Consider the following 56,972-nt stretch of genomic DNA (forward strand, 5'->3'; position numbering starts at 1 on the left):
GAACCAGCCCATCCGGCGGAACAGGGTCCGGATGCGCTCCTCCATCGCGTCGTCGAGCCAGTCGTACGGCTGTGCGCCGTCGACCAGCACCGCGCCGATGGTCCTGGTGGGATTGCGGTTGGCCCAGTGCGCTGCGACGTACGCGCCGTACGACCAGCCCACCAGGATCGCGCGGTCGACGCCGCGTGCCGCGAGCACGGCGTCGACGTCGCGCACGGCCGCCTCGAACGAGTAGTCCGACGACGTGCCGGACTTCCTGCCGCGGGCGCGCTCGTCGTAGGTGATGTGCCGCCACGACGGGCCGAGGTCGGCGATCACGCGCCGCCAGTATCCCTGCGTGGCGAACTGGCCGTTGAGGTACACGATCGGCGTTCCCTGGCCACCGGTGTCGGTGACCGCGAGAGCCGTGTCGTCGACCGGCACCATGCCGGTCCATGCGGTGCTGTTCGTCATGGTCGTCTCCTCGTGTTTCGTGCCTCGTCCGGATGCGTGTCAGACGCTGTGCGCGTCGATGTCTCCGGATGCGGTGGTCGCGGTGATCAGCACCACCGGCTCGCCCGCGGCGTTCGTGAGCGTGTTGGTGATGCGGCCGGACGACGTGCCGGCGTCGAGCCCGGCCGCGATGCCCGCCGGCACTCCGACCGACAGGTCGCCGAACCGCGTGCTGACGACCACGGCGCCCTGCAGCGCTTCGCCGATCCGCACGGTGCCGCGGGCGGTCGCGACCTCGCCGGGGCCGGTGAGGCGGCCGATGGCGACGTCGCCGTCCAAGGCCGAGACGCGCACGGTGGCCGCTTCGTCGACCTTGACAGGGCCGGTGGACCTGTCGACGACGACCTCGCCGAAGCTGCCGGCTCCGCGCAACTCGGCGCTGCCGGTCGCCCGGATGCTCGATCCTGCCGGAAGCTGCACCGTCACCTCGACGGCACCGCTCGGGCCGAACAGTGCGTTGTCCTGCGGGGTGGCCACCCGCAGGACGCCGTTCTCGAACGCGACGGTCGTGCGCTCCGCGGCTTTCACGTCGCGGGACTTCGCCGCATCCACAGGGCGGACCTCGACGCGGGTGTCTGCGCGCTCCGCCGCGACGAAGCGAAGGTGCGCGGCGGGCACGTCGACGAGGGTGTCGATGGGAGAGGGGGTGGTGAAGGTCTGCATGGTGCTCAACTCCTGATGGCTAGATGGTGCTGGTGGATGTTTCCGATGCGCGAAACGCTACGTTGCGTTCATTAATCATGCAACAGTGATGTTGCAATAGATAAGAAAAAACCCTGGTTAAAGGGGCTATATCGTTGCACTCGATCAGAAAGTAACGCAAAACCACGTTGCACTGAAACCTCGGTGAACGCTACGCTGACCCCGACGATGAGAGGGAGGTCCGGATGGCGGCAGGCAGGCTCACGAGACAGGAGCGGCAGCAGATCGCCCTCGGGCTGGCCGACGATCTGCCGTACGCCGAGATCGCGCGCCGCATCGACCGGCCGACCTCCACCGTCACCCGCGAGGTGATGCGCAACGGCGGCCCCACCGCCTACCGGGCAGACCTCGCCCAGCGTGCGACGGAGCAACGCGCGCACAAACGCCGCGGCGCCGGCACCGACGCCGGCCAGACCGCGCAGCGCTCACCGCGCTCCGACGGACGGGACTCCCCGGCCATCCGGGAGTACGAGGACGCCTTCACGACGCTGTTCATGCAGTCCGGACTTCCGCGCGTGGCCGCCGGCGTCCTCACCAGCCTCTACACGACGGACGCGGGAAGCCTCACCGCGGCCGAGCTGGTCAGGCGTCTCGAGGTGAGCCCGGCATCCATCTCCAAAGCCATCGCGTTGCTGGAGGGTCAGGGCCTCGTCATCCGGGAACGGGGAGACGGCCGCAGGGAGCGCTACATCGCCGATGGCGACGTCTGGTACCAGTCGATGATCGCCGCCGCTCGCTCCAACGCGCAGATCGCCGAGACCGCGAGGGAGGGCGTCCGCCTTCTCGGCGCAGCCACGCCCGCCGGAACACGGCTCGAGAACATGGCGCGCTTCATGGACTTCGTCGGCGACAGCATCGCCCGCGCCGCCGAGCAGGCCCGCGGTCTCCTCGGTGCCAGCGGGGACGGGGATGCGCAGGGTCGCTCGGACGCGTAGCTCCGAAGAGGAACCTGGCCGCCACCGCCGATGACTTCGGTGGCGGCCAGGAGCTAGGCGCCCGCGAGGGGGATGAACACCCGCATGGTGCTCGGGCCGCGGTTGGCCCACTGGAAATAGGGGCGCAGTTCGACCACGGCTGCCGTGCGCGGGTCCGCGTGCGGCGCGGTCCCGTACGGCCAGCCGCCGGAGGCGGACGAGACGAGGTCGACGGGAGCCGCCGCCCCGGCGGGCGTCGCGGTGGGCGCGGTGTCGGAGCGGAGGCGCACCGCATCCACGTGGTCGCCGTCCGGGAGGTCGGTCGACTCGACGCAGAGCACGAGCGGGCCGCGCTCGACGGCCGCCGTGCCGCGCAGCGCGTCGATCCGCGGGTCAGGGTAGGTGAGGCGCGGCGTCATGGGGAAGTCGAGGAGCAGCGGCACTGCCGGATCGAAGACCCGGCGCACCCGCACGTAGCCGTCCTTCGGCAGCACCGGCTCGCCTCCCAGCGAGACGTCGGCGCCGGACGCCCACGACGGGATCCGCACGCTCAGCTCGATCCCCTCGGCAGCGTCCACGGTCACGGAGACCCGGCCGTCGAACGGGTAGCCGGGTGCGCGCACCTGGATGCGCACGGGCGACCCGGCGACGGACGTCTCGATGTCGATGTCGCCGAACTGGTGGAGCTGCACGCCGTCCGCCGACGCCGTTGCCACGTACGACGCGACGCTCGCCAGCGTGCGCGCAACGTTCGTCGGGCAGCACGAGACCTCGAACCACGGCGCGCGCAGGCTCGCCTCCGCGCGCTCGCTGAGCTGGTCCTCCGCAGGGACGGACCCGAGCTCGCGCTGATGCAGCGTGTTCGCGTAGTAGAACGCCCTGCCGTCCTCCCGTGGCGAGACGAGCACCGCGTTGAGCAGGGTACGCTCGATGACGTCCGCGTACGCAGCATCCCCGCTCTGCAGGAGCAGCCGCCAGCTGAGCATGACCGACCCGATCGCGGCGCAGGTCTCCGCGTACGCCCGATCCGGCGGCAGCTCGAAGTCGCTGCCGAACTCCTCGTTCTGGTGGTGCGAGCCGACGCCGCCGGTGAGGTAGGTCCTGCTCGCCACCGTGTGCGCCCACTGCCGCTTCACGGCGGCGAGCAGCGCGTCGTCGCCGAACTCGACCGCCACATCCACCGCCCCGGCCGCGAGGTACTCCGCGCGCACAGCGTGACCGCGCAGGGTGTCGGCGTCCCGCACCGGAACGTCGTCGAGGAAGTACTCGCTCGACTGGAAGAGCGTGGTCTTCAGGCGCTTGCGGCCCCTGCGCTCGATGAAGATGCGGGCGAGGTCGAGATAGCGCGGCTCGGAGAGCGCCCTGCCGAGTTCGGCGAGGGCGGGCTCGATCTCCGGATGCCCGCAGATCGCATCCCGGCCGTCCGGCCCGAACTCGCGGTAGACGTGGTCGGCGAGGCGGCGGGCGACGTCCACGATCAGGTCGTCGTGCCCGGTGCGCACGCGGGCGACCGCCGCCTGGAACAGGTGGCCGAAGCAGTACAGCTCGTGCCCCCATTCCAGGTCGGAGAACCGCGGGCGCTGCCCCTCCCTGCCGAACGAGGTGTGGAGGTAGCCGTCCGGCTCCTGCGCCGCCGCGACGCGTTCCACCAGCGAGCGGTACGTCTCCGCCAGTGCGGGATCCTGGGTGCGGCCGAGCTCCCACGCCATCGCCTCGAGCAGTTTGTAGACCTCGGAGTCCACGAACTCGATGCCGTCGTGGTGCTCGGCGACGGAGCCGTCCGCCGCCCTGTCGAAGTTCCCGATCCAGCCGATGCGCTCCATCCAGGTGAGGCAGTGGTCGATGACGGCCGAGGCGTTCAGCTCCTGCTTCTCCGCCCAGAATCCGCCGACGAAGCGCACCTCGTCCTGGCCGAGCGGCCGCAGAGCCGACCGGGACGGGCTGACCGGACCGCCGGTCCTGGTCGCGTCGAGAGTGTCGGTCATCGTTCTCCTAGAGAGTGGACGCGGCGGGCCGCGTCGAGCGTGAGGGTGAGGAAGCAGCTGGCCGTCCAGGTGTATGCGCGGTCGCGCAGACCGGCGCCGGTCACGGCGTCGAAGTTCTCGGCGAAGCCCGACCGTTCGCAGGCCGCGCGGAACCGGAGGCTCACCTGGTCGGCGAGGTCGGTGTGGCCCGCGCGCCGCAGACCGTCCTCGATGAGGAAGGTGGACGGCGCCCAGATCGGACCTCGCCAGTATCCGTCGCTCTCGTAGAGCGGCGACGTGACGGGCTCGGTGGCCGGGCCCCACTCGGTGAGGTGCGCCGCGATCGTCCCGGCCAGGGTGGAGGCGACCTCCGCGGGAAGGCGTTCGCCGAGCACGATGGGGAGCGCGTTGAGCAGGCTGGTCGCCGGTGCCGGTTCGCCGCTCAGCGCATCCAGGGCGAGGAAGCCGTCTCCGGTCCAGAGCCGGTCGAACAGGGCGGCCTCGATCGTCGCCGCCTCCGCCTCCCACTCGGGTTCGCTCAGCCCCAGCATCGCCGCAAGCTCCTGGAGTTCGTGCAGCTGCAGGAGCAGGAAGGCGGAGAGGTCGGGCGAGACGATCACCCGCGACCGGTCGAACGTCGTGGAGTTGTCCCAGCCGCTGTCGTTCCCGTGCTGGTAGTAGGGCAGTGGATGCGCGGGGGCGCGGCGGAAGTCCAGCCAGAAGCGCGTCCAGGCGGCCAGCCGCCGGTACACCTCGTGCAGTTCCGCGGCGGTGAACGGCCGGGACGACCGCGCGCGCAGCTGGGCGAACGCCCAGCCGTGGATCGGCGGCTTGACGAAGTTGTAGAGCACCTCGGAGTGCGTCAGCGAGTCCGGCAGGGCGCCGGACGCGTCCTGGTGGTCGAAGGGGAGGAGGAACTGGGCGAGCGCAGCATCCGGGTCGGCCTCCGCGAGCGCGATGGCGTTGAAGCAGTGGTCCCAGCTCCAGACCTTGTCCATCCAGTGCTTGGACATCAGGACGGCTTCCCGCCCGACGAACCCGGATGGCGCGACGGTGGCGGACCACATCACGTACGCGGCCTTGCGGACGGCGGCGTCGAGTTCGCCGTCGGCGCTCCCGGTGCCCCCGGCCAGGCGGCTCGCGTAGTCCTCGAACGCACGGGCCTGACTGGCGACGATGTCGTCGAAGTCGGCTGCGCCGTCGTAGGCGGCAGCCGCCGTGTCCAGCTCCTCGACCGCCAGCTCCCACGCCACGCCGGAATCGAGCGTGACCGACCGCTCTGCTCCTCCCACCGTTCCGGCGCCGACCACCGTCGCCTCGCCGGAGAGCACCGTGAACCGGTACCGCCGTCCGGACTCGTAGCTGGTGAGCACCACGGCGCCGTCCAGCGGATCGCGGAAGAGGTAGGCGCCGGTGAACGGGGTCAGCTCGCCGGACGCGACGAACCGCATCCCGAGACCGGTGCCCCGGAAGCGGATGGTGCTGCGCCCGTCGAAGACGGCATCGACGCGCCCGCCCTCCGCGACCCAGGAGAGGACCTCCGGCGCCATGACCAGACGCGGAGACAGGAGGGCGCCGCCCGCCTCGGGCATCAGGCGCAGGATGGGGTGCATCCCGGTCTGGTGCGTCACCAGGTGCACGTCCTCGGCGCGCTCGTGCAGGCCGACGATGCGGGAGAGGTCGATCCACGCGCCGCGCGTCGAGAAGGGGACCTCGTCGATGTCGAGGGGCGTCATCGCCTCAGTCCTTCACCGCGCCGGCGGTCACACCGGCGGCGACGTACTTCTGGGCGATCACGAGCAGCACGGCGGCCGGGATGGATGCGACGACCGCGGTCGCCATGATCGCGTTCCACTCCTGGTTGTTGTTGCCGATGTACTTGTAGATGCCGAGCGTGATCGTCTGCATCGTGCCGCCGCTGTTGAGCGTCGACGAGAAGATGAAGTCCGACCACGCCCACAGGAACGCGAACAGCGACACCGTGACCACGGAGTTGCGGCTCACCGGCAGCACGATGGAGCGGAAGGTCCGCCAGCTCCCTGCGCCGTCGATCTTGGCGGCGCTCATCAGCTCGTCGGGGATGCCGGACATGAACGCGGTGAAGATCAGCACGCCGAACGGCACGGCGAGGGTGGAGTCGGCGATGATCAGCCCCCAGAGCGTGTTGAGGATCCCGAGGTTGAGGTAGATGGCGTAGAAGCCCATCGCCATGATGATGCCGGGGATCATCTGCGCGATCAGCAGCACGAAGTTGAGCACTCCGCGGCCTCGCGGACGCAGCTTCGCGAGCGAGTACGCCGCGGGCGCCGAGATGGCGACGGTCAGGATCACCGTGCCGAGGCCGACGAGCAGGCTCGTGCCGAGGTAGGGGAGCTGCTGACTGATCACCGCCTGGTAGCCCTCGAACGTCGCGTGGATCGGGAACAGGTTCGGCGGGCTCTTCCGCATCTCGGTGGTGGGCGTGAGCGAGACGTTGATCATCCAGTAGACGGGGAAGAGCATGATCAGGGTCAGCACGACCCCGACGATCGTCTTCCACCATGGTCGCTTCCCGTTCATGCTGCGTCCTGCTTTCGCTGCGTGCGGATGTAGATGAGCCCGAAGATCAGTGCGATGACGATCAGGACGTTGCCGACGGCCGCCGCCGGGCTGAAGTCGGGCAGCGTGGATGCGAAGCCCAGCTGGTACGACCAGGTCGCGAACGTCGTCGACGACGTGCCCGGACCGCCGCGGGTCATGATCCAGATGATGTCGAACACCTTGAGGGTGTAGATCAGGCCGAGCAGGATCGTGATGGCCGACACCGGCTTCAGCAGCGGGAAGGTGACCCGCCAGAACTTCTGCCACCCGTTCGCGCCGTCGAGGGATGCGGCCTCGTAGAGGTCGGTCGGGATGTTCTGCAGGCCCGAGTAGATGATCACCAGGTTGAACGGGATGCCGATCCAGATGTTCGCGATGATCACGCTGGTGAGGGCCCAGTCCGGCGACGTCAGCCAGTTGACTCCGGAGAGCCCGAAGGCGTTGAGGGTGGCGTTCACCACGCCGGAGTCGCTGTTGAGCATCCAGGACCAGGTGGAGGCCGAGACGATCAGCGGGAGCAGCCACGGCACCAGGAACAGGGCGCGCAGCGTGGCCGACAGACGGAAGTTCTGGTAGAAGAACACCGCCAGCGCCATCCCGATCGTGAACTGGAAGACGATCGAGACGATGGTGAAGAGGGCGGTGTGCAGGAACGCCGGCCCGAAGGTCGGATCCTGGAACACCTTGACGTAGTTGTCGAACCCGACGAACGGAGCGCCGCCCTGGACGAAGGACCGGACGGTGTAGTCGCGGACGCTGAGCTCGATGTTGCGGTAGAGGGGGTAGGCGTAGAACACCGCCAGGTAGATCACTACCGGGGCGAGGAACGCCCAGGCGGCCCACTGCGTGGAGCGCCGGGAGCGCCGTCGAGACCGGGGTGGGGTGGCGACGGGCGCCACCCCACCGTGGTCTCCGACAGAACCGGGCGGCACTGTCTGGGTGGTTGTCATCGGTTGTACCTCAGGTGCGTTTCGGTTCGGATTACTTGGTGGCTGCCGCTGCGGCGGACTGGGCTGCCTTGAGTGCGGCCTCCGGAGTCTGGGCGCCGCTCAGCGCGTTCTGCACCGCACCCCAGAGCTGCTGGGAGATCTTCGGGTACTTGGTGCCGAGGTTGTCGCTGGTGCGACCCTTGGCGGCCGCGACCGCGTCGACCCACGGCTGCAGTTCCGGGTTGGCCGCGACCTGCTCCTTCTGCGCTGCCGAGGTCGGAGCGATGTAGGAGAGGGTCGTGTCCGTCTTGACGAAGTTCTTCGTGCTCGTCAGGCAGTCCGCGATCTTCTTGGAGGTGGCGTACCGGGCGGTGTCCTTCTGGACGGGGAGCGTCATGAACTCACCGCCGGTCGGTGCGGCCGCCGCGCCTCCGTCGATGCCGGGGACCGTGAGGATGCCGTAGTCGATACCGGCCTTCTTCACGTTGCCCAGCTGCCAGGTGCCGTTCTCGCCGAACGCGAAGTCACCGGTGGCGAACTCCTGCCAGCTGGTGGTCTGCGTGTTGTTGATGACCGAGTTGGGCGCGTAGCCCTTCTTGACCCAGTCCGTCCAGAGCGTGAGGGCCTGGACAGCCTTGTCGGAGTCGAGCTTCTTCAGGTCGGCGCCGGAACCCCAGAACCACGGCAGGAACTGGAAGCTGCCCTCCTCCGTGCCGATGGCCGAGAAGGTGATGCCCTTCTTGCCGGCGGCCGTGACCTTCGCGAGAGCGTCGGTGAGGCTGTTCCAGTCCTTGACGGTGCTGATGTCGACCCCCGCGGTCTTCAGCACCGCCTTGTTGTAGTAGAGGGCGAGGGTGTTCGCGCCGATCGGCACGCCGTACGTCTTCCCGTCCACGACGCCTGCGGCCAGGATGTTCTTCTGGATGTCGGACGTGTCCAGCTTGTTCTCGCCGGTGTCGGTCAGGATGCCGGCGTCGGCCAGGGTCGAGACGACGGGGTTGTCGACGAGCAGGAGGTCGGGGGAGTTGCCCTGCTGCCCGGCGAGCAGCGCCTTGTTGGTGAGGTCGCTGGTGTCGTATCCGGTGCGCTTGATCGTCACTCCGGCGTCGGTGCCGCACTGCTCGACGAGCTTGGTCCAGTCGGCCGAAGCGTCGAACTGCGGGTACGGGTCCCAGAACGTGTATGTCCCTCCGGCGCTGCTGCTCGAGCCGGAGCCCGAGCCGGAGCAGGCGGCCACGCCCGCGACGATCGCGGCGGCGACGACCGCAGCGCCGACGAGCCGGCTGGTCTTCTTGGTGATCACAGTATTCCTCCTTGAATCATGCATTTGCGGGTGGCCGACCGGGCTGCGCGAGACCGTCATCGGGTGCTCCCACGGTCGGTGATCTCCGGCGCGACGAATCTCGTCACCGCCGGTCCGGCGAGATCGGGGGAGGTGATCCGCCGGACGAGCTGCCGGACCGCTGAACGGCCCAGCTGATCGGGGGAGCTCTCGACCGCCGTGTACGGCAGCGAGAACGCCCTTCCGAAGTCTTGTGCGTACAGGCTGACGACCGAGAGGTCGTCCGGGACGCTGACGCCGCGCGCGGTGAGCACGGACGGGAGTGCGGCGATCGTGGCGTCGTTGTGGACGATCATCGCGGTGGCTGAGGGGCGCGCATCCAGGATCGCGTTGATGCTCCGGCCGATCTCCGGCTGCCTGGCCTCTCCGTAGTACGAGTGCATCTGCAGCCCGTATCGGGCGGCGCGCTCCTGGGCGGCGTCCCGGAATCGCCAGCCGTATGCGCCGCCGCGCTCGAAGACGTGGGTGGGAGGGGAGACGACGATGATCTCGCGGTGGCCGCGCGCGTGCAGGTGGTCGACCAGCATCCTGGCCGACTCGCCGAAGTCCAGGTCGAAGACGTCGAGCCCTTCCGTGCGCTTCGGGAGGCCGACCAGCGCGCCGGGCTGGCTCGCCTCGCGGAGCGTCTGGAGCCGCGGGTCGTCGTGGACGACGTCGAGGAGCACGACGCCGTCGACCATCCCGGAGCTGGTGACCCGGCGCAGGGCGGCGACGCTGTCCAGCTCGGTGACCAGCAGGATGTCGTAGCCCAACTCTCTGGCGGTGTCGGAGACGGGGAGGATGTACTCCAGCATCGCCGGGGCGAACTCGTCGGCGTGGAACTGGGTGAGCAGGCCGATGACCATCGTCTGAGAGGTGGCGAGGGCGCGTGCCCCGGCGTTGACGATGAAACCGAGGGCGTTGATGGCGTCGTCGATGCGCTGCCTGGTCTTCGGCGAGATCGAGCGCTTGCCGGACAGTGCGTAGGAGACGGTGCTCGTGGAGACCCCGGCGGCCCTGGCCACGTCGGTGATCGTGACAGCCATCGTTCGCCTCCTTCGCTTCATCGAGAAGTGGGTTCGTTCCGGGATGTGTCGAACCGCTTCGACGAAGATAACTCACAACGACGAGACGCACAAGTCGAACCGCTTCGATTCTGCGAAAAAGAGGTGCCCCGCGCCCCTCGGAGGCCTGGATCGAGGGGAGAGCGGCCCGATTCCGGGCTGATCACCGCGCTTTGTGAACCGGTTCGACTCGCAACGGCCGAGGCCACGGGATGCGCGTCAGGACAGCGCGCGTGTGCTCCCACGGTCGACGAATCCCGGCTCGATCAGCCGCACCTGCGGCTTCTCGGCCCGCTCAGGGTCGGCGATGCGCTCGATCAGCCGGGACACGGCCCACTCGCCCAGCGCTTCCGGCCGGGTGTCCACGGCGGTATACGGCAGCGAGAAGGCCGTGCCGAACTCCGCGGAGAACATCCCGACCACCGAGAGGTCGTCCGGCACCGTGAGGCCGCGGGCGTGCAGCAGCGACGGGAGCGCCGCGATCGTGGCGTCGTTGTGGACGATGAGGGCCGTCGCGTCGGTGTACGTGTCCAGCGCCGCGTGCATCGCCTCGCTGAGGGCGGGCTGCCTGGACTCGCCCTCGAGGATGTGCAGCTGGATGCCGTGGCGGGCTGCCCGTTCGGCCGCCGCATCCCGGAACCGCCAGGCGTACGACCCTCCGCGCTCGAACACGTGCCTGGGCGGCGTGACGAGCAGGATCGCGCGGTGCCCGAGGGCGGCGAGATGGTCGACGGCGCTGCGCGCAGCCTCCCCGAAGTCGAGGTCGACCGCGTCGAACCCGTCCGCGTTCTTCGCGTAGCCGATCAGGGCGGCCGGCTGCCTGGTCTGCCGGAGCGGGTCCAGCCGGGGGTCGTCGTACGTGACGTCGAGCAGCACGACGCCGTCGACCATCGCCGACGACGTGGTGCGCCTGATCGCCGCATCCACGTCGGGGTCGGTGACCATCAGCAGGTCGAAGCCGTGCGTCCGCGCCGTGGTCGAGACCGGGAGCACGTACTGCAGCATCGCCGGGGCGAACTCGTCCTCCTGGAACTGCAGGAACATCCCGAGCACGTTCGTCTGCGAGAGGGCGAGCGCCCGGGCCCCGGCGTTCGGGGTGAAGTCGAGCTCGACGATCGCCCGCTGGATGCGCTTCCGCGTCTCCTCGGAGATGGCGCGCTTGCCGGACAGCGCGTAGGAGACGGTGCTCGGCGTGACGCCTGCCACGCGCGCCACATCCCGGATCGTCGCCGCCATGCGCCCTCCCACTGTGTGACCTCAATCTTCACACAGCGGCCGCCTCAGTCGACAGCGGGCCCGGCGGAGACCGTGATCGCTTCGCGCAGGGCGGCGACCGCTGCCCCGCGCGCCCAGTCGGTGAAGGTGTGGCGCTGCACGACCAGGCGGCAGTTGGCCGCGGCGCCGAATGCGTGCGCGAGGAACTCTTCGCGGAAGCGACGCTCGTAGAGGTCGTAGTCCATGACCCCTTCTCCGGCGATCACGACGACCTCCGGCCCGAAGAGGTTCACGGTGGCCGCGAGGGCGGCGCCGATCGCCGTCCCTGCCCGCTCGAAGGCGTCGACCGCGCTGGGGTCGCCCTCGTGGGCGAGGCGGATCGCGTCGTCCAGGGTCAGCTCCGGCTCGTTGCGCGCGCTGCGCACGGCGTCCCGGATGGCGTTGGAGGACGCGACCGCTTCGACGCACCCTCGCCGGCCGCACACGCAGAGGGCATCCGACGACGCGAGGGGAAGGTGCCCGATCTCGCCCGCGACGCCGTGCGAGCCGACCACGACGTCGCCGTTCACGTAGATCCCGCATCCGATGCCGGCGCCGATCGTGACGATCGCGAACGAGTTCGCATCCCTGCCGACGCCGAACCAGTGCTCCGCCTTCGCGAGGGCACGCACGTCGTTCTCCACGGTGACGGGGAGCCCGAGCCTGGACGCGAGCTCGGTGCCGAGAGGGACGTGATTCCAGTTCAGCAGGGGTGAGTGCCTGACCGTCCCCGTCTCGGTGTCGATGTCGCCGGAGACCGAGACGCCGACCCCGCTGAGATGCTCGGCGTCGCTGCCGAGCTGCTCGATGAGGGACGACACCGAGCTCACGATCGCCGCGATGGCCGTCTCCGGGTCGTGGCTCTTCAGCCGTCGGCGCGTCGAGCCGACGACGTCGTTGCCGAGGTTGACGGTCACCGCGAAGATCTCCCCGGCGTTGACCTTGACGCCGATGGCGATCATCGAGCGCGGGACCACGCTCAGCGGGCGCACCGGCCGGCCGGGGAACGAGTGCTCGGCGTGTTCGCCGACGGTCACATAGCCGCTCTCGATGAGCGGGCTGACCGTCTTGGTCACCTTGGCTTGCGAGAGCCCGGTGAGCCGGCCGATGTCGAGCCGGCTGACCGGCCCGTGCGTGATGATCCTGGTGAAGATCTCGGCGGACTTCGCCGTGCCGAGAGACGGCCGGCGGCCGACGCTGGAGGGCATGACGATGTTGTCTGGCACACACCGAGGCTAACGCACCTGAACGATTTTGTTGCCGCCGTGTGTTAATCGATGAACATCCATGCCGCCCAGGATGCGCCGAACCGGCCAGTGCCCGGCCCGTGCGGCGAGCATCCGGAATAGATTATTGACAACGGCAAAAAAATAGGTTTTGCTGTACACGGATCCGAGCCGGCCGACCCGTCGGCAGGCACAACAGACCTATTGGAGTCTTCGATGACGAAGGTGAGAAACACCCGGGCGTGCGCCGCCGAACATCGCCGGCATCGCGAGCAGGAGAGGCGCCTCTCGTGACGGCCGCCCCGCCCGCGACGAGTGTGCGGCCCGCCTCGACGGCTCAGAAGCCGCCGTCGCCGGCGACGCCGCCCCGGAAAGTCGCATCCCGACGCAGAACCCTCGGGCAGCGCTGGCGGATCTCCCTGAGGAGGCACTGGCAGCTCTACCTTCTGACGGTGCTTCCCCTCGCGTACTTCATCATCTTCAAGTACGTGCCGATCTCCAACGCGATCATCGCCTTCAAGAACTACAGCCCCGTGCTCGGGGTCTGGGGAAGCCCGTGGGTCGGCTGGACGAACTTCCAGCTCATGCTGCAGAACCCGCAGTTCCCCACGCTGCTCACGAACACCCTCGCCCTCTCCGGCTACGCGGTGCTGGCCAGCTTCCCCATCCCGATCATCCTGGCGCTCGCGCTCAACGAGGTGCGGCACCGCTGGTTCCAGAAGACCGTGCAGCTGGTCACATACGCCCCGTACTTCATCTCGACGGTCGTCGTGGTCTCGATGATGATCCTGATCATGGCCCCGAGGCTCGGGATCCTGAGCGAGGTGTTCGGATTCTTCGGCATTCCGTCGCCCGACTTCCTCGGCGACCCCGACTACTTCCGGCACGTGTACGTGTGGTCGGACGTCTGGCAGACGGCCGGCTACTCCGCGGTCATCTACATGGCGGCGCTGTCGGGGATCGACCCGTCGCTCTACGAGGCGGCCAAGGTGGATGGCGCATCCAGGCTCCGGAAGATCTGGCACGTGGACATCCCCGGCATCATGCCGACCGCGATGATCGTGCTGATCCTGAGCGTCGGCAACATCATGTCGATCGGGTTCGAGAAGGCCTTCCTCCTGCAGAACCCGCTGAACCTCGGCCAGTCCGAGATCATCGCGACCTACGTGTACAAGCTGGGCATCCTCAACGCCGACTTCGGTACGGCGACCGCCGTCGGCCTCTTCAACTCGGTCGTCAACCTCGTGCTGCTCCTTGTCGTCAACTGGGTGGCACGTCGAGTGAGTGGGAGTGGACTGTGGTGACCATCGACCGTGTGACAGAACGCCGGAAGCCGGCAGGCACGACGCGCATCCCGAAGCCGCGCCGCATCAGGGAGTCGGCATCCGACCGCGCTCTGCTCGTGGTGATCTACCTCGGCCTGATCCTGGCGGCCCTGGTCGTGGTGCTCCCGCTGCTGTTCATCCTCGCCAGCTCGTTCTCCTCGCCGCACGCGGTCACGGCAGGCCAGGTGTTCCTCTGGCCGGTGGACTTCACGCTGAAGGGCTACCAGACCGTGCTCGCAGACCCGCAGGTGCTGCTGGGCTACGCGAACTCCCTCTTCTATATGGTCGCGGGCACCCTGATCAGCACGACGCTGACCGTCTGCATCGCCTGGCCGCTCTCCCGCCCCACCTTCATGGGCCGCAACGTGATCATGTCCATCCTGCTGTTCACCATGCTGTTCAGCGGCGGCCTGATCCCGACGTACATGGTGGTGCAGAACCTCGGGCTGCTCGACACCCGCTGGGCGCTGCTGCTCCCGCAGGCCGTCGCCGTCTGGCAGGTGATCATCGCGCGGACGTTCTTCCGCTCGGCGATCCCCGAGGAGCTGGTCGAAGCGGCCGAACTCGACGGCGCGAGCGAGTGGCGCTTCCTCTGGACGATGGTGCTTCCACTCTCCAAGCCGCTGATCGCGGTCATCGCCCTCATGTACGCGATCGGGCAGTGGAACGGCTACTTCGACGCCCTGCTCTACCTGAAGAGCTCCGATCTGTTCCCGCTCCAGCTCGTGCTGCGCAACATCCTGGTGCTCAACGCCACGAACGGGGGGACGAACGACCTCGCCGCCCAGGCGCAGAACCAGGATCTGGTCAACCTGCTCAAGTACGCGCTCATCGTCATCACGAGCGTTCCGGTGCTGATCATCTACCCGTTCGTCGCCCGCTACTTCAACAAAGGGGTGCTCATCGGCTCGGTCAAGGGCTGACCAGGCCGATCCGCCGCCCCGCTCTCTCCCCACCGCAACACCGCACGTCCCGTCACGCAACTCAGGTTCCAAAGGAGGAACGAACGATGATGTCCACCACAGGCAGTCGCGCCGGCCGGCGCAGACTCTCGGTAGCACTCACGGCCGCTGCCAGCGGCGTCGCACTGCTCGCACTCGCGGGCTGCACCCCCAGCTCGGCGTCCGCCGGCGACGACAAGATCGGCGGGACGGCGCACCTGAGCGTCTTCGCGCAGCAAGGCGCGGGGCAGGATCTCGCCACGAACGCCTTCACCAAGGAGGTCGCGAAGAAGTTCAACATCGACTTCACCTGGCAGACCACCACACAGGACTCGTCGGTCGCCCCGGAGAAGCGGCAGATCCTGATGGCGAGCGGCGACTACCCCGACGCCTTCCTCCTCATCCCGTGGGTGGACCAGTTCAACCAGGTCGACGTCGAGAAGCTCGCCCAGCAGGGTGTCGCCGTGCCGCTCAACGACCTCATCAAGCAGTACGCGCCCGACATCCAGAAGGTGCTGGACAGCAACGCGGACTACAAGGCGATGGCGACGTCTCCCGACGGCAAGATCTACGGCCTGCCGCAGCTGGCCGAGACCCAGCACATCCAGTACCCGTCGAAGCTGTGGATCAACACCGACTGGCTGAAGAAGCTGAACCTCTCGATGCCGAAGACCACGGAGGACATGAAGAAGGTCCTCGAAGCGTTCAAGGACGGCGATCCGAACGGCAACGGCGCGAAGGACGAGATCCCGCTCAGCGGCGACTCGCACGACACGCTGATCCCGTACTTCATGAACGCGTTCATCTACGACCCGCAGAACCCGGACAAGGGAATCCAGTCCACCACGGTGCTCAACAAGGGCAAGGTCGACATCCAGGCGAACAAGGACGGATGGCGCGATGGCCTGAAGTACATCAGGTCGCTGTGGCAGGCCGGTCTCATCGACAAGGGGGCGTTCACGCAGAACCCCGCAGCGCTCGCCCAGGAGGGCAACAACGCCGGACCGGTCGTACTGGGCAGCGCCAGCGCCCTTCACCCGTACATCTTCGTGAGCCCTGGTGCGAAGGACGGCAGGGACAAGCAGTACGACGCCGTGCCGCCGCTGACCGGGCCGGATGGCGCAGACTATGCGACATACGCCTTCGGCAGCACGCCCGGTGCGACGTTCCTGCTGACCAACAAGGCCTCGAAGAACGACCAGGTCGCCGCCATCAAGCTGGTGAACTACCTGTTCACCGAGAAGGGCCAGCTCGACGGCAACTTCGGTCCGGAGGGGAAGGGCTGGGCGAAGGCCGCCGCGAGCGACAAGGCGCTCGATCCGTCGGAGAAGCCGGCGTTCACCAACCTGCAGCTGTCCCAGGATGCGGCGAACGCCGTGCAGTGGGGCGCCCTGTCGACCTACAACCAGAACGCGGCGTTCCGCGGATCGCAGGCCGTGCCGACGGACATCTACGACACCTCGGGCTACGAGCGTCGCCTGTTCGATGCGACCCAGCTGTACAAGGGGCACGAGGACACGAGCCAGGTCTATCCCACCTGGCGGGTGTGGCCCGACCCGGCCAAGGCGACCCAGATCGCGACACAGCAGACCAACATCGACAACTACGTGACCCAGAACGCTCTCGCCTTCATCACGGGCTCGAAGAACATCGACACGGACTGGGACTCGTACGTGAAGGGCTTCGACGGCCTCGGGCTGAAGGACTACCTGAGCAGCCTGCAGACGGCGTACGACAAGTCCAAGAAGTAGTCAGCGCGACGGCGGGCGGGCACCTCGACGGGTGCCCGCCCGCCGGCGTCTCCGGATGCGTTCGGCCGGTCGGCCGGTCGGTCAGTCAGCCGGCCAGGGACCGGATGGCTGTCGCGGCGGCGCCCCTGGCCCAGTCCTCGAAGGTGTGCGGCCGGACGACGATGCGGCAGAGACCCGCCGAGGAGAAGACGTGCTCGTCGTAGGTCTGGCGCAGCGACGCCTCGAACAGGTCGAAGTGGGCCACCCCCTCCCCGCCGATGATGACGAGTTCGGGGCCGACCAGGTTCACCAGGCTGGCGATGGCCGCGCCGATGACGCTTCCCGCCTCGGCGAAGGCCCGCTCGGCCGCCTGGTCGCCCGCGCGGGCGAGAGCCACCGCATCCTGGATGGTCACAGCACGTCCGTGCGCGGACGAGACGGCAGCCTCGATCGCGCTGGTCGCTGCGACCGCCTCCACGCAGCCGCGGCGCCCGCACGCGCAGACGCGGTCGGGGGACGTGAGCGGCAGGTGCCCGATCTCACCGGCGACGCCGTACGCGCCCTCGACCACGTCGCCGTTCAGGTGGAGGCCGCTGCCGATGCCCCGTCCGATGGTGACGATCGCGAACGACCGCGTGCCGAGGCCGACGCCGAACCAGTGCTCCCCGACGGTGAGGGCGCTCACGTCGTTCTGGACGACGACGTCGACGGACAGGCGCTCCCGCAGCATCGCGCCGAACGGGACGGCCCGCCAGCCCATCAGCGTGGAGTCGCGCACCACACCGGTCGTCCTGTCGACGTCGCCGGACACCGCGACGCCCACCCGGGCCAGCCGGGACGCCAGTGCGCCGAGCCTCTTCTGCAGGCGATCGCACAGGTCGGCGACGGCGTCGGCGACTGCGGCAGGGTCGTGCGCGGCGAGCGGCAGGCGTTCGGAGGCGATGACCCGGGTGGTGAGGTCGGTGGCGACGCCGACGAGCTCGTCGACGTTCACCTTCACGCCGAGCGTCACGACCGCATCCGGCACGATCGCGACCGGGCTGACCGGACGGCCGGGCAACCCCGTCAGCTGCGGGTCGAGTGCGTCGCTGACGATCCCGGCGGCCACGAGAGGCGTGACCGCCTTCGTCACCGCGGCCTGGGACAGCCCCGTGAGCCTGGCGACCTCGATCCGGCTGATGGGGGAGCGGGTGAGGACGGCGGTGAAGACGCGCGTGGCCGCATCCGACGACGAACCGAGCAGCGCGACGCGTCTGCGCGTCTCGTCGTCCGTGGATTCGTGCACGCCTACCTCTGTCGTCGACCGGTCTCCATCTCCAAGCGTACGGGGAACTCGTCCACGGGATGCTGAACGGTGTGCTCCCCGCGGGCAGGAATCTGAACGTCGCGGTCGGTGGTCCCGTACCGGATGCGCACCGTCACCGGCTCCGACCGGGGGTTGCGCAGCACGGCGGTCACGAGGCGGCCGTCCGACCACTCCAGGTCGGCCGTGAGCCCGCCGCGGACGCCCAGGCCGGTGGCCCAGCCGTCCGTCCACGCCGTTGGCAGGGCGGGAAGCAGGTGCACGACGCCCGCGTGGGACTGCAGCAGCAGCTCCGCGATGGCAGCGGGGAAGCCGAGATTGCCGTCGATCTGGAACGGCGGATGCGTGCTGAACAGGTTCGGCAGGAGACCGCCCCACTCCGAGCCGTCGACCGGCCCGTGCCTGAGCGCATCGCCGTCGTACCGCGTGAGCGCCTGCTGCAGGAGTTCGTGCGCCGTCTCGCCGTCGCCCAGGCGGGCGCGGAGCGCGATCTTCCAGGCCCACGACCATCCCATCGCGCCGTCACCGCGGGCGTCGAGGAAGCGTCGCGCCGCGTCGGCGAGCGCCGGGGTGTTGTCGGGGGTGATCAGCTCGAGCGGGTAGAGGGCGACGAGCGCTGACAGGTGGCGGTGGGCGGGCTCGTGCTCTTCGACCTCCTCCGACCATTCGAGCAGTCGTCCGTCGCTGCCGATGCCGGGCTCGGGGATGACCGCGAGAGCCGCCTCGATCTCCGGGCGCAGCCGGTCGGTCAGTCCGAGCGTGTCCAGCGCGCGCAGTGAGCGCTGCAGGAGGGAGCGGATCAGTTCCGTGTCCATCGTCGCCGTGAGCCCGAGCGCGCGCGGCATGCCGTCGGCGTCCCGATACGAGTTCTCCGGAGAGGTGGAGGGGGCCAGGTACCCGACGCCGTCCGCATCCACCTGGAGCCAGTCGAGGCAGAATTCGGTCGCGCCCCGCATGAGCGGCCAGATCCGTTCGCGCAGGAGATCGTCGTCCGCGGTGAACTCGTAGATGTCCCAGAGCGAGTGGGTGAGCCAGACCCCGCCCATCATCCAGATCGCCCAGCTGGGAGCGCCGTGGCCCATCCCGACGGGGAGGCTCCAGCCCCAGAGGTCGCTGTTGTGGTGGGCCACCCAGCCGCGGCAGCCGTACAGCTCGCGCGCGACGTCGCGCCCGGTGAGCGCCAGCCGCTCGACGAGGGAGATCAGCGGTTCGGCGCAGGCCGTCACCGCGAGCGGTCCCGCTGCCCAGTAGTTCATCTGGGTGTTGATGTTGATCGTGTAGTTGGACGACCACGCCGGGCGCAGTTCGCCGTTCCAGATGCCTTGCAGGTTCGCGGCTGGTCCGCCAGCGCGCGACGACGACGTGAGGAGGTACCGGCCGTACTCGGCCGCGACGGTCGCCCTCAGCCGGTCGTCGCCCAGCAGGACGTCGGTGTCCACGTCCCAGAGTCCTTCGCGTCGTCCGCCGATCGCGAACCGCGCCGCCGCCGGATGACGGGGTTCGTCATCCGCGGCCGGGGCGCGACCGCCGGCGATGGCGCCGGTGGCTCTGTCCCGTGCGCGGTCCCGGATCGTCTCGGTGGAGACGGTCCGCCACTCGTCGTCCGCGCCGGCCCACCATGACTCAGCGCGGGTGGAGGACGAGAGGGCGATCAGCAGCGTGCGGGCGCCACGGACGACGAGACCGGGGTCCCCGTGCTCCGTCGTGCCGTCGCTCCACACGGAGACGGCCGCGGCGGCGAAGCCGTCGTAGCCTCCGTCCCCCTGCTCCGCGTAGCGCAGGGGAGGGTGGACGGACTGCTCGTGGAGCGGCGCACCGTCGATGGGGACCGCGACGTCGATGGTCAGCGTCTCGCCGGAGGACGTGCGCCCCAGCTCGCGCAGCGGCGTGGTGAGGGTCAGGCGCACCTCGGGGAGCGGCTCCGTTGCGGTGATCGACACCAGCAGTGTCCGGGCATCCACGCGGGAGACGCGCTCGACGCGGGCGCCTCCGACCTGCAGCGTCTCCGTGACGAGCCGCCGGTCGAGGTCCAGGATCCTTGCGGGCTCGCCCTCGACCTGCTGCGCGCCGGGGAGCTCGACGCCGAGATCGACGAACGGGAGGAACTCCTGGCTGTAGCGGCCCTCGAAGGTGAGCAGCAGCTCCTCCGCCCTGTCCAGGTCGCCGGCCGCCAGCGCGGCGCGCACCTCGGTCAGACGTTCCGGTCCTGCTCCCTGGGCGACCAGGCGGCGGAGTTCGTCCGCCGACGTCTCGGGGGTGCCGGACCAGACGGTCGCGTCGTTGACCTGGTAGCGGCCGCCTGCGCCGCCGAAGACCATCGCGCCGAGGAAGCCGTCTCCGAGGGGGAGTGCCTCCTCCCAGCGGGTCGCGGGGGCGTGCCAAGCGAGCCGGAGCGTCTGCTCGGGCGTCGCGTCGGAGATCGTCATCGGTCGTCCTTCCGGGGGTTGCACTCGAAACACTAAGCGTGGTTAATTTACATTGTCAAGTAACCTCCATTCGCTAGGAGCTCCTCATGCTCGACGGCTACGGCGCCGTTCTTGCCCTGCGTGCAGCAGGCACATCCATCGTGATCGACACGGCAGGACGCGTGCCGCGCGTCCTGCACTGGGGAGCCGACCTCGGCCCGCTCAGCGACGCGGAAGCTGCGGCCCTCCGGGAGACCGGCGGCCCCGCCGTGCTCAACAACGCGCCGGACATCCCCCGGGCGTTCAGCCTCTGGCCCACCGAGTTCGAGGGATGGGCGGGCACACCTGCGCAGGAGGGCCACGCCGCAGGGACCGCCACCACGCCGCGACCGCGCACCGTCGCTGCGCGCTCCGAACACGATGGTGACGACAGCGGCGGCAGCATCGAGATCGAGCTGGAGGATGCGGTCACCGGGCTGCGGTCGACCATGACCATCCGTCTCGACCGCTTCGGGGTGCTCTCCATCGATGTCTCCGTCGTGCGCGATGTCGCGCTGGACGCGGCCGGCACCGACGTCCCGTACACGCTCGACGCCCTTCGCGTCCTGCTCCCCGTGCCCGATCGGGCCGTGGAGATGCTCGACTTCACCGGCAAATGGTGTCGTGAGCGGGCGCCGCAGCGCGGTGAGCTCTCCTTCGGCAGCCATGTCCGCCGCGCCCGCCGCGGCAAGCCGGGGCACGACGCCCCCTTCCTCGTCGTCGCGGGAACGGAGGACCTCGGCTTCGGCCGTGGGGAGGCGTGGGCCACGCATCTCGCCTGGAGCGGCGACGCCGAGTACGTCGTCGAGCGGCTCACCGAGGGGGCGGGCGCCTTCTCGTCGGTCATCGGCGTCGGGGAAGGCCTCCGGCCCGGCGAGATCGCGCTCGCCGCCGGTGACAGGTACGTGGCGCCCACGGTGCTGTTCGTCTGGTCCGGTGCTGGACTGGACGGCATCGCCGACCGCCTGCACCGGCGGCTGCGGGCGCGCCCGTCGCACCCGCGCTCGCCGCGTCCTCTGACCCTCAACTCGTGGGAGGCCGTCTACTTCGACCACGACCTGGAGCGGCTCACCGCCCTGGTGGATCGCGCATCCCGAGTGGGTGTCGAACGCTTCGTGCTCGACGACGGCTGGTTCCACGACCGGCGCGACGCGAACGCCGGCCTCGGAGACTGGGTGGTCGACCGGACCGTCTGGCCCGACGGGCTCGGCCCGCTCGTGGAGCACGTCAGGGAACGCGGAATGCAGTTCGGGATCTGGTTCGAGCCGGAGATGGTGAACCTCGACTCCGATCTCGCGCGCGCGCATCCCGAGTGGGTGCTCGGGCCGCGCGAACTCGGTGCGGCCGCTCGCGACCAGTACGTGCTCGATCTCACGCGCCCGGAGGCGTACGAGCACGTGCTCGGCCAGATCAGCGCCATCGTGGACGAGTACGCGGTCGACTACATCAAGTGGGACCACAATCGGGACCTCTCCGAGGCGGTGAGCGGCTACGCGGGCATCGACCGCCCCGCCGTGCACGACCAGACCATCGCCCTCTACCGGATGCTGGACACGCTGCGTGCGCGCCACCCGCACCTCGAGATCGAGACCTGCTCGGGAGGCGGCGGTCGCGTCGACCTCGGCATCCTGCAGCGGACCGACAGGGTCTGGGCGTCCGACTGCAACGATCCCGTCGAGCGGCTGCAGATCGAGCGGTGGACCAGGATGCTCGTCCCGCCGGAGCTCATCGGCTCCCACCTCGGCGCCGAGAGGTCGCACACGACCACCCGCCGCACGGACCTGTCCTTCCGGCTGATCGTGGCGCTCACGGCCCACGCCGGCATCGAATGGGATCTGCAGGAGGCGGACGACGATGAGCTGGCGGTCATCGCTCAGTGGGGCGCCGTCTACCGCGAACTGCGCGGTCTCATCCATTCCGGCCGGATCGTCAACGCCGACGTCGCCGACGACGCGACGGTGTTCACCGGGATCGTCGCCGACGACGGCTCGCGCGCCGTGTACACCTGGGCGCGGCTCGCCACCTCGGCTCCCGGGCAGTCCGGCCGCGTGCGCTTCCCCGGCCTCGACCCGGACGCACGGTACAGCGTGCGCATCCGCGACGAGTTCGGTCCGGCCAGCCGCCACCAGAGCGCCGACCCGTCCTGGATCACCGCCGCTCTCGACCAGGCGGGCACCACCCTCCCCGGATCGGTGCTCGCCGTCGCCGGCGTCCCGCTCCCCACCCTCAACCCCCAGCAGGCGATGTTCTTCGACCTCGTCAGGATCCCCTGACGCCGGACGCAGGCCAGGCACGCCACCCAGACGGCCCACCGCACCGATCGCTCCTCCCGCACCGACGCGTCAGGGGCTCTTCAGAGAGGAAGAACGCATGACTCGCAGAACACGCATGCGACGGGGCCTGCCGGCTCTCGTCGCCGCGGTCGCGGCGCTGGGACTGGTGGCGGCTGCCGCCGTCCCGGCTTCCGCGACGCCGGATCCGACCACGACGCCGACGCCGAGCGCCACGGCCACGCCTCAAGCCACGGCGACGCCGCAAGCCACGGCCACGCCGGAAGCCACTGCGACGCCGCAGTCCACCGCTACGGCGACGCCCACGGCCACGCCGAAAGCATCCACTGCTGCCGTGCCGTCGCCCGTCCCGCCGGCCGCATCCACCGCCGACCCGTGGGCGCTCAAGCCGTACCTGGGCTGGAGCAGCTACAGCATGCAGGTCTACAGCGGGAACGGGAAGTGGATCACCGCAGACCAGCTGATCGCCCAGTCCGACGCGATGAAGGCCAAGCTCGGCAAGGCCGGCTACGACCGCATCAACGTCGACGCAGGCTGGAGCGACGGCGTCGACGCCAACGGCAGGCCGACTCCAAGCGTCGCCCTGTACCCGCAGGGGCTCAAGAAGGTCATCGACCACGTGCACGCCAACGGTCAGAAGTTCGGCGTCTACCTGATCCCCGGCATCTCGTCGGAGGTTGCAGACAAGGCGTACCCGATCGCGAACGCACCGGGCTGCACCACGCACGACATCATGAAGCAGCCTCCGCAGCAGGCCGACTACTGGAAGATCGGCTACCGCATCGACTTCTCGAACCCGTGCGCGCAGAAGTACGTCGACTCGATCGCGGACGAACTGGCCGACCTCGGCGTCAACTTCGTCAAGTTCGACAGTGTCACCCCCGGTTCGGGCATCAGCGACGGATCGGTGGATGCGCGCGACGATGTCGCCGCGTGGTCGTCTGCCCTCAAGAAGCACGGCATCTGGTTCGAGCTCTCCTGGGCGCTCGACATCAACTACGCCGACTACTGGAAGCAGTACGCGAACGGCTGGCGCGTCGACTGGGACGTCGAGTGCTACTGCGGCGGCGAAGCCCTCACCCAGTGGGACAACATCAACAGGCTCTTCCCTCGGGCCGCTGACTGGTGGAGGCACGCCGGTCCCGGCGGATGGAACGACTTCGACTCCCTCGACGTCGGAAACGGGAAGATGGACGGCCTGACCCCGGATGAGCGGCGCACGGCGACCACGCTGTGGGCGATCTCTGCGGCGCCGATGTACACCGGCAACGACCTCACGAAGCTCGACACGCTCGGCCTCGAACTGCTCACCAACAAGGAGGTCAGCGCCGTCGACCAGGCCGGCGTCCCCGCCCGTCCGGTGTCCACGACCGCGAAGCAGCAGGTTTGGTACGCCCTGAACGCCGACGGCAGCTACACGGTCGCGCTGTTCAACCTCGGGCGTTCCGAGTCGGACGTGACAGCGAACTGGTCCGACATCGGGCTGAAGGGCCCTGCCACCGTCCGTGACCTGTGGTCGCACAAGAACCTGGGCCGCGTGAAAGACGCGTTCGTGGCCTCCGACGTGCCCATCCACGGTGTGCGGCTGCTCAGGGTGACGCCGGACAGGGATGCGACGGTGACGGTCAACGACGACGCGCTCGGGATGAAGTACGGCGGAACCTGGACCCGCAACGGCGGGGCGGAGGTCGCCTCGATCACCCAGGCGCTGACGGTGAACGTGACGGACACGGGCACCCCTGCGCCGTCCACGTCCACGGGGCCGACGCGCACCACGAGCATCAACGACACCGACCCCGGCATCGCGTATTCGGGTCAGTGGGGGTACAGCTCCGGCCGCAACTTCGGCGACTACCAGGACGATGTGCACTACGCCGAGCATCCGGGCACCGACTCGTTCTCGTACACCTTTACAGGCACCGGCATCTCCTACCTGACCGAGCTGGACTCGTCGGAGGGCGACGCGGACGTGTACATCGACGGGTCGCTGGTGAAGACGATCAGCGCATCCAGCGCCCCGTCCGCTCCGCATGTGCCGCAGCAGACGGTGTTCACGGCGACCGACCTCACCAACGGGCAGCACACCCTGCGCGTGGTGATGAAGTCCGGCCAGTTCATGCTCATCGACCGGCTCGACGTGCTGCAGCCGAACCTGATCGACCCGTCATCGGTGTCGTTCGACACCAAGGCTCCGGCCGCCGCCTCGTTCTCCGTTCTCCGCGACCCCGGCGAGTTCACCGGCATCACGGCGAACGGGAAGACGCTCGCACAGGGCTCCGACTACACCGTGTCCGGCTCGACCATCACGCTCAGCACCGCGTACCTCGCGACGCTGCCGGTCGGCGCCGCAACGCTGAACGTCGGCTTCCGTGGGGACTACCTGGACGATGTCCACTCGACGAAGGACACGGGCGCCTCGGTCTCGTACGCCTTCTCGGGAACAGGCGTCGACTGGCTGGCCCCCACCGGCCCCGACCAGGGCGTGGTCGACGTGTACATCGACGGCAAGCTGGTCAAGCGCGTCGACACGCACAGCGACACCCGCCGCACCCAGCAGAAGGTGTTCAGCACGTCCGGCCTCCGGAACGGCAAGCACACCATCATGCTGGTCAAGGAGTCTGGCGATCTGATGCGCACCGACGCCGTGCGATACACCGTCCGCTGATCCGCGGGGTGGGCCGGGCGCGCCGCCCGGCCCACCCCATCCCTTCCTTTCGTAATTCCTCAGGAGCGATGCGATGACGATCACCCACCCCGGCACCGAGTTCCCCGCGCTCCTCGGCCGCGAGCCGCTGCCGACACCGGACGACTACGAGGACTTCTGGGCGGAGGCCCTGGACGAGGCCCGCAGGCACCCTCTCGACCTCCGGCGCGAGCGCGTCGACACCGGCCTGTCCGCGATCGACGTCTTCGACGTGTCGTTCGCCGGGTGGGAGGGGAGGCGGCTGCACGGCTGGCTGCGCATCCCGCACCACCGCAGCGGTGCCGTGCCCGCCGTGGTGCACGCCAACGGCTATGGCGCGGGGCGGCTGTCGCCGATCGACGACCTCACCTGGGCGGCCGCCGGGTTCGCCCAGCTGCTCGTCGGCACCCACGGGCAGGAAGGAGGGAGCACCGGCCACCTCCTCCAAGGCATCGACGACCCGCGGCGCTCCTATTACCGCGGCGTCTTCGTCGACGCGGCGCGTGCCGTGGATGCGCTGCGCTCCCTCGACGAGATGGACGCGACCAGGGTCGCGGCGATCGGCAACAGCCAGGGCGGCGGCATCGCCCTGGGCGTCGGCGCACTCGTCCCCGACCTCGTGGCTGTACTCGCCCAGGCTCCCTTCCTGACCGACGCGCCGGACGGCATCCGGCTGGCGGCGAACGGCCCGTGGCTGGAGCTCCGCGACTACCTGACCGCGCATCCCGACCGCGCCACCGCGGTCGCGCGAACGCTCGCATACGTGGACGGCGTCACCTCCGCCAGACACGCCGTCGCCCCCGGCTGGATCAGCGACGGCCTGGCCGACGACATCTGCCCGCCGGAGACCGCCCGCGCGGCGGCGGCCGCGTACGCCGCCCCCGTGATCTTCCGCGAGTGGCCGGGAGCAGGCCACGAGGCAGGCGGCGCGGGCGACCGGCAGGACGCCATCGGCGTGTTGCGGGAGCGGTTCGGTCTCGGTCTGCGAGACGGAAATGTCGGTGGTTCCGCGTAAATTCAAGGAAGAGCCAAAAAAGTTCGAAAACACTACATGTAGTGGAATGACAATCGTGTCATTCGGGTTATATAGTGGGTGAACACCGCAAGATGCGGAGCACAACGAGACTTCTAGGGGAGGCCATCATGGACTACGAAAGCGACAGTGTTGGCGGCTACTCGGTTCCCGTCGACCCCATGGATCTGCTGCAGTGCGACAGCTGCCAGTAGGCAGCAGCACCAGCACGAGAACCCCGACGGCTTCGGCCGCCGGGGTTCTTCTTTGTCTGCGCGGCGTTATCTGTGCGGCTTTGTCTGCGCCGTTCTTCCCGCGCGGCGGGGGCCGCGCGCCGCTTCCGTAGAATGGGCGGGTGGCAGTGAACCCAGAGTTGCAGGGGCGGACGTTCGCCCCGACCAGTCCTTATCTTGTCGGGCGCGAGAAGATCCGCGAGTTCGCGCGGGCCGTCCTCGCCACCAACCCGATCAACGTCGACGTGGAGGCCGCACGCGCCGCCGGTCACGCCGACCTGGTCGCGCCGCCGACGTTCCCGGTGGTCGTGCAGGAGCAGACCCTCGCCCAGCTGCTGGCCGAGCCGGATGCCGGCATCGACTTCAGCAGGGTCGTCCACGGGGACCAGCGGTTCAGCTACACGCGCGCGGTCGTCGCCGGTGACGAGCTCACCGCGACGCTGACGGTCACGAGCGTCAAGTCGCTCGGCGCGCACTCGATGGTCACGGCGGAGTCCGTCATCGTCGACGCGTCCGGCGAGCACGTCGTCACCGCCGTATCCACCCTGGTCGTTCGAGGAGACGAGTGATGCCCGAGTTCGACACCCTCTCCGTCGGTGACGTCGTCGCCGAGCAGAGCTACCACCTGACGCGCGACAACCTCGTGCGCTACGCAGGCGCGTCCGGCGACTTCAACCCCATCCACTACCGCGACGACATCGCCACCTCGGTGGGCCTTCCTGGCGTCATCGCGCACGGGATGCTCACCATGGGCCTCGCGGTGCAGCCCGTCGTCGACTGGGCGGGCGACCCCGCCAGCGTCGCCGACTACCAGGTGCGGTTCACTCGCCCCGTGGTCGTCGACCCTGCCGACGGCGCCGACGTCTCGGTCGTGGCCAAAGTGGGACAGCTGGATGCGGAGTCGCGGGCCGCCCGCATCGACCTCACCGTGACCTTCGACGGCAGCACCGTGCTCGGCAAGGCGCAGGTCCGCGTCTCGTTCGCCTGATGTCAGACCAGACCCCCGCCCTCTCCACGCTCACCACCCTGCAGGTGGGAGGCGTGCCGGAACGCCTGCTCGAACCGTCCACCCGCGACGAGCTGGTCGCGACCGCGCTCGACGTGTGGCGTGACGGCGACGAGTGGGCGCTCCTCGGCGGCGGCTCCAACACGGTCGCGAGCGACGACGGGTTCGACGGGACGATCATCCACGTCGTCACCCGCGGCATCGACCGCCTCGAGGCCCGGGCCGGACGCATCCGGTTGCGGGTGCAGGCGGGGGAGCCGTGGGATGCGCTGGTCGCCCACACGGTCAGGAACGGGTGGTCGGGCATCGAAGCCCTCTCCGGCATCCCCGGGTCGACGGGAGCAGCGCCCGTGCAGAACATCGGCGCGTACGGCCAGGAGCTGGAGTCTGCGCTCGTCGGCATCGAGTTCCTCGACGCGAGCACCGGAGAGCTGCGCACCATGACCAGCTCCGACCTCCGCCTCGGCTACCGCACCTCCGTGCTGAAGCAGGGGATGCGCGGGGTGGTGCTGTCCGTGGACCTCGAGCTGGAGGACGGCAACCAGCCTGGCGGCTTCGGAGCGCCGATGAGCGCCCCGATCGCCTACGCGCAGCTGGCGGACACTCTCGGCGTCGCCCTCGGCTCCCGAGTGCCGGTCGCCGAACTGCGCCGCGCCGTTCTCGCCCTGCGCGCATCCAAGGGCATGGTGCTCGACCCGGCCGACCAGGACTCGGTCAGCGCCGGCTCGTTCTTCACCAACCCGATCGTCTCCGAGAACTTCGCCCGCTCGCTTCCGGCCACGGCACCGCGCTGGCCGGTGACGCCTCCGGAGCCGGACCGCGTGCTCGGCCTGGCAGCGCCCGACCAGGAGGGCGGCGGCGTGTGGCCCGGCGACATCCCGGGCCTGGCAGGTGGACCGTACGTGGTGAAGCTGAGCGCCGCGTGGCTGATCGAACAGTCCGGCATCCGCCGCGGCTTCTCGCTCCCCGGCTCCCGGGCGGCGATCTCCGACAAGCACACCCTGGCGATCACCAACCGCGGGGGAGCGACGGCCGCCGACGTGACCCAGCTGGCGTCGTACGTCCAGGCCCGCGTGCAGTCCGAGTTCGGCGTCATCCTGCATCCGGAGCCCGTGCTGCTCGGCGTCTCGCTCTGATGCCGGCGACGGCGGCGACCGGCTTCCCGCTTCATCAGCGCGACGGCGCTCGCGTTCAGCAGGAGACTTCGTAAGACACGCCGCAGCGAACTCCGTTCGAACGGAGAAACGATCCCGAATTGACTCACTTCTCCGGCGATGCGGTGTGCAGGACCGGAGTACCGCGCATCACGCGCGCAGCGCGGCCGCGAACGGCAGCACGGCAGACGCGCCAGCCTGTCGCAGCGTGCGCCCCGCCACCGTGATCGTCCAGCGGCTGTCGACCAGGTCGTCCACGAGCAGCACCGGCACGCCCTGGGGCAGGTCCAACGCGTCGGCGGAGAAGCGGTTCCAGACCGACGACAGACGGAACGCGCTGTTTCCTCCGGCCTCGCCGGACGGACCGCCGTCGACCAGGTCGAGCGTGCCGGCGAACGGGAGCCGCCCGGCGTCGGCGAAGCCACGCGCCAGCGTCTGCACGAACTGCGGGCGGCGGCGTGACGGCATCGCCACCACTGCAGCCGGGCGCTCCGCCCAGTTCCAGTCGGCGAGCACCCGGATGCACGCCGCCAGCAGTGCGGGAGGGCACGGCTGGTCGACGGCTCCCGGCCCGAGCAGTTCGCGCAATGGGCCGCCCCAGCCGAGGTCGGTGAGCCTGGCGAGCGCCCTCCCCGGCTCCAGCTGCTCGTCCTGGCCGATCTTGCCCTTCACCGGCACGCCCAGCCGGTCAGCGCCCGTCGGCCACAGCTTGCGCGGTTCGATCTCGACCCCGACCCTGTCGAGAGCGGACGCCACCGACGAGCTCGCCGAGTCGTCGATCGCGGCCGGATACCAGGCGCCCGCGCAGTTGTCGCAGCGACCGCAGGGCTGAGCATCCGGGTCGTCGAGCGCGCGCTGGAGGAACATCATGCGGCACTCGCCGGTGGACTCGTAGTCGAGCATCGACTGCTGCTCCGCGGTGCGCGCGGCGGCGATCCGCTCGTAGCGCTCCCGGTCGTACGTCCACGGCGTGCCCGTGCTGATCCAGCCCTTCGCGACGCGCTTGACGGCCCCATCCACGTCGAGCACCTTGAGGAGCAGTTCGAGCGTGGACGGCTTGAGGTCCACCTGGCTCTCCAGCGCGCGAGTCGACTGCGGCTCGGAGTGCAGCGCGCCGAGCACCGCGTCCGCCTTCGCCTCCGACGGCATGGATGCGGTGGCGAAGTAGTCCCAGATCGCCCTGTCCTCCTGCCCGGGCAGCAGCAGTACGTCGGCGTTCTCGGTGGCACGCCCGGCGCGGCCGACCTGCTGGTAGTAGGCGACCGGCGACGACGGGGCGCCGAGGTGCACGACGAAGCCGAGGTCGGGTTTGTCGAACCCCATGCCGAGTGCGCTCGTGGCGACCAGCGCCTTCACCTCGTTGCGCTTCAGCCGCCCTTCCAGGTCTTCGCGCTCCGCCGTATCCGTCTGGCCCGTGTACGCATATGTCTCGTGCCCGGCCTGCCGCAGCAGGCGAGCGGTGTCCTCCGCAGCGGACACCGTGAGGGCGTAGACGATGCCGCTGCCTGGCAGCCGTTCCAGGTTGCTGACCAGCCACGCGAGCCGGGCGCCGGCATCCGGCAGCGTGAGCACGCCGAGGCGCAGCGAGCGCCTGGCCAGCGGCCCGCGGATGGTGAGCACGTCTTCGTGACTGCCCGTTCCCATCTGCTCCGCCACGTCGGCCACCACGCGTTCGTTGGCGGTGGCCGTGGTGGCGAGCACGGGCACGCCGTCCGGCATCGTGGCGATGAGGTCGCGCAGCCGCCGGTAGTCCGGCCGGAAGTCGTGGCCCCAGTCGGAGATGCAGTGGGCCTCGTCGATCACCAGCAGGCCACTGCGGGCGATGAGGTCTGGCAGGAACTCGTCGCGGAACTGCGGGTTGTTGAGCCGCTCGGGGGAGACGAGCAGCGCATCCACTGTGTCGTCGCGGAGGCGCTGAGAGACGTCGTCCCACTCGTGGCGGTTGGCGGAGTTGAGGGTCACAGCCCTCACCCCTGCCCGTTCGGCCGCCGCCACCTGATCGCGCATGAGGGCGAGCAGCGGGGACACCAGGATGGTGGGGCCGGCGCCCCGGGAGCGCAGCACCATCGTGGCGACGAAGTACACCGCCGACTTGCCCCAGCCCGTCCGTTGCACCACCAGGGCACGCCTGCGGTCATCGACGAGCGCGGAGATCGCCTCGAACTGCCCGTCGTGGAAGTCGGCCTGCGGATCGCCGACCAGGGCGCGGAGGGTGTCGACGGCCTGATCTCGTGTGGTGCTGGTGGTGCTCATGGACTCATCGTTCCAGAGAGCACCGACGCCGAGGCCCACGGGGCGCAGATCGGTGGAGAACTCGCGGGTGTGGAAAACGCGCGCGTCGCGCCCGTCAGGCGCCGTCCTTCCTGATCCAGCGGAACGTCAGCCGGCACGCCAGCAGCCCGGCGACCAGCCAGACCAGCAGCACGACGGCCATCCACCCCAGCTGCCAGCTGCCGCTCGGCTCCTGCGACTCGAACGATGCGGGCAGGAACACACTGCGCATCCCTTGCGCGATCCACTTCAGCGGAAAGATGCTCGCGATGTTGCGCAGCCACTCCGGCAGCAGGTTGAACGCCAGGTACACGCCGGAGATGAACTGCAGCACGAGCACGATCGGGATGATCACAGCCGTCGCGCTCTTGCCGGTTCGCGGCACGGCGGACAGCGCGATCCCGAGCACGGCCGACGTCACGATGCCCAGCGCGTAGATCCACGCGAACCGCAGCCACAGCTCCGGCTCCGTCGGCAGTTCGACGCCGAACAGCACCCTCGCCATCACCAGCAGCAGCGCGATCTGCAGGATGCTCGTGACGATCACCTGTCCCATCTTCCCGATGAAGTACGAGACGACGGGCAGCGGAGTGCCGCCGAGGCGTTTCAGGGTGCCGTCGCTCTTCTCCACGGCGATGTCGACGGCGAGGTTCTGCACGCCGCTCAGCAGGATGCCCGCCGCGATCATGCCGGGCAGGTAGTAGGCGGCCTGGCTGATGCCGCCAGAGCCGTCCGGAGCCTCGCCCACCTTGCCGAGGCCCTGGAATGCGACGGAGAAGATCCCGAGCATGACCACGGGGAAGAGGAAGGTGAAGAAGATGGTGTCGGCCTGGCGGAAATAGGTGAGCACCTCGTACCGGATGCGGACGACGCCGAGCGGAAGCGTCCTCATGCGGCAGACTCCGACCCGGTAGAAGCCGGCCCAGCAGCACTGGACGCCGCAGACTCCGCCGCCTGCACCAACCCCAGATACACGTCCTCCAGGCTCGGCCGGATCACCTCGAGGTCCCTCGGCTCGCCCCCAACCTCGGCGGTCAGCCGGGCGACCACCGCCGCCGGCGCGTCCGTGCGTTCTTCGCGCAGCCGCCCGTCCGCATCCCGCCACCGCACGATCGGGATGCGCGCCGCCGCGTCTCCTATGGAGCCGACCGCCCCGATGTCGATCAGTTCGCCGCGCGCGATCACCGCGACCCTGTCGCTCAGCTGCGCGGCTTCGTCGAGGTAGTGGGTGGTGAGCAGGATCGTCGTCCCTTCGCGTTTGAGGTCGCGGATCAGCTGCCAGAACTCGCGCCGCGCCTCCGGGTCGAACCCCGTGGTCGGCTCGTCCAGGAACAGCAGCTCCGGCCGCCCGATCACGCCGAGCGCCACATCCAGTCGTCGTCGCTGACCGCCCGACAGGTTCCGGATGCGCACCTTCGCCTTCTCCGCGAGCCCGACAGCCGCGATCAGCTCGTCCACATCCCGCCTGGCCGGGTAGAAGCGGGAGAAGTGCGCCACCTGCTCGCGCACCGTCACATCGGCGGCCTCCCCGCCGGACTGCAGGACGATCCCGAGTCGCGCCTTCCACTCCGACCCTCCGCGGTGCGGGTCGACGCCGAGCACGCTCACGTCGCCCGAGCTGCGATCCCGGTAGCCCTCGAGGATTTCGATGGTGGTGCTCTTGCCCGCCCCATTGGGACCGAGGAGGGCGAAGGTCTCGCCCTGCTCGATGTCGAAGCTGACCCCGCGGACGGCCTCGAACGGACCGTACGACTTCCGCAGGTCACGGACGACGACGGCTGGACCTCCGAGGGGACGAGCGCTCATCCACCCATCATGCCCGGCGGCGGCGCTGAGCGCTCCTCACTCCGCCGAGAACGGCGAGCACCACGATGATCCCGCCGGCGACCGCGAGGCCGAGAGCCCACGCGCTCGCCGGGGTGAGTGACGCGAACCACGCCTGCGCGGCGATCAGCCGGTCGCGGGCAGAGAGCACGGCGAGGGTGCCGACGGCGAACGCGATGAGGATGATGCCCCAGACCACTCCGCCCCAGCGTATCTGTGCAGAGCCACGGGATGCGGGGGGCTGCTGCTGCGCGCCCCACCCCGGTTCCTGGCCGAAGACGACCGTCGGGGTGCTGTCCGCATTGGTGCCTGCTGTGTTGCCTGCCGGTGTGTTGCCGGTCTCGTTCATCGTGCGACCTCCTCGGTGTTCTGCTGGACGACCACCTGGTCGAACTGCTGGACGCGGACGATCGCGTCCGCCTTCTTCGACGGCCCGACCATCAGGTCCACGGTGCAGAGACGGTCGTCGTCAGACGTCGTGCAGGTGTGCTCGGTGCGGCCTCCGTCGGCGTCGCCCACCGAGATCCCCTGGCCGCGGGTGGTCGCGACGATCGAGACCGTCTTGTCCGCACCGAGGAGGAGGGTGGTGGTGCCCCCGCCCTTGACGAAGTCGACCACCGGAGTTCCGCGATGGGATTCGAGAGCATCCTCGAAGACGATCGTCGTGTCACCGAACGGCTGAGCGTACTGAGCGTTCCCCGTCGGTCGCAGCCAGGCTCCGTCGAAGACGATCTGACCGCTGCGCGGCACCCACGCCGTCACCAGCGTCACCACGGCGAGCAGGATGCCGAGGAAGATCAGGAACCCGCTCCGCCTCCTGGCCAACCCGGCGATCAGTGTCGCGACGCCGAAGACCAGCGTGGCAGCGGCAAGGGCGGCGGTCACGCCGTAACCGGTCAAGCCGGTGGTGGGCTCCCAGATGGCGGACACGATGGCGGCGGCCACGAGGGCGAGGCCGATCGTCGCCCAGCCGAACGCAGCGCCGATCCGTGGGTTCGCGGCCCGGTACGCCCTGCGCTGCGCGGCCGCCTCCGCGGTCGCGACCGACGCCTGGGCGCGCATCTCCGCGGCGCGCTGCCGCTTCACGGCGCGCATGTCCTCGTCGAGTCTGGCCTTCCACTGCGCGTGCTCGGCCTGCCAGCTGGCGTGCCTGGTGCGCCAGCCGTCCACGTCCTCCTGCGAGGCGCCGACGGTCGGTGCGGGCGGCTCGGTCGGCTCGGCGGTGACGTCGAGCAAGGGCTTGGTCGCCGAGGCGTCGGTCTCTGTGGCGTCGGCCGCGGAGTCGAGCGGAACGGTGTCCGCCGCATCCGGTGTACCCGCCGCATCCGGTGCCGACGTGGTGGTGGAAGCGGCCCCCGCCGCGTCCGCCGACGTCTCCGGCCCCGTGGCGGTGCCTGCCGCATCGGCGGTCCACACGCCCGGCCCGGGCGCCCCCGCCGCACCGGCCACGCCACCGGCAACGCCGCCAGCAGCCGCAGCCCCCGGCGACGCCCCCGCGCCCGCACCGCTCCCGGCCCCCGTGCCGGTCCCGCGGTTGGCGCTCCACGCATCCCGCCCCCAGTTGCCGCGCACCGCCCAGACGATCAGCCCGGCGATCAACGCGAGCACGATCAGCGTCCAGACCACCCGCCCGATCACGTCGCCGACCGACGGCGACCCCCAGAACCCGCCGTCCGCCCACCAGATCCCCGGCGCCCACGGCAGCAGGGACAGCAGCGCGAGCACCCCGATGCCGACGATCGCCGGCTGGAAGTCGCCGTCGAACAGCCGCTGCAGGTGGATGCGGTTCTCCCTGTCCGGCAGGAGCGCCCACGCCGCTGCATAGATCAGCAGCATCGGCGCGCCGAGGATCGCGGCGACGACGACGATGCCGCGCACGATCAGCGGGTCGATGCCGATGCGGTTGGCGACGCCGGCGCAGACGCCGCCGAGCCAGCCTTCCGTGCGCACGATGCCGAGGCCGCGCATCCAGGTGAAGAACGTGGTCCCGCGTCCGGAGAGGCCGCTGGTCGGTCCGCCGTACGGCGCACCGGGCGTGCCGGGCGGGGGAGGTGTGGTCGAGTCATGCTGTGACATGCTTCGATCCTGGCGTCGGCGGCGGGCTCGCCGGTATCGGGTATCACCCTGAGTCATCCCTGATTCGTCGCGGCCGGGGTGTCGGGGATGAGCCGAGTCTGCTTGGATTTCACCGTGACCGACACGTTCGCGCCTCGAAGCGCGCCAGCACGCCCTCCGCGGGTTCCGTTGGCGCGCCCGCGGACCTGCGAGCTGAGCGGGGTGAGCGTCGCGCTCGCCGATCACCTCGGCTGGTCGGTCACGATGGTGCGCTGGCTGTTCGTGGCCCTCGCGCTGATCGGCGGCGCCGGCGTCCTCCTCTATCTGTGGCTGTGGGCGCTCACGCCGCTGCGCCCGGCGACCGTGGCCGACCCGCAGGAACGCGTGGTGCGCCGCATCCCCGTCGCGTGGCTGCTGCTCGGGATGTCCGGGGTCGCCGGCATCTCGGCCGTCGCCCTGGCCTCGGCGGGCTCCTCCCCGTTCGGCCTGCTCGCGGCGATCGGCGCGAGCATCCTGCTGGCGGTCGCCTGTGTCGCCTGGGACCAGCTGGTCGACGTCGGCGACGTCGCCCGCACGCCGGCCACCTCCCGCGCGCTGCGCATCGCGGCCGGTGCCTTCCTCGTGGTGATCGCCATCGCGCTGAGCTCGCTGGTCGACCAGGCGGGCACGGGCTGGCTGTGGCTCGGGATCATCGCCTCCACGTTCGCGGGCGCCGCCGTGCTCGTCGGCCCGTGGGCGCTGCGGCTGTGGCGCGAGCTGATCGCCGAGCGCACGGCGCGGATCAAGCAGGAGCAGCGTGCGGAGATCGCCGCGCACCTGCACGACTCCGTGCTGCAGACCCTCGCGCTCATCCAGAACAGGGCGGGAGCGTCGAGCGAGGTCGCCAGGATCGCCCGCGCCCAGGAGCGCGAACTGCGCGAGTGGCTCTATGCGGACGCCGCGGACGACCGGGATGCGCAGGTGCGCGACCTCGCCTCCGAGCTGCGGGCCACCGCTGCCGCCCTGGAGGTCGACCATCCGGTGCACATCGACGTCGTCGCCGTCGGTGAGCCCGTCGAGCACGCCCCGAACGAGCTCGCCGCCGCTGCCAGAGAGGCCATGCTCAATGCGGCCAGGCACGCGGGCGGCGACGTGTCCGTCTACGTGGAGAGCCGGGCAGGAGGCGTGGACGTGTTCATCAGGGATCGCGGCCCCGGGTTCGACGTGGATGCGCTGCCGGAGGGCAGGCTCGGCGTCCGCGAGTCCATCATCGGCCGGATGCGCAGGGCGGGCGGGCACGCGACCGTCACCTCCCGGGCCACCGGCACCGAAGTCCAGCTGAGCATCGAGTACGCGAACGAGGCACCATGACAGACCACACCGACCAGCCGGCATCCGCCGCCCCGAACCCGATCACCGTGGTGATCGTCGACGACCACTCGATCTTCCGCTCCGGCCTGCGCGCCGACCTCGACGACCGCCTCTCCGTGGTCGGCGAGGCGGCCGACGTGGATGCGGCGGTCGCCACGATCCTGGCCACGCGCCCCTCCGTCGTCCTCCTCGACGTGCACCTGCCGGGCGGAGCGGGTGGCGGGGGAGCAGAGGTGGTGCGCAGGACCATCGCGGAGTGCCCGGACACCCGGTTCCTCGCGCTGAGCGTGTCCGACGCCGCGGAGGACGTGGTCGGCGTCATCAGGGCCGGTGCGCGCGGCTATCTCACCAAGGGAAGCTCGGGCGGCCAGGTGAGCGATGCTGTCGTCGGCGTCGCCGGCGGGGACGCGGTGTTCTCGCCCAGGCTGGCCGGCTTCGTCCTCGACGCGTTCGGCGCGGCGGCGGGGGAGCAGGCGGAGTCGACGGACGAGCTCGACAGGCTCTCCGCCCGCGAGCGCGAGGTGATGCGGCTGATCGCCCGTGGCTACTCCTATAAGGAGGTCGCGGCCGACCTGTTCATCTCGATCAAGACCGTCGAGACGCACGTCTCCGCCGTGCTGCGCAAGCTGCAGCTGTCGTCCCGCCACGAGCTCACGGCCTGGGCGCTGGAGCGCAAGCTCCTCTAGCCTCCTCTAGCGCGAGACTCCACCAACTGTCGCGAATCGCCCGGGATCCGCGACAGTTACCGGCATCTCACGCATCCGGAGCGGCGAACAGGCGCTGGAGGCGGCGCACGCCTTCGAGCAGTTCGTCGTCGCCGAGCGCGTACGAGAGCCGCAGGTAGCCGGACGGCCCGAACGCCTCTCCGGGAACCGTCGCGACCTCCGCCTGGTCCAGGATGAGGTCGGCCAGCTCCAGCGACGTTGTCGGCGTCACGCCGCCCCAGGTCTTGCCGAGCAGGCCGGACACATCCGGATAGACGTAGAACGCGCCCTGCGGCGTCGGGGTGAGGATGCCGTCGATGGCGTTCAGTTCGGACACGATCGTGCGCCGCCGCCTGTCGAACGCGAGCCGCATCTGCTCCTCGGGCTCCTGCGTGCCGGTGAGGGCTTCGAGCGCGGCCCGCTGCGAGATGTTGGACACGTTGGACGACAGGTGCGACTGCAGGTTGGCCGCCGCGGCGATGATGTCGGAGGGGCCGACCATCCAGCCCACCCGCCAGCCGGTCATCGCGTACGTCTTGGCGACGCCGTTGACCAGGATGGTGCGGTCGGCCAGAGCGGGGACGGCGTCCACGATCGAGACGGCCTTCACGCCGTCGTAGGTGAGGTTCTGGTAGATCTCGTCCGCGATCACGTAGAGGCCGTGCTCGTCCGCCCAGCGGCCGATCTCCTCGACCTGCTCCGGCGGGTAGACGGCGCCGGTCGGGTTCGACGGGGAGACGAACAGCAGCACCTTCGTGCGCTCGGTGCGTGCGGCTTCGAGCTGGTCGACGGTCACCAGGTAGCCCTGGTCCGCCCCGGCGAACACGTCCACCTGCACTCCGCCGGCCAGCTTGATCGCCTCGGGGTACGTGGTCCAGTACGGGGTGGGGACGAGCACCTCGTCTCCCGGATCGAGCAGGGTCGCGAACGCCTGGTAGACCGCCTGCTTGCCTCCGTTGGTGACCACGACACCGGATGCGGGCACATCCAACCCGGAGTCCCTGCGCGTCTTCTGCGCGATCGCCTCGCGCAGCTCGGGGAGCCCGGCGGCCGGGGTGTACCGGTAGTTGCGCGGGTCCTCGACGGCGGAGATGGCGGCGTCCACGATGTTCTGCGGGGTCACGAAGTCCGGCTCGCCCGCCGCGTAGCTGATCACGGGCCTGCCCTGCGCTTTGAGGGCCTTGGCCTTCCCATCCACTTTGAGGGTGGCTGACTCGGCGATTGATGCGATGCGTGTCGAAATGCGCTGCTGTGCGGTCACGGGGCCCAACTTTACAGTCCGCTCCGGGTCACATACACTTGGTCGCGGTAGTTGAAATCTGCCAAGCTTTTTTGCGCCCTTTTTCGATTGAGGTCCGCCGGCGGAACTGCCTCGCTCGCAGAGAAATCTCCGAGTGTGATCGGCTAGCCTGGTCGGGAAGGTGTGCGCGGGAACGCTCAGCGATTTCGCTTTCATAGGGCGGTGGCTCAATTGGTAGAGCAGCGGTCTCCAAAACCGCAGGTTGCAGGTTCGAGTCCTGTCCGCCCTGCAAGTCGTCACTTCAGGTGACGACCCACGAAAGGTGTAACAAGGTGGCCCGAAAAGTTATCGACGAGCCGAGCGAGGAAATCGTCGCCAACGCGAAGAAGGACCGCGCCGCAAAGCGTGGACCCTTCGCACGGATCGCTCTGTTCATCCGCCAGGTCATCGGCGAACTGAAGAAGGTCGTCACCCCGACGCGCAAAGAACTGTTCAGCTACACCGGAGTTGTTCTCGTCTTCGTGGTGATCATGATGGCGCTCGTGTCCCTGCTCGACTGGGTCTTCGGGCTCGGCGTCGTCTGGGTCTTCGGAAACCCGTCCTGACCCAACGCCCGTGTCACGGCCCCAGCAGAGGGCGGATCGACCGGCTACCGACAGAAATGGAATGAATTCAGTGTCTGAGACAAATCGCGACGACGTGGACTGGGCGACCGCAGCCGAGCAGTCCTCCGAAGACGATGAGGCGCAGACCGGCAACGTTCTGGCCCGCGACGAGGAATCCGTCGACGCCGCAGAGCACGAAGCTCTGCACGTGGTCGCAGAAGACGGAACCGAGATCGACCTGGACGCCGTCCTCGACGCGATGGCGGAAGCCGTCGACCCCGAGGCGGACCGCGCCGTCGACGAGGCCCTCGAGGTCGACGACGAGCAGGAGGCGGAAGCCGCTCTCGAAGCCGTCGAAGACGAGGACGAGGCAGCGACCGACCCCTACGAGGAGTTCCGCGCCGAGCTGCGCAGCAAGATCGGCAAGTGGTACGTCATCCACTCGTACGCCGGGTTCGAGCGCCGTGTGAAGTCGAACATCGAGAACCGCATGGTCTCCATGAACATGGAGGACTTCATCTTCGAGGTCCAGGTTCCGATGGAAGACGTCGTCGAGATCAAGAACGGCCAGCGCAAGATGGTCAACCGCGTGCGCATCCCGGGCTACGTGCTCGTGCGCATGGACCTCAACGAGGACAGCTGGTCCGTCGTCCGGCACACGCCGGGCGTCACCGGCTTCGTCGGCAACGCGCACAACCCCACCCCGCTGCGCTTCGAAGAGGCCTTCTCGATGCTGAAGAGCCTCGTGCAGGTCGAAGCGGCTCCGGCCAAGGGTGCTGCGAAGGGCCAGAAGGCCGCGCAGCGCGTCATCCCCGCCGAGGTCGACTTCGAGATCGGCGAGACCATCACGATCAAGGAAGGCTCGTTCGCGGGCCTGCCGGGTTCGATCAGCGAGATCAAGCCGGAGAGCGGCAAGCTCACCGTCCTCGTCTCCCTGTTCGAGCGTGAGACCCCGGTCGAGCTCAGCTTCGACCAGGTCACCAAGCTCTAACGGAATAAGAGCGACCCACCCTCAGTTTTCTCAATCACCGGATCTCGGACAGGCCGAGAAACCGGGAGAGCCGTTCGGGATGAGATCCCGGATGCTCGAATACACAAAGAAGGAAGAAACATGGCACCGAAGAAAAAGGTCACTGGTCTGATCAAGCTTCAGATCAACGCCGGCGCCGCCAACCCCGCCCCGCCGATCGGTCCGGCGCTGGGTCAGCACGGCGTCAACATCATGGAGTTCTGCAAGGCGTACAACGCGGCGACCGAGTCGCAGCGCGGCAACGTCATCCCGGTGGAGATCACCGTCTACGAGGACCGTTCGTTCACGTTCGTCCTCAAGACGCCGCCGGCTGCCGAGCTCATCAAGAAGGCCGCAGGCGTCCCCAAGGGCTCCGGCGTCCCGCACACCACCAAGGTCGGCAAGCTGACCCAGGAGCAGGTGCGCGCGATCGCCGAGCAGAAGATGGTCGACCTGAACGCGAACGACATCGACGCAGCGTCGAAGATCATCGCAGGCACCGCCCGTTCGATGGGCATCACGGTCGAGGCGTAAGCCCTCGTCCTTCACAGACACATCCGTGGCAGAGCCGGCCAGGCTCGCACCACATTCTCGACAGGAGAAACCACATGGCACAGAAGTCAAAGGCCTACCGGGCCGCGGCCGAGAAGATCGAGGCCGGAAAGTTCTACACCCCCACTGAGGCTGTCACGCTCGCTCGCGAGACCGGCTCCAGCAACTTCAACTCGACCGTCGAGGTCGCGCTGAAGCTCGGCGTCGACCCCCGCAAGGCGGACCAGATGGTCCGCGGTACCGTCATTCTTCCTCACGGTACCGGCAAGACGGCTCGCGTCGTCGTGTTCGCGACGGGCCCGGCCGCTGAGGCCGCCATCGCAGCAGGCGCAGACGAGGTCGGCGGCGCCGAGCTCATCGAGAAGGTCGCCGGCGGATACACCGACTTCGACTCGGCTGTCTCCACCCCGGAGCTCATGGGCCAGGTCGGCCGTCTCGGCAAGGTGCTCGGCCCGCGTGGTCTGATGCCGAACCCGAAGACCGGCACCGTGACGCCGGATGTGGCCAAGGCCGTCTCCGACATCAAGGGTGGAAAGATCGAGTTCCGCGTCGACAAGCACGCCAACGTGCACTTCGTCGTCGGCAAGGCGGCCTTCACTGCCGAGCAGCTCGACGAGAACATCAAGGCCGCTCTCGAAGAGGTCATGCGTCTCAAGCCGTCCTCCTCGAAGGGCCGTTACGTTCAGAAGGGCGCCGTGTCGACCACGTTCGGCCCCGGCATCCCGCTGGACGTCAACGCCATCTAGGCAGCGACTGAATCGTTCGATCAGGCCGTCTCCGGTTTCCGGAGGCGGCCTGATCGTCGTTTACGCGCGATCGTATTTCATCCGTGTAAAACTTTGCAACAGAACTGTCTACCCCTCTTGTGGCGGTAGAACTCATGGGTCTACTCTCGCGATTGGCGCGCGCCGCGCGCCGCTCACTGTCGAGTAAGGATCAACTTCATGACAACTCGCACCACCAGACGAGTCCTCCACAAAAGGGCCGTCGGAATCATCGCCACCGCGGCCGCCGCGGTGGCGTTGTCGATGGCGGGGACCGGAGCAGCGAATGCGGCCGACAGGGTCACTTTCGCCGACTCCGTACCGAGCTGGGCGACTGCAGCCAACGATGCAGGAGCCGCCCCGACGGACCAGACAGTGCAGGGCGAGATCTACCTCCCCCTGCGCGACCAGCGAGGCGCCGAGGCGCTCGCGAAGGCCGTCTCGAATCCGGTCAACCTGGGCTTCCGCAAGGCGCTCAGCCCGAGCCAGTGGATCAACCGGTTCTCGCCGACCCAGGCGGACACGGATGCTGTCGTCAGCTTCCTGAAGACGGCCGGCCTGTCGATCACCGCCGTTCCCGCCAGCCGCCAGTACGTGGTCTTCCGCGGCACGCCGGACCAGCTCGGTTCGATCTTCGGCACGTCGCTGCACTCGTTCGACTACGCGGGCAAGAAGCTCGTCGCGCCGACCAGTGCACCGTCGCTGCCCGCTGCGGTCGGCACCAAGGTGTCCGGTATCAGCATTGAGCAGTCGCGCACGCTGACCAAGCCGGACTCGATCAAGCAGGGCGACCTCGGCGCATCCGGCACTCCGCAGCTGAGCCGCAAGGCGGCAGCCGCCCCCGTCGTGGTGACCCCGTGCTCGCACTACACCGGTGAGCACGTCGTGACCGTTCCGCCGAGCTACAACGGCCAGACGCAGTACAGCACGTACAACTGCGGATACACTCCGGCGCAGCTGCGTTCGGCATACGGCCTCGACTCGCTGAGCAAGCGCGGCGTGAACGGTTCGGGACAGACTGTCGCCATCATCGACGCGTACGCGAGCCCGTCCATCGTGAAGGACGTCAACTCGTACTCGCAGCAGTACGGCGAGCCCGGCCTCACCAACTCGAACTACCAGCAACTGGTGCCGAAGCCGAGCGAGTTCACCGACCAGGAGCTGTGCCAGCAGCCGAGCGGATGGCAGGGCGAGCAGACGCTCGACGTCGAGTCCGTCCACGGCATCGCACCGGGCGCGCGCATCCTGTACGTGGGTGGCACGGACTGCAGTGGTGGCCTCGACGTCGCCATGTCGAAGATCCTCGACAACAAGCTCGCCACGATCGTGAGCAACAGCTACGGCAACGTGGGTGAGGCTGTCCCCGCCGACGTGATCCAGGGCGAGGTCAACCTGCAGCTGCAGGCGGCGGGCGAGGGCATCGGCCTGTACTTCTCGAGCGGTGACAACGGCGACGAGGTCGCGAACCTCGGATACGCGTCGCCCGACTTCCCCGCATCCTCCCCGTGGGTGACCTCGGTGGGCGGGACGAGCCTCGGCATCGACAAGAACGGCAAGATCGCGTACGAGACCGGCTGGGGTGACACCGTCGACCAGATCGTCAAGAACGCGGACGGTTCGCTCGCATACGCGCAGCCCCTCCCTGGCACCCGGTTCGTCGGCGGTGCCGGCGGTGGCGTGAGCGCCGTGTTCGCGCAGCCCGACTACCAGAAGAACGCCGTGCCCGCCGCCCTGGCGAACGGGCACCGCGTCTCCCCGGATGTCGCTGCCCTCGCCGACCCGTACACCGGGTTCTCGATCGGCATCCGTCCGATCATCGACGACACGACCCTCGAGACGGGCGACTACGTGAACGAGACATACGGCGGAACCTCGCTGGCGTCTCCGATCGTGGCGGCTCAGATCGCGATCGTCCAGCAGGCGACGCACACGTCGATCGGGTTCGCGAACCCGACGCTGTACGGCATCAAGCGCATCCTGCCGAACGCGTTCCGCGACGTCGTGCCGCAGAACCCGACGCAGGCCGTTGCGTACACCAGCGCCACCAGCGGCAACAGCTACCTGGTGTCCTTCGATCAGGACACCACACTGAAGACCGCGAAGGGCTACGACGACGTCACCGGCCTCGGCGGTGTGACGTTCAACCTGCTGTCCCTCGTCGCGGCAGGGCGCCACTAGCGCCCGCACCGCACGGAACGGCCGGTCGCCCCTTCTGGGGTGGCCGGCCGTTTCAGTAGAGTGGGGCGGGTGACCGTCACCATCCGCTCCGCAGAGGCACGGGATGCACGGGGCCTCGCCTCCGTCGCCGCCGTGACCTTCCCGCTCGCCTGCCCTCCGCACACCACCGAGGAGGCGAAGGCGGCCTTCGTCGCCTCAATGCTCTCCGAGGAGAAGTTCACGGAGTACCTCGCCGACGAGGCGCGTGTGCTGCTGGTGGCCGAGGAGGAGGACGCGGACGGCGTCGTCGAGGCCATCGGATACACGATGGTGAACCTGGGGGAGCCGACGGACTCCGACGTGAGCGCGGCCATCCGCATCCGGCCGTCCAGTGAGCTGAGCAAGTGCTACGTGCTGCCCGGCCACCACGGCGCAGGGGTGGCCGGTGGGCTCATGGAAGCGAGCCTCGCGGCGGCGGAGCAGGCCGGTGCATCCGGGATGTGGCTGGGCGTCAACGAGGAGAACGCGCGGGCGCAGAAGTTCTACGCCAAGCACGGGTTCGAGCGGGTCGGCTCCAAGCAGTTCCTGGTGGGCGACCGGCTGGAGGACGACTGGGTGATGGAGCGGCCGCTCTAGCAGGCCGCTCTAGCAGGCCGGTTCGTCAGCCCTCGGCCACCTTGACCACGATCTTGCCGCGGGTGTGGCCGGATTCGATCGCTCGGTGGGCGTCGGCGATCTGGTCGAGCGCGAAGATCTTGTCGACGTGCACGCGGACGTTTCCCGACTCGAGCAGGCGGGCGATGACGGCGAGGGTGTTGCCGTCGGGTGCGACCTTGTAGTCGGTGCCCCTCACCCCGGCCGCCGCCGCCTCCTCTTCGAAGGTCGGCCAGCTGCCGGTGGGCGCGTTGACGATGAGGCCGCCACGGCGCAGGACCGCCAGCGAGCGGCTGCCGGTGTCGTCGTGCACGTTCCCGACCAGGTCGATGACCACATCCATCTCGCCGGCGACGTCCTCGAACCGGGTGGTCTCGTAGTCGATGACGGAGGACGCCCCGAGCGAGCGCAGCCACGACGCGTTCGCACCGGATGCGGTGGCCGTGACCTGCGCGCCGAAGTACGAGGCGAACTGCACGGCGAAGTGACCGACGCCCCCGCTGCCCGCGTGGATGAGCATCCGCTGGCCCTCGTGCGCCTTCGCCACCTCGACCACCATGCCCCACGCCGTGAGCGCGGCCAGCGGTGCGCCGGCCGCCTCGATGTGCGACAGTGTGGACGGCTTGCGGACGACGCTGAGGCTCGGCACCGACACGTACTCCGCGTATGTCCCACCGAACCGGGGGACCATCACCATCCCGAACACCTCGTCGCCGGGCTTGATGGGATGCGCGCGATACGGCGACTCGACGACCACACCGCTGAAGTCGTGTCCGAGCACGGCGGGCAGGTCCCGGATGGCGCCGTACACGCCGCGGCCCGCCCTGGTCTTGGCGTCGATCGGGTTCACGCTCGCGGCGACGACCTTGACCAGGAACTCCGCGTTCACCCTGTCGGGCGTCGCGGTCTCGCCGATCCGCAGCTCGTCGGCGTCGCCGGGCCTGGCGAGCAGCGCGGCCCGCATCGTCTTCTGCATTCGTCGTCCCCTCATCGGCTGCTCTTCAGTCAAGCCCGTCAATGATTCGCGGGTGTTTCGGCGGCGTCACCACGTATGAACAGTGCGTTTCGGATACCCCCAGGACGTTTCCAGGCGGGGTCTGGTTAGGATGCTCCTCGTGAGCAGACTGCTGCGTGTCGTGCGCCAACCCTTCGCGGCACCGCTGCTCGCGCGCGGCTGGCAGCGAGCGGTGCCCGTGCTGCTCGCGCTCGGCACCATCGCGGTGCTCGGCGGGCTCACCATCATCTGGGCGGCGCGGCTCACCGTGCCGTACCCGGTCTACGTCAGCGAGCTGGGCGCTCAGGGCGCGCCGACCGCTCAGCCGTTCGCCGTCGCCCTGCTGTGCATCGCGGCCGGCGGCTTCTCGATCGCACTGGCGAGCGGGCACATCCGGTCGTCGGTGCGGCTGCTGAACCGGTGGGCGCCCGCCGTGACGCTCGGGTTCGCCGCGATCTGCTTCGTCGTGGCGTCGCAGATCACCTGCACGGCTGCGTGCCCAGTGCCGCTTGCCGATCCGCGGTCGACGGTGCAGGACCTCGTGCACACGGTGACGGCGGTGCTGGGTTTCGGGGCCGCCTGCTACGCGATGCTGCAGGTGGCGTTCGCCTCCACGGTGCCCAGGGTGGCGCGGTTCTCGCTGGTGAGCTGCTGCGCGGTGGCGGGCATCACCATCGTGGGCGGACTGCTCGCGATCGTGCACGTCGCCACGGACGTCGGGGCGTGGCTGGAGCTGATCGGGACGACGGTGGCCATCGCCTGGCTGGCGATCTACTCGCTGACGCTGGTGCGCGTTCCGGTGCTGGCGGAGTAGGTAGGCCGAGGGGCTGGGCGGCTCGTGCGGGCTGAGCGGCCGGGCGCTAGGAAAGCTGCGACGGCTGCGGGCTGGTCGCGCGGCGCAGGGCGTCGATGAGGTCGCCAGCGAGTGCGACGAGCTTCCTGATCTCGGCGTCGTCGCGGTCCACCCACCGGCATTCCGGTTCTTCGTGCAGCGGGACGAACCCGGAGTGCTGCTCCCAGACGAAGAGGGTGCGCTCCGCGCCGAGCACGAACTGCTGCCACCAGATCTGCCGCAGGTAGTTGCGCGGGATGCTCCGGAACGGCTTGTTCGTCGTCTTGATCTCCGCGAGCTCGATGGTGCCGCTGGCCCGCACGGTCAGCCCATCCGGGGTCGCCAGGAAGCGGGGCTCTCGCTCGGAGTGGTAGAGCGCATCCGACGGGTGGATGCCGTGGGTGGCCGCCACCCAGGCGGCGATCTCGGGCTCGCGGGTGCGGCCGTGCTGCGTGTAGATGTTGCCCGAGAATCCGGTGCCGTGCAGCTTGTCGTACGCCGCGGACTGCACCGAGCGCGGCGTGGACAGCTTCGCCACGTCGGTCGCGGTGATGCCGCGGCTGCGGGCGCGCAGCCAGGCGACCCTGTCGCTGGAGTGGGCGACGACCCTGCTGAGGTGCCCGCGGTACACGCGGTCAGCATCCGGTGCTTCGAGCTGGAACTCGAGCTCCGCCTGCACAGCCTCCGCCTGCACGACCTCGGCCGGCCGCAGGTCGACGAGAGAGGCTGGACGGGTCAGGACAGGATCGAGCACCCGTCCATTCTCTCTCGCATCACGCCCCCGCGCTCGACCCCACGCCAGCGACGCCGAGCTGGCGGCGCGCCTCGTCGATGGTCTCCACGGTCTGCACGGCCTCGACCAGTGGATGCAGGGGAGAGTCGGTCAGCCCCTCCGTCACGTAGCGGGCGAGCGCGGCTGCCTCGTACGACATGCCCTGCCTGCCCGGCCGTCCGTACGGGTCGTCCCAGCTGAGCACGTCGCCGCCCTGCACGAAGCGCAGGCCGCTCGCCGACCAGAACGGGCTGCCGGTCTCGACGCGCGCCTCCGACCCGCAGATCGTCGCGAGCGACGGGGTCGCCGCGCGCAGGCCGGTGCTGAGGAGTGCCTGCGCGCCGGTCACCGACGACAGGATGAGCGACGCCTGCTCGTCGACGCCGGTGGAGGCGAGCGTGCCGGCCGCGATGATCCCGGCCGGACGGCCGATCGCGAACGACGCCCAGGAGACCACGTACACGCCGAGGTCGAGGAGCGCCCCGCCGCCGAGCGCCGGGTCGAAGAGCCTGCTGGCCGGGTCGAAGCGCGCGCTGCCGCCGAAGTCGGCGGTCACCACGCGCACGTCACCGAGCGCGCCGTCGTCGAGCAGCTGCCGGATGATGTCGGTCTGCGGCAGGTAGCGCGTCCACATCGCCTCCATCGCGAATACGCCCGACGCCTTCGCCGCCCGCTCGATGCGCCGGGCGTCCTCCGCGTCGGCCGCGAGCGGCTTCTCGACCAGGACGCTCTTGCCCGCCGCGATGGCCAGCAGGGCGTGCTCGGCGTGCTGGGTGTGTGGCGACGCGACGTAGACCACATCCACGTCGGGGTCTGCGACCAGCTCCGCGTACGAGCCGTACGAGCGCTCCACGCCGTGCGCCGCGGCGAACGCGGCGGCGCGCTCCGCCGACCGCGACCCCGCCGCGACCACGCGCTGCCGCGTGTGCGCGTGCAGCGCATCCGTGAAGTCGGCGGCGATCCCGCCCGGCGCGAGCACACCCCAGCGCAGCGGAGGTGCGTCAGCCGGGTCCGGATGGCGCGGGTCGGGAAGCGAGCGGAGTCGGGTGGTCATGGGACCAGTCTGCCGCCTGTTGCCGAGATACCAGTAACTGTCGCGAAACGCCCGGGATGCGCGACAGTTACCGGTATCTCGATCGGGCGCCTAGCGCGGCCAGGCCCCCGCATCCGGGTTGGACACCTCGGGCGCTCGCCGCGCGCCCGCCACGGGGGCGGCCCAGCGCACCCCGTTCGCGAGCACCTTCCGCACCTGCGGGTGGAAGTAGACCGGGTACTCCTGGTCGCCGGGGCTGAAGTAGAAGATCTTGCCGCGGCCGCGGGTGAAGGTGACGCCGGAGCGGAAGACCTCTCCGCCGGTGAACGAGCTGATGAACACCAGGTCGTCCGGGGTGGGGATGTCGAAGAACTCGCCGTACATCTCCTGCGCCTCGATCACGATCGGCTGCTCGACGCCCTCGGCGATGGGATGCGTCGGGTTCACGTTCCAGACCAGCTCGCGCTCGCCGCCCTCCGGGTTGCGCCAGGCAAGCGAACACGTCGTGCCGAGCATCCGGATGAAGATCTTCGAGAAGTGGCCGGAGTGCAGCACGATCAGCCCCATGCCGCCGAGGACGTGGCTGCGGACGCGCTCCACGACCTCGTCCGAGACCTGGTCGTGGGCGATGTGGCCCCACCAGAGCAGCACGTCGGTGTCGGCCAGCACTTCCTCGGTGAGGCCGTGCTCCTCGTCGGCGAGCGTCGCGGTGCGGACGCTGACGTCGCTGCCGAGCAGGTCGCTCAGGCCGTCGGCGATGGCGCCGTGGATGCCCGTGGGGTAGATGGCGGCGATGTCCGGCTGGGTGGCCTCGTGGACCCCCTCGTTCCAGACGGTGACGCGCAGTGCCGACATGGTCATGCTCCCTTCGTGGCCGGCTCGAGCACGACCTCTGCGTTGCGGCGGGCCGACTCGTACGCCGCGTCGATGACGCGGGCGCGGTCGAGGGCGCGCGAGCCGTCGTACTCTGCCCAGTGCGCGGTGTCCGCGACGTGCTCGAGGAACGTCTCGACGACGGCCAGGTGGCCGCGGCCCGGGTCGGCGGCGACGCTCACGTCGGAGGTCGCCTCTCCCTCGCCGGTGAAGATGGTCAGCTCGCCCGCCGGCGCGTAGTCGACGACGCGCAGGTCGGCGCCGCCCTCCGTGCCGTAGAGGGTGATGCCGAACTCGTCGCCCGCGGGACGGTATGCCGCCCAGCTCGTCTCGAGCACGATCGAGCCGCCGCCTTCGAGGCGCAGCAGCAGGCTGGCCAGGTCCTCGACCTCGTATGCCGAGCCGACGTCCTGCTTGTTGCCCGCAGCACCGCCGCGGCCGCGGGTGCCGAGCTCGGAGTGGGTGACGGCCGACACCGCGGTGACCCGCGGCTCGCCGAACAGGTGCAGTGCGTAGTCGAGCACGTGCACGCCGATGTCGATCAGCGGTCCACCTCCCGCCATCTCGCGGTTGGTGAACCAGCTGCCGAGCGCGGGGATGCCCGCCCTGCGCAGCCAGATCGCGCGTGCGTGGTACGGGCGGCCGATCTGTCCGGCGTCGATCGCGGCCTTGAGCGCCTCGATGTCGCCGCGGCGGCGGTGGTTGAACGCGACCTCGAGCACGCGGTTCGCGGCGTGGGCGGCATCCACCATCGCCTGCGCTTCGTCGGCCGTCCTGGCGATCGGCTTCTCGCTGAGAACGTGGATGCCCGCTTCGAGCGCCCCGACCGCGATGGGCGCGTGCAGGAAGGTCGGCACGGCAACGCTGACGACGTCGATGCCGCCGTCCTCGACCAGCTCGTGCCAGTCGCGGTAGAGGCGGGTGACGCCGTACTTCTCGCCCAGCTCGGCGCGCGGGCCGTCCTCCATGCCGGCGATGGCGACGAGCTCGACGCCGGGGAGGGTGGCGTACGCCTCCATGTGCTGCTGGCCGGCCCAGCCGAGTCCGATGACCGCGGCCTTGATGGTCGCGCCTGTACCGCCGGTGGTGGCGCCGGTGTTCGTCGCAGTGCTCACGACTGTCCTTCCGATTCGTGTGTTGTGGGTGGTTTTGTGGTGGACGGCGGGTGGGTCGAAACGATTCGATCCCGCCGGGGTGGATGCGGACGGTGGATGCGGGTGGCGGCCGGACGCCGCGGGGCTCAGTGGCCCAGGGGTCTCGCGTACCTGTCGTAGTTCTCGACGGGATCGAGCGCGTGCTGGATGACCATGATCGCCGCCCCGATCACGCCGCCGGTCTCCCCGGAGCGCGACTGCGTGATGGTGAGGTATTGCGTCGCCAGCGGGGTGGACCGCTGATAGACGACCTCGCGGATCCCGGCGAGCAGCTGCTCGCCGACCCGGGAGAGGCTGCCGCCCACGATGACGAGCGACGGGTTGAGGAGGTTCACCGAGGTCGCGATGACCTCGCCGAGGTCTCGACCGGCCTGGCGGATCGTCTGCTGCACCGTCACGTTGCCCGTGCGGGCGAGCTCGACCACGTCGTCGCTGGTGCGCGCCGGGATGCCGAGCGCCGTCAGTGTGCGCGCGATGGCCGGACCGGATGCGAGGGCCTCGAGGTCCGCATCCTGAGCGCCGTGGCTGGGGGTGTCTGCGCCGAACGGCACGCGCACGTGGCCGAGGTCTCCTGCGGATCCCTGCGCACCGCGCTGCAGCCGGCGGCCGTTGATGATGCCGGCGCCGATGCCGGTCGCCACCTTGACGAAGAGAAGGTCGGACTGCTCCGGCCAGACGAGGGCGTGCTCGCCGAGGGCGAGCAGGTTCACGTCGTTGTCGACGAGCACGGGCACGTCGAAGGTGCGGCTGACGTATCCGGGGATGTCGAAGCGGTCCCAGCCCGGCATGATGGGCGGGTTCACCGGCTGGCCGGTCGAGTGCTCGACGGGGCCGGGGACGCCGATCCCGATGCCGATGAGGTCGCTGAGCGGTCGGCCGGAGGCGGCGAACAGCTCGTGGGCAACGCCGAGCGCCCAGTCCAGGATCGGCTCCGGACCGTCGGTGATCAGGATGCGCTTCGACTCGCTGGTCAGGATGTTGCCTGCCAGGTCGGCGAGCGCGACCACACCGTGGGTGGCGCCGAGGTCGACGGCGATGACGATGCGCGACTCCGGGTTGAACCGCACCCTGGCGGGAGGACGGCCGCCGGTCGAGACGTCGTCTCCGGCCGGCGCGACGAGTCCGGATGCGGTCAGGCTGTCGATCCGCACCGCGATGGTCGAGCGTGCGAGCCCGGTCAGCTCGGCCAGCTGCGCGCGCGTGCGGGGGACGCCGTCGCGCAGGATCGCCAGCAGGCCGGCGGCGTCCGGGGCGACGAGCGGCTGCTCACGCACGCTGTCGGTCATGAGGCTTATTGAACCACACCGTCCCCGGACGGAACAAAGTCTGTTTTCCTTCATGTGACTTTTGATTGACATTCGGCAGAAGTCTCGTTTGAATGGGAACGTCGCCATCAGGCGCGCCCTCAATTCACTCGACGAGGAGAAACGTGTCGAAGTCCAACCTGTCCGTGCAGCTCTACACCGTTCGGGAGCTCCTGACCGACGACACCGTCGGCACCCTCAAGCGCATCGCAGACCTCGGGTTCACCCAGGTCGAGCCGTTCGCCTTCCTCTCCTTCGGAGACGACCTCCGCCGTGGTCTCGAGGAGGCCGGCCTGTCGGCGCCCACCACCCACCAGGGCTTCATCGGCGGCGACCTGGAGCCCGTGTTCGAGGCCGCCAAGGCGCTCGGCATCGAGACCGTGATCGACCCGTACGTGGCTCCCGAGCGCTGGCAGACGGCGGAGAGCGTCGACGAGATCGCCGCCCAGCTCAACGAGGCGGCAGAGGTCGCCGCCCGCTACGGCGTCCGCGTCGGCTATCACAACCACGCGCACGAGCTCGAGAGCACCATCGACGGCGTCACGGCCCTCGAATACTTCGCGGGCAAGCTCGCCCCCGAGGTCGTCCTCGAGGTCGACACGTACTGGGTGGCCGTCGGCGGGCACGACCCCGTCGAGCTGCTCGGCAAGCTCGGAGACCGCGTCGTCGCTCTGCACATCAAGGACGGTCCGGGCACCACGGAGACCAAGGACCAGGTGGCCGTCGGCCAGGGCTCGCTGCCGATCGAGCAGATCATCGCCGCAGCTCCCGCCGCCCTCCGCGTGATCGAGCTGGACGACTCCCGCGGCGACCGTTTCGAAGCCGTCGCAGACAGCTTCGCGTTCCTCACCTCGAAGGGTCTCGCATGAGCGCGGGGAAGGTCGGCGTCGGCGTGATCGGCGCCGGTGTGATCAGCACCGAATACCTCACCAACCTCACCAGCTTCCCCGACCTGGATGTGCGCTTCGTCGCCGACATCGACGAGGCGCGGGCCAAGGCGCAGGCCGAGAAGTTCGGCATCGCCGGCTCCGGCTCCGTCGCCGACCTGCTCGCCGACGACGACATCGAGATCGTCGTCAACCTCACGCTGCCCAAGGTGCACGTCGAGGTGGCGCTGCAGATCCTGGATGCCGGCAAGCACGTCTGGAGCGAGAAGCCGTTCGCGCTCGACCGCGTCAGCGGCACCGCGCTGTTGGCCGCCGCGCACGAGAAGGGGCTGCGCGTCGCGACGGCGCCGGACACCTTCCTCGGCGCGGGCATCCAGTCGGCCCGCCGCCTGGTGGAGAACGGCACGATCGGGGCGCCGCTCACCGCGCTGACCCTGATGCAGAGCCCCGGCCCTGAGTCGTGGCACCCGAACCCGGACTTCCTGTTCCAGGAGGGCGCCGGCCCGCTGTTCGACATCGGCCCGTACTACCTCACCGCCCTGGTTCAGCTCTTCGGTCCCGTCGCGCGCGTGAGCGCCGTCGCGTCGAAGGCCAAGGAGTCCCGCGTGATCGGGTCCGGACCGCGCGCCGGCGAGGAGTTCGCAGTCACCGTTCCCACGCACGTCAGCGCCCTCTACGAGTTCGAGAGCGGCCAGACGGCGCAGAGCATCTTCAGCTTCGACTCCAAGCTCGGCCGCACGCAGTTCGAGGTCGCCGGGGTCGAGGGCACGCTCGTCGTCCCCGACCCGAACACGTTCCAGGGCGACCTGATCGTCCACGGCGCCGACGGCATCGAGACGCTGCCGGCCACGGGTTCGACCTCGAGCAGGGGAACGGGCGTCGTCGAGCTGGCCCGCGCGATCCGCGCGGGGGTGCCGGAGCGCGCATCCGGAGAGCAGGCGTACCACGTGCTAGACGTCATGGTCTCGACCATCGAGGCCGGCCTGGCCGGAGCGCCGGTCGACGTGCAGAGCACCGTGCAGGTCGCCCCCGCGCTGCCGGAGGACTGGGACCCGCGCGCTGCCACCCTCGGTCAGGCGGCTGAATGACGGACACGGCGGCAGGGCCGCGGCCGAAGGTCGCGATCGTCGGCGGCGGGTTCATGGCGGAGGTCCACTCCCGCGCCGCCCGCAACGCGCGAGCGGAGCTGGCGGGCATCGTGTCGTCGACGCCGCAGAAGTCGGCGGCAGCGGCTGAGACGCTCGGCATCGAGCGCGCATACGACTCGCTCGACCAGGTGCTCGCCGACGACACCATCGACGTGGTGCACGTCTGCACGCCCAACGCGCTGCACGCCGAGCAGGCGGCGGCCGTGCTCGCGGCGGGCAAGCACGTGGTCTGCGAGAAGCCGCTCACCACGACGGTTCCGGATGCGGAGGCGCTCGTCGCCGCCGTCGGCGACCGCACCGCGACGGTGCCGTTCGCGTACCGGTTCCACCCGATGGTGCGCGAGGCGCGCGACCGGTTCGCTTCCGGCGCCGCCGGCCGTGTGCTCACCGTGAACGCGTCGTACCTGCAGGACTGGCTGCTCGGCGCCGACGACGACAACTGGCGCGTCGACTCGGCGGCGGGCGGGCGTTCCCGCGCCTTCGCCGACATCGGCTCGCACCTGGTCGACCTCGTCGAGTTCGTCAGCGGAGACAGGGTCTCCAGGGTGTCCGCCACGAAGAAGACCTTCTTCACCGAACGCGCGTCGCACTCGTCGATCACCACCGAGGATGCGGTGGCCGTCGTCATCGAGACGCGGTCCGGCGGCCTCGGCACGCTGCTGGTGTCGCAGGTGGCGCCGGGCAGGAAGAACAGGCTCCTCCTCGAGATCGCGGGCAGCGCGGAGAGCGTCGCCTTCGATCAGGAGCAGCCGGAGACGCTGTGGATCGGCAAGCGGAAGGGCAGCATGCTCGTCCCGCGCGACGCCGATCAGCTGAGCGCAGACGCCGCGCGGCTGTGTGTCGTGCCGTCCGGGCATCCCCAGGGATACCAGGATGCGTTCAACGCGTTCGTCGCGGACACGTACGCGGCCATCGGTGGGGCGGACCCCGACGGCCTGCCGCGGTTCGCCGACGGGCTGAGGGCCGTGCGGGTCACGGAGGCGGTGCTCGACTCCGCGGAGTCCGGCACCTGGATCGAGATGGGAACAGAAGAATGACAGACAGCGCGAACGCCGGCGAGTACGCCAGCACGCATCCGGTGACGCTGTTCACCGGCCAGTGGGCCGACCTCACCCTCGAAGAGGTCGCCAGGTACGCGAGCGAGTGGGGATACGACGGGCTCGAGATCGCCTGCTCCGGTGAGCACCTCGACGTGTGGCGTGCGGCGGAGGACGACGACTACCTGCAGGGCAGGCTCGACATCCTGAACAAGTACGGCCTCAAGGTCTGGGCCATCTCCAACCACCTCAAGGGCCAGGCGGTCTGCGACGACCCGATCGACTTCCGCCACCAGGCGATCGTCGGCTCCAAGGTGTGGGGCGACGGCGACCCCGAGGGCGTCCGCCAGCGTGCAGCTGAGGAGCTGAAGCTCACCGCCAAGGTCGCGCGCAGGCTCGGCGTCGACACGGTCGTCGGGTTCACCGGATCCAAGATCTGGCCGTACGTCGCCCAGTTCCCGCCGGTGCCCGCCGCGGTGATCGACGCCGGGTACCAGGACTTCGCCGACCGGTGGAACCCCATCCTGGATGTGTTCGACGGAGAGGGCGTGCGCTTCGCCCACGAGGTGCACCCGTCCGAGATCGCCTACGACTACTGGTCGAGCGTCCGCTCGCTGGAGGCCATCGAGCACCGTGAGGCGTTCGGCTTCAACTGGGACCCGAGCCACATGATGTGGCAGGACATCGACCCGGTCGGCTTCATCGTCGACTTCAAGGACCGCATCTACCACGTGGACTGCAAGGACACGCGGCTGCGTCCGAAGAACGGTCGCGCCGGCGTGCTCGGCTCCCACCTGCCGTGGGGAGACCCGCGCCGCGGCTGGGACTTCGTCTCCACCGGCCACGGGGACGTGCCGTGGGAGGACTCCTTCCGCGCGCTCACCTCCATCGGATACACCGGACCCATCTCGATCGAGTGGGAGGACGCGGGGATGGACAGGCTGCACGGCGCGAAGGAGGCCGTCGGCTACATCCGTTCCCTGCTCTGGAAGCAGCCGACCGCGTCGTTCGACGCCGCGTTCAGCAACCAGGACTGACCCCGTCTCAGCTCCATCCCACCGGCCGTCGGCGCGCAAGCGTCGGCGGCCGGTGCTTGGATGGGGTCATGGTCGACAGCCGAGGAAACGCCAGAACCCCCATGACCGAGACCACGGTCAGAGGAGAGGACTGGTACGGCCGCGACCTCGACGGCGCGGAGTTCGAGCGGGTGGAGTTCATCGACGTGGACATGACGGAGCTGACCAGCTCCGGCGCGGTATTCACCGAGTGCACCTTCCTCAACGTCAAGTTCAACGTGAGCAGCCACACCGAGTCCGCGTTCGTGAACTGCACCTTCACGCGCTGCAACTTCTTCGACACCACCTTCACCAGGTGCAAGCTCACCGGCAGCCAGTTCGACGGCTGCGAGTTCGGCATCCTGAAGGTGGACGGCGGCAACTGGTCGTTCGTCAGCCTCCAGAAGGCCGAGCTGCGCGGTGCGGACTTCACCGGTGTGCGCCTGCGCGAGGCCGACCTCGGCTACGCCCGCTGCGTGGACGCCACCTTCGCGGGCTGCGACCTCTCCGCCGCGTGGTCGGAGGGAGCCGACTTCAGCGGCGCGACGCTGCGGGGGAGCGACCTCACCGGCCTCGACCCGCGCACCACGACTCTCCGCGGCGCGATCGTGGACGACCGCCAGGCCGTCGCCCTCGTGGAAGCGCTCGGCCTGGTGGTCCTGCCGTCCTGATCGTCAGGCGACCTCTTTCACCTGCCCGTGCTTGATGTGCAGCCGGCGCTGCGCCCGCTTGGCCACCGCAGAGTCGTGGGTGACGATCACCAGCGTCAGGCCGCGGTCGCGCCAGAGCCCTTCGAGGAGGTCCATGATCTCGTCGCGGGTCTCCTCGTCCAGGTTGCCCGTCGGCTCGTCGGCGAGGAGAACCCCGGGGTTCTTCACCAGGGCGCGCGCGATGGCGACGCGCTGCTGCTGACCGCCGGACAGCTCGGACGGCAGGTGGCTGCCGCGGTCGGCGAGCCCCACCGACGCGAGGGCCTCTGCGGCCCGGCGCTTCCGCTCCTCCCCGCTCACCTTGAGGGGAGCGAGCGCGGTCTCCACATTCTCCTGCGCCGTCAGCGTCGGGATGAGGTTGAAGCCCTGGAAGACGAACCCGATCTCCGTGGCACGGATGGCGGTGAGCTTGCCGTCGCCGAGACCGGACAGGCTCGCCTTCTCCAGCTCGACCGATCCGGTGGTCGGCCGGTCGAGGGCGCCGAGCATCTGCAGCAGGGTCGACTTGCCCCCGCCGGTCGGTCCCTGGATCGCGACGAGCTGCCCATCCGGGATGTGCAGGGTCACGTCGTTGAGGGCGACCACCTCGCGCTTGGACTGCGAGTACTTCTTGGTGACGTTCGTGAGTGTGTACACGTTCTCTCCTCTGGATGGCTCAGGCGACGGAGCGGAGGGCGGCCGCTGGACGGAGACGGGATGCGCGCCAGCCGCCGATGGCTCCGGCGAGCAGGCCGCCGATGACGGCGAGGCCCACGGCGATGACGATCACCCAGACGGTGACCGGGGCGTGCAGGGCGATGTCTGTCGTCGCGTTGGCTGCGGCCGTGCGGGCGCCGGCGAAAGCGCCGCCTCCGCCGAAGCCGCCCCCGCCGAAGCCGCTCCCCGTGCCACCGGTCCTCGCGCCTCCGCCGGTCCGGGCGGCCGCCTCGACGGCGGTGCTGCCGACCCGGCCGGACAGGGTGGGCGAGACGATGTTGACGATGAGCACGCCGATCAGCCCGACGGCCACGCCGATCACACCGCCGATCAGGCCCTGCACCACGGACTCGCCCGCCACCTGGCCGACGATGCGGCCGTTGGACCAGCCGATGGCCTTGAGGGTGCCGAACTCACGGGTGCGGCGCGTGACGCCGGAGATCGTGAAGAGGATCGCGATGAGGAAGGCAGCGGCGAGCACGATGATCGACAGCCAGGTTCCGAGGTTGGCGATCAGGTCGCCCGCTGTTCCGAGCGAGCCGGAGACACTGGATGCGAGATCGGCCTGGGTGCTGACGGTCGCCTTCGGGAGCGCCGTCGTCAGGTCCGTCTTGATCTGGCCGATGTCGCTGGCCGACGACGCCGTCACGTAGACGGAGCTGATCTTGCCGGTCTGGCCGGACAGCTTCTGGGCGACGTCGAGCGGGATGTATGCGTTGGCCGC

Annotated in this window: 51 protein-coding genes and 1 tRNA gene (2 of these 52 running past the window's edge); 25 read left to right on the plus strand and 27 right to left on the minus strand. The window is 69.5% G+C overall.

From position 1 onward, the window contains the following. Both ACN6M5_RS16860 and ACN6M5_RS16865 read right to left on the minus strand, forming a co-directional pair. Window positions 1-453: the 5' portion of an alpha/beta fold hydrolase gene (locus ACN6M5_RS16860; protein ID WP_434951611.1), read on the minus strand. The gene continues 360 nt to the left of window position 1, outside the view; only the first 453 of its 813 coding nucleotides appear in the window; it begins with the start codon at window positions 451-453; its stop codon lies off the left edge, out of view. A gap of 39 nt (window positions 454-492) precedes the next feature. Then, window positions 493-1,155 carry a DUF4097 family beta strand repeat-containing protein gene (locus ACN6M5_RS16865; RefSeq protein WP_434952427.1) on the minus strand — a complete coding sequence of 221 codons (663 nt, stop codon included), beginning with the start codon at window positions 1,153-1,155 and terminating at the stop codon, window positions 493-495. A 224-nt stretch (window positions 1,156-1,379) separates the two neighbouring features. Between ACN6M5_RS16865 and ACN6M5_RS16870 the strand changes: the two genes are divergently transcribed. Then, complete coding sequence (locus tag ACN6M5_RS16870; RefSeq protein ID WP_434951613.1) at window positions 1,380-2,129, plus strand: GbsR/MarR family transcriptional regulator; 750 nt, start codon at window positions 1,380-1,382, stop codon at window positions 2,127-2,129. A 53-nt stretch (window positions 2,130-2,182) separates the two neighbouring features. Here the strand turns inward: ACN6M5_RS16870 and ACN6M5_RS16875 are convergent, their stop codons facing one another. From ACN6M5_RS16875 to ACN6M5_RS16915, 9 genes are all read right to left on the minus strand, one after another. Next, entirely contained in the window at window positions 2,183-4,093 is a 1,911-nt protein-coding gene (locus ACN6M5_RS16875) for a glycoside hydrolase family 127 protein (RefSeq protein ID WP_434951615.1), read from the minus strand. Next, a complete protein-coding gene (locus tag ACN6M5_RS16880; RefSeq protein ID WP_434951617.1) occupies window positions 4,090-5,808 on the minus strand; it encodes an amylo-alpha-1,6-glucosidase in 1,719 nt (572 codons plus the stop codon). Before ACN6M5_RS16880 ends, ACN6M5_RS16875 begins: the two co-directional genes overlap by 4 nt. Window positions 5,809-5,812: 4 nt before the next feature. Then, window positions 5,813-6,631, minus strand: a complete 819-nt coding sequence (locus tag ACN6M5_RS16885; RefSeq protein ID WP_085368638.1) for a carbohydrate ABC transporter permease — start codon at window positions 6,629-6,631, stop codon at window positions 5,813-5,815. Next, entirely contained in the window at window positions 6,628-7,602 is a 975-nt protein-coding gene (locus tag ACN6M5_RS16890; protein ID WP_434951619.1) for a carbohydrate ABC transporter permease, read from the minus strand. Before ACN6M5_RS16890 ends, ACN6M5_RS16885 begins: the two co-directional genes overlap by 4 nt. 31 nt (window positions 7,603-7,633) lie before the next feature. Then, window positions 7,634-8,884 (minus strand): sugar ABC transporter substrate-binding protein, encoded by a 1,251-nt coding sequence (locus ACN6M5_RS16895; protein ID WP_085368636.1) that lies wholly within the window; start codon window positions 8,882-8,884, stop codon window positions 7,634-7,636. Between the two features lie 56 nt (window positions 8,885-8,940). After that, the gene (locus ACN6M5_RS16900) at window positions 8,941-9,969 is read right to left on the minus strand and encodes a LacI family DNA-binding transcriptional regulator (RefSeq protein WP_434951621.1); all 1,029 of its coding nucleotides are present in this window, start codon (window positions 9,967-9,969) and stop codon (window positions 8,941-8,943) included. 216 nt (window positions 9,970-10,185) lie between these two features. Next, entirely contained in the window at window positions 10,186-11,202 is a 1,017-nt protein-coding gene (locus tag ACN6M5_RS16905; protein WP_434951623.1) for a LacI family DNA-binding transcriptional regulator, read from the minus strand. Between the two features lie 44 nt (window positions 11,203-11,246). Beyond that, window positions 11,247-12,446 (minus strand): ROK family protein, encoded by a 1,200-nt coding sequence (locus ACN6M5_RS16910; RefSeq protein WP_256921884.1) that lies wholly within the window; start codon window positions 12,444-12,446, stop codon window positions 11,247-11,249. 9 nt (window positions 12,447-12,455) lie between these two features. Next, entirely contained in the window at window positions 12,456-12,608 is a 153-nt protein-coding gene (locus tag ACN6M5_RS16915; protein WP_434951626.1) for a hypothetical protein, read from the minus strand. Window positions 12,609-12,736: 128 nt separating this feature from the next. Here ACN6M5_RS16915 and ACN6M5_RS16920 point away from each other — a divergent pair, with 128 nt between their 5' ends. The 3 genes from ACN6M5_RS16920 (at window position 12,737) to ACN6M5_RS16930 (ending at window position 16,463) form a co-directional block, all read left to right on the plus strand. Further along, complete coding sequence (locus ACN6M5_RS16920) at window positions 12,737-13,750, plus strand: ABC transporter permease (protein ID WP_247597285.1); 1,014 nt, start codon at window positions 12,737-12,739, stop codon at window positions 13,748-13,750. An 11-nt stretch (window positions 13,751-13,761) separates the two neighbouring features. Continuing rightward, complete coding sequence (locus ACN6M5_RS16925) at window positions 13,762-14,694, plus strand: carbohydrate ABC transporter permease (RefSeq protein WP_247597286.1); 933 nt, start codon at window positions 13,762-13,764, stop codon at window positions 14,692-14,694. Between the two features lie 86 nt (window positions 14,695-14,780). Beyond that, window positions 14,781-16,463, plus strand: a complete 1,683-nt coding sequence (locus ACN6M5_RS16930) for a type 2 periplasmic-binding domain-containing protein (protein ID WP_434951628.1) — start codon at window positions 14,781-14,783, stop codon at window positions 16,461-16,463. An 85-nt stretch (window positions 16,464-16,548) separates the two neighbouring features. On the opposite strand, the gene ACN6M5_RS16935 is transcribed toward ACN6M5_RS16930, so the two are convergent. Together ACN6M5_RS16935 and ACN6M5_RS16940 are read right to left on the minus strand one after the other, a co-directional pair. Then, the gene (locus ACN6M5_RS16935; RefSeq protein ID WP_434951630.1) at window positions 16,549-17,727 is read right to left on the minus strand and encodes an ROK family protein; all 1,179 of its coding nucleotides are present in this window, start codon (window positions 17,725-17,727) and stop codon (window positions 16,549-16,551) included. 2 nt (window positions 17,728-17,729) lie between these two features. Beyond that, window positions 17,730-20,171 carry a glycosyl hydrolase family 95 catalytic domain-containing protein gene (locus tag ACN6M5_RS16940; RefSeq protein ID WP_434951632.1) on the minus strand — a complete coding sequence of 814 codons (2,442 nt, stop codon included), beginning with the start codon at window positions 20,169-20,171 and terminating at the stop codon, window positions 17,730-17,732. 86 nt (window positions 20,172-20,257) lie between these two features. Here ACN6M5_RS16940 and ACN6M5_RS16945 point away from each other — a divergent pair, with 86 nt between their 5' ends. The 6 genes from ACN6M5_RS16945 to ACN6M5_RS16970 all read left to right on the plus strand — a co-directional run bounded on the left by ACN6M5_RS16945 (window position 20,258) and on the right by ACN6M5_RS16970 (window position 28,550). Further along, complete coding sequence (locus tag ACN6M5_RS16945) at window positions 20,258-22,462, plus strand: alpha-galactosidase (protein WP_434951634.1); 2,205 nt, start codon at window positions 20,258-20,260, stop codon at window positions 22,460-22,462. A gap of 97 nt (window positions 22,463-22,559) precedes the next feature. Then, window positions 22,560-25,145 (plus strand): X2-like carbohydrate binding domain-containing protein, encoded by a 2,586-nt coding sequence (locus tag ACN6M5_RS16950; protein WP_434951636.1) that lies wholly within the window; start codon window positions 22,560-22,562, stop codon window positions 25,143-25,145. Window positions 25,146-25,218: 73 nt separating this feature from the next. After that, on the plus strand, window positions 25,219-26,178 hold the full coding sequence (locus ACN6M5_RS16955) for an acetylxylan esterase (protein ID WP_434951638.1): 960 nt from the start codon (window positions 25,219-25,221) through the stop codon (window positions 26,176-26,178). A gap of 352 nt (window positions 26,179-26,530) precedes the next feature. Continuing rightward, the gene (locus tag ACN6M5_RS16960; RefSeq protein ID WP_085368626.1) at window positions 26,531-26,977 is read left to right on the plus strand and encodes a MaoC family dehydratase N-terminal domain-containing protein; all 447 of its coding nucleotides are present in this window, start codon (window positions 26,531-26,533) and stop codon (window positions 26,975-26,977) included. Then, window positions 26,977-27,396, plus strand: a complete 420-nt coding sequence (locus ACN6M5_RS16965) for a MaoC family dehydratase (RefSeq protein WP_085368625.1) — start codon at window positions 26,977-26,979, stop codon at window positions 27,394-27,396. The genes ACN6M5_RS16960 and ACN6M5_RS16965 overlap by 1 nt, the downstream gene beginning before the upstream one ends. Continuing rightward, window positions 27,396-28,550: a UDP-N-acetylmuramate dehydrogenase gene (locus ACN6M5_RS16970; protein WP_434951641.1), complete on the plus strand. Its 1,155-nt coding sequence runs from the start codon at window positions 27,396-27,398 to the stop codon at window positions 28,548-28,550. The genes ACN6M5_RS16965 and ACN6M5_RS16970 overlap by 1 nt, the downstream gene beginning before the upstream one ends. 168 nt (window positions 28,551-28,718) lie before the next feature. Here the strand turns inward: ACN6M5_RS16970 and ACN6M5_RS16975 are convergent, their stop codons facing one another. The 5 genes from ACN6M5_RS16975 to ACN6M5_RS16995 all read right to left on the minus strand — a co-directional run bounded on the left by ACN6M5_RS16975 (window position 28,719) and on the right by ACN6M5_RS16995 (window position 34,739). Then, entirely contained in the window at window positions 28,719-30,821 is a 2,103-nt protein-coding gene (locus ACN6M5_RS16975; protein ID WP_434951643.1) for a RecQ family ATP-dependent DNA helicase, read from the minus strand. 94 nt (window positions 30,822-30,915) lie between these two features. Further along, window positions 30,916-31,731, minus strand: a complete 816-nt coding sequence (locus ACN6M5_RS16980) for an ABC transporter permease (RefSeq protein ID WP_434951645.1) — start codon at window positions 31,729-31,731, stop codon at window positions 30,916-30,918. After that, window positions 31,728-32,645 (minus strand): ABC transporter ATP-binding protein, encoded by a 918-nt coding sequence (locus ACN6M5_RS16985; RefSeq protein WP_434951647.1) that lies wholly within the window; start codon window positions 32,643-32,645, stop codon window positions 31,728-31,730. The genes ACN6M5_RS16980 and ACN6M5_RS16985 overlap by 4 nt, the downstream gene beginning before the upstream one ends. 7 nt (window positions 32,646-32,652) lie before the next feature. Further along, window positions 32,653-33,012, minus strand: a complete 360-nt coding sequence (locus ACN6M5_RS16990) for a hypothetical protein (protein ID WP_434951649.1) — start codon at window positions 33,010-33,012, stop codon at window positions 32,653-32,655. After that, window positions 33,009-34,739 carry a PspC domain-containing protein gene (locus ACN6M5_RS16995; protein ID WP_434951651.1) on the minus strand — a complete coding sequence of 577 codons (1,731 nt, stop codon included), beginning with the start codon at window positions 34,737-34,739 and terminating at the stop codon, window positions 33,009-33,011. Before ACN6M5_RS16995 ends, ACN6M5_RS16990 begins: the two co-directional genes overlap by 4 nt. 87 nt (window positions 34,740-34,826) lie before the next feature. On the opposite strand from ACN6M5_RS16995, the gene ACN6M5_RS17000 reads away from it, so the two are divergent. After that, window positions 34,827-36,068 (plus strand): PspC domain-containing protein, encoded by a 1,242-nt coding sequence (locus ACN6M5_RS17000; protein WP_434951653.1) that lies wholly within the window; start codon window positions 34,827-34,829, stop codon window positions 36,066-36,068. After that, the gene (locus ACN6M5_RS17005; RefSeq protein WP_434951655.1) at window positions 36,065-36,754 is read left to right on the plus strand and encodes a LuxR C-terminal-related transcriptional regulator; all 690 of its coding nucleotides are present in this window, start codon (window positions 36,065-36,067) and stop codon (window positions 36,752-36,754) included. The genes ACN6M5_RS17000 and ACN6M5_RS17005 overlap by 4 nt, the downstream gene beginning before the upstream one ends. Window positions 36,755-36,821: 67 nt before the next feature. On the opposite strand, the gene ACN6M5_RS17010 is transcribed toward ACN6M5_RS17005, so the two are convergent. After that, window positions 36,822-38,033, minus strand: coding sequence for a pyridoxal phosphate-dependent aminotransferase (locus ACN6M5_RS17010; RefSeq protein ID WP_434951657.1), 1,212 nt, complete (start codon window positions 38,031-38,033; stop codon window positions 36,822-36,824). Between the two features lie 195 nt (window positions 38,034-38,228). Here ACN6M5_RS17010 and ACN6M5_RS17015 point away from each other — a divergent pair. The 7 genes from ACN6M5_RS17015 (at window position 38,229) to ACN6M5_RS17045 (ending at window position 43,735) form a co-directional block, all read left to right on the plus strand. Further along, window positions 38,229-38,301, plus strand: a tRNA-Trp gene (locus ACN6M5_RS17015). Between the two features lie 43 nt (window positions 38,302-38,344). Next, window positions 38,345-38,617 carry a preprotein translocase subunit SecE gene (gene secE, locus ACN6M5_RS17020; RefSeq protein WP_085371203.1) on the plus strand — a complete coding sequence of 91 codons (273 nt, stop codon included), beginning with the start codon at window positions 38,345-38,347 and terminating at the stop codon, window positions 38,615-38,617. 70 nt (window positions 38,618-38,687) lie between these two features. Beyond that, a complete protein-coding gene (nusG, locus tag ACN6M5_RS17025; RefSeq protein ID WP_085371202.1) occupies window positions 38,688-39,608 on the plus strand; it encodes a transcription termination/antitermination protein NusG in 921 nt (306 codons plus the stop codon). Between the two features lie 120 nt (window positions 39,609-39,728). Continuing rightward, complete coding sequence (gene rplK / locus ACN6M5_RS17030; RefSeq protein ID WP_055890341.1) at window positions 39,729-40,160, plus strand: 50S ribosomal protein L11; 432 nt, start codon at window positions 39,729-39,731, stop codon at window positions 40,158-40,160. A gap of 74 nt (window positions 40,161-40,234) precedes the next feature. Then, window positions 40,235-40,924 carry a 50S ribosomal protein L1 gene (rplA, locus tag ACN6M5_RS17035; RefSeq protein ID WP_434951660.1) on the plus strand — a complete coding sequence of 230 codons (690 nt, stop codon included), beginning with the start codon at window positions 40,235-40,237 and terminating at the stop codon, window positions 40,922-40,924. Window positions 40,925-41,122: 198 nt separating this feature from the next. Next, entirely contained in the window at window positions 41,123-43,120 is a 1,998-nt protein-coding gene (locus ACN6M5_RS17040; RefSeq protein WP_434951662.1) for a S53 family peptidase, read from the plus strand. Window positions 43,121-43,189: 69 nt separating this feature from the next. Next, window positions 43,190-43,735, plus strand: coding sequence for a GNAT family N-acetyltransferase (locus ACN6M5_RS17045; RefSeq protein WP_434951664.1), 546 nt, complete (start codon window positions 43,190-43,192; stop codon window positions 43,733-43,735). Window positions 43,736-43,760: 25 nt separating this feature from the next. Here ACN6M5_RS17045 and ACN6M5_RS17050 read toward each other — a convergent pair whose 3' ends face one another. Further along, on the minus strand, window positions 43,761-44,729 hold the full coding sequence (locus ACN6M5_RS17050) for an NADP-dependent oxidoreductase (RefSeq protein WP_434952429.1): 969 nt from the start codon (window positions 44,727-44,729) through the stop codon (window positions 43,761-43,763). Between the two features lie 139 nt (window positions 44,730-44,868). On the opposite strand from ACN6M5_RS17050, the gene ACN6M5_RS17055 reads away from it, so the two are divergent. Beyond that, on the plus strand, window positions 44,869-45,561 hold the full coding sequence (locus ACN6M5_RS17055) for a DUF998 domain-containing protein (protein ID WP_434951666.1): 693 nt from the start codon (window positions 44,869-44,871) through the stop codon (window positions 45,559-45,561). 46 nt (window positions 45,562-45,607) lie between these two features. Here ACN6M5_RS17055 and ACN6M5_RS17060 read toward each other — a convergent pair whose 3' ends face one another. From ACN6M5_RS17060 to ACN6M5_RS17080, 5 genes are all read right to left on the minus strand, one after another. Further along, window positions 45,608-46,210 (minus strand): YqaJ viral recombinase family protein, encoded by a 603-nt coding sequence (locus ACN6M5_RS17060; protein ID WP_434952431.1) that lies wholly within the window; start codon window positions 46,208-46,210, stop codon window positions 45,608-45,610. Between the two features lie 142 nt (window positions 46,211-46,352). Beyond that, window positions 46,353-47,405, minus strand: a complete 1,053-nt coding sequence (locus ACN6M5_RS17065; RefSeq protein ID WP_434951668.1) for a Gfo/Idh/MocA family protein — start codon at window positions 47,403-47,405, stop codon at window positions 46,353-46,355. Between the two features lie 90 nt (window positions 47,406-47,495). Next, complete coding sequence (locus tag ACN6M5_RS17070) at window positions 47,496-48,245, minus strand: ThuA domain-containing protein (protein WP_434951670.1); 750 nt, start codon at window positions 48,243-48,245, stop codon at window positions 47,496-47,498. After that, window positions 48,242-49,372, minus strand: a complete 1,131-nt coding sequence (locus tag ACN6M5_RS17075) for a Gfo/Idh/MocA family protein (RefSeq protein ID WP_434951672.1) — start codon at window positions 49,370-49,372, stop codon at window positions 48,242-48,244. The genes ACN6M5_RS17070 and ACN6M5_RS17075 overlap by 4 nt, the downstream gene beginning before the upstream one ends. A 125-nt stretch (window positions 49,373-49,497) precedes the next feature. Beyond that, a complete protein-coding gene (locus tag ACN6M5_RS17080; RefSeq protein WP_434951674.1) occupies window positions 49,498-50,697 on the minus strand; it encodes an ROK family protein in 1,200 nt (399 codons plus the stop codon). 164 nt (window positions 50,698-50,861) lie between these two features. Here ACN6M5_RS17080 and ACN6M5_RS17085 point away from each other — a divergent pair, with 164 nt between their 5' ends. From ACN6M5_RS17085 to ACN6M5_RS17105, 5 genes are all read left to right on the plus strand, one after another. Further along, a complete protein-coding gene (locus tag ACN6M5_RS17085) occupies window positions 50,862-51,584 on the plus strand; it encodes a sugar phosphate isomerase/epimerase family protein (RefSeq protein ID WP_434952435.1) in 723 nt (240 codons plus the stop codon). Continuing rightward, the gene (locus tag ACN6M5_RS17090) at window positions 51,581-52,690 is read left to right on the plus strand and encodes a Gfo/Idh/MocA family protein (RefSeq protein ID WP_168688672.1); all 1,110 of its coding nucleotides are present in this window, start codon (window positions 51,581-51,583) and stop codon (window positions 52,688-52,690) included. The genes ACN6M5_RS17085 and ACN6M5_RS17090 overlap by 4 nt, the downstream gene beginning before the upstream one ends. Continuing rightward, a complete protein-coding gene (locus ACN6M5_RS17095) occupies window positions 52,687-53,787 on the plus strand; it encodes a Gfo/Idh/MocA family protein (RefSeq protein ID WP_434951677.1) in 1,101 nt (366 codons plus the stop codon). Before ACN6M5_RS17090 ends, ACN6M5_RS17095 begins: the two co-directional genes overlap by 4 nt. Further along, window positions 53,784-54,824: a sugar phosphate isomerase/epimerase family protein gene (locus ACN6M5_RS17100; RefSeq protein WP_434951679.1), complete on the plus strand. Its 1,041-nt coding sequence runs from the start codon at window positions 53,784-53,786 to the stop codon at window positions 54,822-54,824. Before ACN6M5_RS17095 ends, ACN6M5_RS17100 begins: the two co-directional genes overlap by 4 nt. A 101-nt stretch (window positions 54,825-54,925) precedes the next feature. Beyond that, window positions 54,926-55,513 (plus strand): pentapeptide repeat-containing protein, encoded by a 588-nt coding sequence (locus ACN6M5_RS17105; RefSeq protein WP_085371189.1) that lies wholly within the window; start codon window positions 54,926-54,928, stop codon window positions 55,511-55,513. Window positions 55,514-55,516: 3 nt separating this feature from the next. Here the strand turns inward: ACN6M5_RS17105 and ACN6M5_RS17110 are convergent, their stop codons facing one another. Then, window positions 55,517-56,188, minus strand: a complete 672-nt coding sequence (locus tag ACN6M5_RS17110; protein ID WP_434951681.1) for an ABC transporter ATP-binding protein — start codon at window positions 56,186-56,188, stop codon at window positions 55,517-55,519. A gap of 19 nt (window positions 56,189-56,207) precedes the next feature. After that, a protein-coding gene (locus tag ACN6M5_RS17115; protein ID WP_434951683.1) for an ABC transporter permease crosses the window boundary here: on the minus strand, window positions 56,208-56,972 show its end. 789 nt of this gene lie beyond the right edge of the window; the window shows 765 of its 1,554 coding nt (coding positions 790-1,554); the start codon falls outside the window, past its right edge; the stop codon is at window positions 56,208-56,210.

The sequence above is a fragment of the Leifsonia araucanica genome, from assembly GCF_051161895.1.
GTDB lineage: Bacteria > Actinomycetota > Actinomycetes > Actinomycetales > Microbacteriaceae > Leifsonia.

What these genes read in the sequence shown, in the direction of transcription:
- ACN6M5_RS16865 (WP_434952427.1), bottom strand. Translation starts at nt 1,155, where the DNA reads ATGCAGACCTTCACCACCCCCTCTCCCATCGACACCCTCGTCGACGTG.
- ACN6M5_RS16870 (WP_434951613.1), top strand. Translation starts at nt 1,380, where the DNA reads ATGGCGGCAGGCAGGCTCACGAGACAGGAGCGGCAGCAGATCGCCCTC.
- ACN6M5_RS16875 (WP_434951615.1), bottom strand. Translation starts at nt 4,093, where the DNA reads ATGACCGACACTCTCGACGCGACCAGGACCGGCGGTCCGGTCAGCCCG.
- ACN6M5_RS16880 (WP_434951617.1), bottom strand. Translation starts at nt 5,808, where the DNA reads ATGACGCCCCTCGACATCGACGAGGTCCCCTTCTCGACGCGCGGCGCG.
- ACN6M5_RS16885 (WP_085368638.1), bottom strand. Translation starts at nt 6,631, where the DNA reads ATGAACGGGAAGCGACCATGGTGGAAGACGATCGTCGGGGTCGTGCTG.
- ACN6M5_RS16890 (WP_434951619.1), bottom strand. Translation starts at nt 7,602, where the DNA reads ATGACAACCACCCAGACAGTGCCGCCCGGTTCTGTCGGAGACCACGGT.
- ACN6M5_RS16900 (WP_434951621.1), bottom strand. Translation starts at nt 9,969, where the DNA reads ATGAAGCGAAGGAGGCGAACGATGGCTGTCACGATCACCGACGTGGCC.
- ACN6M5_RS16905 (WP_434951623.1), bottom strand. Translation starts at nt 11,202, where the DNA reads ATGGCGGCGACGATCCGGGATGTGGCGCGCGTGGCAGGCGTCACGCCG.
- ACN6M5_RS16930 (WP_434951628.1), top strand. Translation starts at nt 14,781, where the DNA reads ATGATGTCCACCACAGGCAGTCGCGCCGGCCGGCGCAGACTCTCGGTA.
- ACN6M5_RS16940 (WP_434951632.1), bottom strand. Translation starts at nt 20,171, where the DNA reads ATGACGATCTCCGACGCGACGCCCGAGCAGACGCTCCGGCTCGCTTGG.
- ACN6M5_RS16945 (WP_434951634.1), top strand. Translation starts at nt 20,258, where the DNA reads ATGCTCGACGGCTACGGCGCCGTTCTTGCCCTGCGTGCAGCAGGCACA.
- ACN6M5_RS16950 (WP_434951636.1), top strand. Translation starts at nt 22,560, where the DNA reads ATGACTCGCAGAACACGCATGCGACGGGGCCTGCCGGCTCTCGTCGCC.
- ACN6M5_RS16955 (WP_434951638.1), top strand. Translation starts at nt 25,219, where the DNA reads ATGACGATCACCCACCCCGGCACCGAGTTCCCCGCGCTCCTCGGCCGC.
- ACN6M5_RS16965 (WP_085368625.1), top strand. Translation starts at nt 26,977, where the DNA reads ATGCCCGAGTTCGACACCCTCTCCGTCGGTGACGTCGTCGCCGAGCAG.
- ACN6M5_RS16970 (WP_434951641.1), top strand. Translation starts at nt 27,396, where the DNA reads ATGTCAGACCAGACCCCCGCCCTCTCCACGCTCACCACCCTGCAGGTG.
- ACN6M5_RS16975 (WP_434951643.1), bottom strand. Translation starts at nt 30,821, where the DNA reads ATGAGCACCACCAGCACCACACGAGATCAGGCCGTCGACACCCTCCGC.
- ACN6M5_RS16980 (WP_434951645.1), bottom strand. Translation starts at nt 31,731, where the DNA reads ATGAGGACGCTTCCGCTCGGCGTCGTCCGCATCCGGTACGAGGTGCTC.
- ACN6M5_RS16985 (WP_434951647.1), bottom strand. Translation starts at nt 32,645, where the DNA reads ATGAGCGCTCGTCCCCTCGGAGGTCCAGCCGTCGTCGTCCGTGACCTG.
- ACN6M5_RS16990 (WP_434951649.1), bottom strand. Translation starts at nt 33,012, where the DNA reads ATGAACGAGACCGGCAACACACCGGCAGGCAACACAGCAGGCACCAAT.
- ACN6M5_RS16995 (WP_434951651.1), bottom strand. Translation starts at nt 34,739, where the DNA reads ATGTCACAGCATGACTCGACCACACCTCCCCCGCCCGGCACGCCCGGT.
- ACN6M5_RS17000 (WP_434951653.1), top strand. Translation starts at nt 34,827, where the DNA reads ATGAGCCGAGTCTGCTTGGATTTCACCGTGACCGACACGTTCGCGCCT.
- ACN6M5_RS17005 (WP_434951655.1), top strand. Translation starts at nt 36,065, where the DNA reads ATGACAGACCACACCGACCAGCCGGCATCCGCCGCCCCGAACCCGATC.
- rplK (WP_055890341.1), top strand. Translation starts at nt 39,729, where the DNA reads ATGGCACCGAAGAAAAAGGTCACTGGTCTGATCAAGCTTCAGATCAAC.
- rplA (WP_434951660.1), top strand. Translation starts at nt 40,235, where the DNA reads ATGGCACAGAAGTCAAAGGCCTACCGGGCCGCGGCCGAGAAGATCGAG.
- ACN6M5_RS17040 (WP_434951662.1), top strand. Translation starts at nt 41,123, where the DNA reads ATGACAACTCGCACCACCAGACGAGTCCTCCACAAAAGGGCCGTCGGA.
- ACN6M5_RS17050 (WP_434952429.1), bottom strand. Translation starts at nt 44,729, where the DNA reads ATGCAGAAGACGATGCGGGCCGCGCTGCTCGCCAGGCCCGGCGACGCC.
- ACN6M5_RS17065 (WP_434951668.1), bottom strand. Translation starts at nt 47,405, where the DNA reads ATGACCACCCGACTCCGCTCGCTTCCCGACCCGCGCCATCCGGACCCG.
- ACN6M5_RS17070 (WP_434951670.1), bottom strand. Translation starts at nt 48,245, where the DNA reads ATGACCATGTCGGCACTGCGCGTCACCGTCTGGAACGAGGGGGTCCAC.
- ACN6M5_RS17080 (WP_434951674.1), bottom strand. Translation starts at nt 50,697, where the DNA reads ATGACCGACAGCGTGCGTGAGCAGCCGCTCGTCGCCCCGGACGCCGCC.
- ACN6M5_RS17090 (WP_168688672.1), top strand. Translation starts at nt 51,581, where the DNA reads ATGAGCGCGGGGAAGGTCGGCGTCGGCGTGATCGGCGCCGGTGTGATC.
- ACN6M5_RS17095 (WP_434951677.1), top strand. Translation starts at nt 52,687, where the DNA reads ATGACGGACACGGCGGCAGGGCCGCGGCCGAAGGTCGCGATCGTCGGC.
- ACN6M5_RS17100 (WP_434951679.1), top strand. Translation starts at nt 53,784, where the DNA reads ATGACAGACAGCGCGAACGCCGGCGAGTACGCCAGCACGCATCCGGTG.
- ACN6M5_RS17105 (WP_085371189.1), top strand. Translation starts at nt 54,926, where the DNA reads ATGACCGAGACCACGGTCAGAGGAGAGGACTGGTACGGCCGCGACCTC.